The organism is Hallerella sp. (genome assembly GCF_022776125.1).
GTDB classification, from domain to species: domain Bacteria; phylum Fibrobacterota; class Fibrobacteria; order Fibrobacterales; family Fibrobacteraceae; genus Hallerella; species Hallerella succinigenes.
On the sequence record NZ_JALFIA010000018.1, the window covers coordinates 1 to 57,671 of the forward strand.

Annotated in this window: 47 protein-coding genes and 2 tRNA genes (1 of these 49 running past the window's edge); 33 read left to right on the forward strand and 16 right to left on the reverse strand. The window is 50.7% G+C overall.

Annotation, left to right across the window (positions count from 1 at the left end; genetic code table 11):
- The first annotated feature begins 384 nt into the window (after positions 1–384).
- From MR847_RS02355 to MR847_RS02390, 8 genes are all read left to right on the forward strand, one after another.
- Positions 385–1,551 carry a ribose-phosphate diphosphokinase gene (locus tag MR847_RS02355; RefSeq protein WP_106520554.1) on the forward strand — a complete coding sequence of 389 codons (1,167 nt, stop codon included), beginning with the start codon at positions 385–387 and terminating at the stop codon, positions 1,549–1,551.
- A gap of 104 nt (positions 1,552–1,655) precedes the next feature.
- Positions 1,656–3,035, forward strand: coding sequence for a Na+/H+ antiporter NhaA (gene nhaA, locus MR847_RS02360; protein WP_287722845.1), 1,380 nt, complete (start codon positions 1,656–1,658; stop codon positions 3,033–3,035).
- 229 nt (positions 3,036–3,264) lie between these two features.
- The gene (locus tag MR847_RS02365; RefSeq protein ID WP_100425221.1) at positions 3,265–3,948 is read left to right on the forward strand and encodes a DUF4956 domain-containing protein; all 684 of its coding nucleotides are present in this window, start codon (positions 3,265–3,267) and stop codon (positions 3,946–3,948) included.
- A gap of 9 nt (positions 3,949–3,957) precedes the next feature.
- Positions 3,958–5,058, forward strand: a complete 1,101-nt coding sequence (locus MR847_RS02370; protein WP_287722846.1) for an HlyD family secretion protein — start codon at positions 3,958–3,960, stop codon at positions 5,056–5,058.
- Positions 5,055–6,362, forward strand: coding sequence for a TolC family protein (locus tag MR847_RS02375; protein ID WP_109587470.1), 1,308 nt, complete (start codon positions 5,055–5,057; stop codon positions 6,360–6,362). Before MR847_RS02370 ends, MR847_RS02375 begins: the two co-directional genes overlap by 4 nt.
- Positions 6,359–7,201 carry a polyphosphate polymerase domain-containing protein gene (locus MR847_RS02380; RefSeq protein WP_287722847.1) on the forward strand — a complete coding sequence of 281 codons (843 nt, stop codon included), beginning with the start codon at positions 6,359–6,361 and terminating at the stop codon, positions 7,199–7,201. The genes MR847_RS02375 and MR847_RS02380 overlap by 4 nt, the downstream gene beginning before the upstream one ends.
- Positions 7,198–8,760 (forward strand): lamin tail domain-containing protein, encoded by a 1,563-nt coding sequence (locus MR847_RS02385; protein WP_287722848.1) that lies wholly within the window; start codon positions 7,198–7,200, stop codon positions 8,758–8,760. The genes MR847_RS02380 and MR847_RS02385 overlap by 4 nt, the downstream gene beginning before the upstream one ends.
- An 83-nt stretch (positions 8,761–8,843) precedes the next feature.
- Complete coding sequence (locus MR847_RS02390; RefSeq protein ID WP_106520008.1) at positions 8,844–9,557, forward strand: NYN domain-containing protein; 714 nt, start codon at positions 8,844–8,846, stop codon at positions 9,555–9,557.
- Here the strand turns inward: MR847_RS02390 and MR847_RS02395 are convergent.
- Positions 9,490–10,326, reverse strand: coding sequence for a hypothetical protein (locus tag MR847_RS02395; protein ID WP_100425215.1), 837 nt, complete (start codon positions 10,324–10,326; stop codon positions 9,490–9,492). The genes MR847_RS02390 and MR847_RS02395 overlap by 68 nt on opposite strands.
- A 138-nt stretch (positions 10,327–10,464) precedes the next feature.
- On the opposite strand from MR847_RS02395, the gene MR847_RS02400 reads away from it, so the two are divergent.
- Genes MR847_RS02400 through purM form a run of 3 tightly spaced genes read left to right on the forward strand, consistent with a single transcriptional unit; the run spans position 10,465 to position 13,502 of the window.
- The gene (locus tag MR847_RS02400) at positions 10,465–11,649 is read left to right on the forward strand and encodes an ABC transporter substrate-binding protein (protein ID WP_100425214.1); all 1,185 of its coding nucleotides are present in this window, start codon (positions 10,465–10,467) and stop codon (positions 11,647–11,649) included.
- A gap of 5 nt (positions 11,650–11,654) precedes the next feature.
- Complete coding sequence (locus tag MR847_RS02405) at positions 11,655–12,455, forward strand: cyclic nucleotide-binding domain-containing protein (protein WP_276999986.1); 801 nt, start codon at positions 11,655–11,657, stop codon at positions 12,453–12,455.
- A 21-nt stretch (positions 12,456–12,476) separates the two neighbouring features.
- On the forward strand, positions 12,477–13,502 hold the full coding sequence (purM, locus tag MR847_RS02410) for a phosphoribosylformylglycinamidine cyclo-ligase (protein WP_100425212.1): 1,026 nt from the start codon (positions 12,477–12,479) through the stop codon (positions 13,500–13,502).
- Between the two features lie 73 nt (positions 13,503–13,575).
- Here the strand turns inward: purM and galE are convergent, their stop codons facing one another.
- Together galE and MR847_RS02420 are read right to left on the reverse strand one after the other, a co-directional pair.
- The gene (galE, locus tag MR847_RS02415; protein WP_100425211.1) at positions 13,576–14,559 is read right to left on the reverse strand and encodes a UDP-glucose 4-epimerase GalE; all 984 of its coding nucleotides are present in this window, start codon (positions 14,557–14,559) and stop codon (positions 13,576–13,578) included.
- 38 nt (positions 14,560–14,597) lie between these two features.
- Entirely contained in the window at positions 14,598–16,361 is a 1,764-nt protein-coding gene (locus MR847_RS02420) for an ATP-binding cassette domain-containing protein (RefSeq protein WP_287722849.1), read from the reverse strand.
- 72 nt (positions 16,362–16,433) lie between these two features.
- Between MR847_RS02420 and glmM the strand changes: the two genes are divergently transcribed.
- Genes glmM through MR847_RS02435 form a run of 3 tightly spaced genes read left to right on the forward strand, consistent with a single transcriptional unit; the run spans position 16,434 to position 20,934 of the window.
- Positions 16,434–17,777: a phosphoglucosamine mutase gene (gene glmM / locus MR847_RS02425; protein WP_287722850.1), complete on the forward strand. Its 1,344-nt coding sequence runs from the start codon at positions 16,434–16,436 to the stop codon at positions 17,775–17,777.
- A 12-nt stretch (positions 17,778–17,789) separates the two neighbouring features.
- Positions 17,790–19,622 (forward strand): glutamine--fructose-6-phosphate transaminase (isomerizing), encoded by a 1,833-nt coding sequence (gene glmS, locus MR847_RS02430; protein WP_106520002.1) that lies wholly within the window; start codon positions 17,790–17,792, stop codon positions 19,620–19,622.
- 1 nt (position 19,623) lies between these two features.
- Positions 19,624–20,934 (forward strand): segregation and condensation protein A, encoded by a 1,311-nt coding sequence (locus MR847_RS02435; protein ID WP_287722851.1) that lies wholly within the window; start codon positions 19,624–19,626, stop codon positions 20,932–20,934.
- 6 nt (positions 20,935–20,940) lie between these two features.
- Here MR847_RS02435 and MR847_RS02440 read toward each other — a convergent pair whose 3' ends face one another.
- The 3 genes from MR847_RS02440 to MR847_RS02450 are packed head-to-tail and all read right to left on the reverse strand — an operon-like array spanning position 20,941 to position 22,277.
- Positions 20,941–21,225, reverse strand: a complete 285-nt coding sequence (locus tag MR847_RS02440; RefSeq protein ID WP_146139517.1) for a hypothetical protein — start codon at positions 21,223–21,225, stop codon at positions 20,941–20,943.
- Complete coding sequence (locus MR847_RS02445) at positions 21,225–21,941, reverse strand: zinc metallopeptidase (RefSeq protein ID WP_100425205.1); 717 nt, start codon at positions 21,939–21,941, stop codon at positions 21,225–21,227. The genes MR847_RS02440 and MR847_RS02445 overlap by 1 nt, the downstream gene beginning before the upstream one ends.
- 30 nt (positions 21,942–21,971) lie before the next feature.
- Complete coding sequence (locus tag MR847_RS02450; protein WP_158256979.1) at positions 21,972–22,277, reverse strand: helix-turn-helix transcriptional regulator; 306 nt, start codon at positions 22,275–22,277, stop codon at positions 21,972–21,974.
- A gap of 161 nt (positions 22,278–22,438) precedes the next feature.
- On the opposite strand from MR847_RS02450, the gene MR847_RS02455 reads away from it, so the two are divergent.
- Together MR847_RS02455 and MR847_RS02460 are read left to right on the forward strand one after the other, a co-directional pair.
- Positions 22,439–23,170, forward strand: coding sequence for an FKBP-type peptidyl-prolyl cis-trans isomerase (locus MR847_RS02455; RefSeq protein WP_287722852.1), 732 nt, complete (start codon positions 22,439–22,441; stop codon positions 23,168–23,170).
- Between the two features lie 158 nt (positions 23,171–23,328).
- Positions 23,329–24,549 (forward strand): M23 family metallopeptidase, encoded by a 1,221-nt coding sequence (locus MR847_RS02460; RefSeq protein ID WP_287722853.1) that lies wholly within the window; start codon positions 23,329–23,331, stop codon positions 24,547–24,549.
- Here MR847_RS02460 and MR847_RS02465 read toward each other — a convergent pair whose 3' ends face one another.
- From MR847_RS02465 to MR847_RS02475, 3 genes are all read right to left on the reverse strand, one after another.
- Complete coding sequence (locus MR847_RS02465; protein ID WP_287722854.1) at positions 24,550–25,905, reverse strand: S41 family peptidase; 1,356 nt, start codon at positions 25,903–25,905, stop codon at positions 24,550–24,552.
- Between the two features lies 1 nt (position 25,906).
- A complete protein-coding gene (locus MR847_RS02470) occupies positions 25,907–26,659 on the reverse strand; it encodes a leucine-rich repeat domain-containing protein (protein WP_100425201.1) in 753 nt (250 codons plus the stop codon).
- 130 nt (positions 26,660–26,789) lie between these two features.
- Complete coding sequence (locus tag MR847_RS02475) at positions 26,790–27,848, reverse strand: MBL fold metallo-hydrolase (protein WP_287722855.1); 1,059 nt, start codon at positions 27,846–27,848, stop codon at positions 26,790–26,792.
- Positions 27,849–28,261: 413 nt separating this feature from the next.
- Here MR847_RS02475 and MR847_RS02480 point away from each other — a divergent pair, with 413 nt between their 5' ends.
- The 5 genes from MR847_RS02480 to MR847_RS02500 all read left to right on the forward strand — a co-directional run bounded on the left by MR847_RS02480 (position 28,262) and on the right by MR847_RS02500 (position 38,997).
- The gene (locus MR847_RS02480; protein ID WP_100425199.1) at positions 28,262–30,139 is read left to right on the forward strand and encodes an AIPR family protein; all 1,878 of its coding nucleotides are present in this window, start codon (positions 28,262–28,264) and stop codon (positions 30,137–30,139) included.
- Positions 30,140–30,334: 195 nt separating this feature from the next.
- On the forward strand, positions 30,335–37,114 hold the full coding sequence (gene sov, locus MR847_RS02485) for a T9SS outer membrane translocon Sov/SprA (protein ID WP_287722856.1): 6,780 nt from the start codon (positions 30,335–30,337) through the stop codon (positions 37,112–37,114).
- Between the two features lie 17 nt (positions 37,115–37,131).
- Entirely contained in the window at positions 37,132–37,704 is a 573-nt protein-coding gene (locus MR847_RS02490; protein ID WP_287722857.1) for a chromate transporter, read from the forward strand.
- Positions 37,701–38,297 (forward strand): chromate transporter, encoded by a 597-nt coding sequence (locus MR847_RS02495; RefSeq protein WP_287722858.1) that lies wholly within the window; start codon positions 37,701–37,703, stop codon positions 38,295–38,297. The genes MR847_RS02490 and MR847_RS02495 overlap by 4 nt, the downstream gene beginning before the upstream one ends.
- The gene (locus tag MR847_RS02500; RefSeq protein ID WP_276999952.1) at positions 38,290–38,997 is read left to right on the forward strand and encodes an acyl-[acyl-carrier-protein] thioesterase; all 708 of its coding nucleotides are present in this window, start codon (positions 38,290–38,292) and stop codon (positions 38,995–38,997) included. Before MR847_RS02495 ends, MR847_RS02500 begins: the two co-directional genes overlap by 8 nt.
- Before the next feature lie 24 nt (positions 38,998–39,021).
- On the opposite strand, the gene MR847_RS02505 is transcribed toward MR847_RS02500, so the two are convergent.
- Positions 39,022–40,017 (reverse strand): bile acid:sodium symporter family protein, encoded by a 996-nt coding sequence (locus tag MR847_RS02505; RefSeq protein ID WP_407718860.1) that lies wholly within the window; start codon positions 40,015–40,017, stop codon positions 39,022–39,024.
- 123 nt (positions 40,018–40,140) lie between these two features.
- Positions 40,141–40,213: transfer RNA gene (locus MR847_RS02510), tRNA-Glu, on the reverse strand.
- Positions 40,214–40,323: 110 nt separating this feature from the next.
- Here MR847_RS02510 and MR847_RS02515 point away from each other — a divergent pair.
- Genes MR847_RS02515 through rpmB form a run of 5 tightly spaced genes read left to right on the forward strand, consistent with a single transcriptional unit; the run spans position 40,324 to position 44,898 of the window.
- Positions 40,324–41,859, forward strand: coding sequence for an ATP-binding cassette domain-containing protein (locus MR847_RS02515; protein WP_287722860.1), 1,536 nt, complete (start codon positions 40,324–40,326; stop codon positions 41,857–41,859).
- On the forward strand, positions 41,856–42,440 hold the full coding sequence (locus tag MR847_RS02520; protein ID WP_276999944.1) for a methyltransferase family protein: 585 nt from the start codon (positions 41,856–41,858) through the stop codon (positions 42,438–42,440). The genes MR847_RS02515 and MR847_RS02520 overlap by 4 nt, the downstream gene beginning before the upstream one ends.
- A 12-nt stretch (positions 42,441–42,452) precedes the next feature.
- Positions 42,453–43,694, forward strand: coding sequence for a 3-deoxy-D-manno-octulosonic acid transferase (locus MR847_RS02525; protein WP_287722861.1), 1,242 nt, complete (start codon positions 42,453–42,455; stop codon positions 43,692–43,694).
- Complete coding sequence (gene ispH / locus MR847_RS02530; protein ID WP_287722862.1) at positions 43,691–44,623, forward strand: 4-hydroxy-3-methylbut-2-enyl diphosphate reductase; 933 nt, start codon at positions 43,691–43,693, stop codon at positions 44,621–44,623. Before MR847_RS02525 ends, ispH begins: the two co-directional genes overlap by 4 nt.
- Positions 44,624–44,676: 53 nt before the next feature.
- On the forward strand, positions 44,677–44,898 hold the full coding sequence (gene rpmB, locus MR847_RS02535; RefSeq protein WP_100425189.1) for a 50S ribosomal protein L28: 222 nt from the start codon (positions 44,677–44,679) through the stop codon (positions 44,896–44,898).
- A 155-nt stretch (positions 44,899–45,053) separates the two neighbouring features.
- On the opposite strand, the gene MR847_RS02540 is transcribed toward rpmB, so the two are convergent.
- From MR847_RS02540 to MR847_RS02550, 3 genes are all read right to left on the reverse strand, one after another.
- Positions 45,054–46,508, reverse strand: coding sequence for a potassium/proton antiporter (locus MR847_RS02540; protein WP_287722863.1), 1,455 nt, complete (start codon positions 46,506–46,508; stop codon positions 45,054–45,056).
- Between the two features lie 88 nt (positions 46,509–46,596).
- Positions 46,597–47,247 carry a 3'-5' exonuclease gene (locus MR847_RS02545; RefSeq protein ID WP_100425187.1) on the reverse strand — a complete coding sequence of 217 codons (651 nt, stop codon included), beginning with the start codon at positions 47,245–47,247 and terminating at the stop codon, positions 46,597–46,599.
- Between the two features lie 30 nt (positions 47,248–47,277).
- On the reverse strand, positions 47,278–47,697 hold the full coding sequence (locus MR847_RS02550) for a lysophospholipid acyltransferase family protein (protein WP_276999932.1): 420 nt from the start codon (positions 47,695–47,697) through the stop codon (positions 47,278–47,280).
- Positions 47,698–47,837: 140 nt separating this feature from the next.
- Between MR847_RS02550 and MR847_RS02555 the strand changes: the two genes are divergently transcribed.
- From MR847_RS02555 to MR847_RS02565, 3 genes are all read left to right on the forward strand, one after another.
- Positions 47,838–47,910 (forward strand) — tRNA-Cys (locus MR847_RS02555).
- 133 nt (positions 47,911–48,043) lie between these two features.
- Entirely contained in the window at positions 48,044–49,804 is a 1,761-nt protein-coding gene (locus MR847_RS02560; RefSeq protein WP_287722864.1) for a sensor domain-containing diguanylate cyclase, read from the forward strand.
- 15 nt (positions 49,805–49,819) lie between these two features.
- On the forward strand, positions 49,820–51,466 hold the full coding sequence (locus tag MR847_RS02565; protein WP_276999927.1) for an EAL domain-containing protein: 1,647 nt from the start codon (positions 49,820–49,822) through the stop codon (positions 51,464–51,466).
- 69 nt (positions 51,467–51,535) lie between these two features.
- On the opposite strand, the gene MR847_RS02570 is transcribed toward MR847_RS02565, so the two are convergent.
- A complete protein-coding gene (locus MR847_RS02570; RefSeq protein WP_100425183.1) occupies positions 51,536–52,072 on the reverse strand; it encodes a PEGA domain-containing protein in 537 nt (178 codons plus the stop codon).
- Between the two features lie 102 nt (positions 52,073–52,174).
- On the opposite strand from MR847_RS02570, the gene MR847_RS02575 reads away from it, so the two are divergent.
- From MR847_RS02575 to MR847_RS02585, 3 genes are all read left to right on the forward strand, one after another.
- Positions 52,175–53,884, forward strand: a complete 1,710-nt coding sequence (locus MR847_RS02575; protein WP_287722865.1) for an ABC-ATPase domain-containing protein — start codon at positions 52,175–52,177, stop codon at positions 53,882–53,884.
- 227 nt (positions 53,885–54,111) lie between these two features.
- Complete coding sequence (locus tag MR847_RS02580; RefSeq protein WP_287722866.1) at positions 54,112–55,950, forward strand: pectate lyase family protein; 1,839 nt, start codon at positions 54,112–54,114, stop codon at positions 55,948–55,950.
- Positions 55,951–56,021: 71 nt separating this feature from the next.
- Positions 56,022–56,861, forward strand: coding sequence for a hypothetical protein (locus MR847_RS02585; RefSeq protein WP_287722867.1), 840 nt, complete (start codon positions 56,022–56,024; stop codon positions 56,859–56,861).
- Here MR847_RS02585 and MR847_RS02590 read toward each other — a convergent pair.
- Entirely contained in the window at positions 56,858–57,253 is a 396-nt protein-coding gene (locus tag MR847_RS02590; RefSeq protein WP_100425179.1) for a pyridoxamine 5'-phosphate oxidase family protein, read from the reverse strand. The genes MR847_RS02585 and MR847_RS02590 overlap by 4 nt on opposite strands.
- Before the next feature lie 157 nt (positions 57,254–57,410).
- Between MR847_RS02590 and MR847_RS02595 the strand changes: the two genes are divergently transcribed.
- Positions 57,411–57,671: the start of a T9SS type A sorting domain-containing protein gene (locus MR847_RS02595; RefSeq protein ID WP_287722868.1), read on the forward strand. It continues 1,893 nt past the right edge of the window; only the first 261 of its 2,154 coding nucleotides appear in the window; its start codon is at positions 57,411–57,413; the stop codon falls past the right edge of the window.

The following is a 57,671-nucleotide window of genomic DNA, read 5'->3' on the forward strand; positions in this document are numbered from 1 at the left end:
GAACGGTCTGGGCCAGGTTGTTTCTCAGCAGAACTTCGCAGGTAAGGCTGGCACGAATAGCGTTCAGCTCTCTACCGGATTCCGCGGCCCGGCATTCTTGATTGTCAAGCAGGGCAGCCAGAAGTACACGGCTCGCATCAATTTGAAGTAATTCGAAAAGTTGCAACGAAAGGCTCAGGCGTTTGCCTGGGCCTTTTTATATGTATTCAAACTCGCCGGCTTTGCCGGCGGGTTCGTTTTGATGGGTTTTGGATTGTTCGTTGCATCTTTCCTTTTTTGTATAAAAATCGACATTTTTGTAAAAGTCTTTCGTGCGAAGCTTTTGCCTTAACACAAAAGAAATCATTTTCTATCTTTAGGATACCCCCAAAAAAGGATTCTTGGATGCAAGATCGATTCATTGTTACTGGAACCTTCACTGACGACCCGTTTGCGATTGACATTGCTCAATACATCGGCCTTCGTGAAGACATTTCCGATACGGTTTCGCTCAAAACCTATGCGAACACCGAATTCTGTCCACGTTACATGCTCGACGTTTACGATGACGAAAACATCGGTAAGCGCCTCAAGGGCAAGATCGTCCTCATCTGCTCGTCGACTTCTCACGAGTGGAGCCGTAACGACCTCGCCATGCGCGTCTGCATTTTGGCCCGTGCCGCTAAGGAAAACGGCGCCGAAGGCGTTGTTCTCGTGGAACCGGACCTGTTCTACAGTGCCCAGGACCGCGGAGCCCACCGCGTCGGCGATCTCGAAAAGGATCGTCCGGTTACAGACCTGAAGAAGTTTGACGGTCAGCCGTTTACCGCTCTTCTCTTTGCTCAGCTCCTCAAGGAAGCGGGCGTGGACGAAGTCGTGACAGTGCATAACCACTCGGTCAAGGTCCAGAACCTTTACAGCGAAATTTTCGGTGGTCATTTCCACAACATGATTCCGACGGAAATGTATGCCCACTACATCAAGACTTCTAACTTTGTGCAGACCGGGAAGGACGGCGATAACCTCGTCATCGTCGCACCGGATAAAGGTGCAACTCCGTTTGTGAACGCAATGTTCGACGCTCTCCAGCTGCCGAAGTGCAAACGCGTGATCATGAGCAAGGTTCGTACTGGCGAACGTGAAGTCAGCATGTCCCTTTCTCCGGAAAGTGAAGTCCAGCTCGACTACCTCAAGGGCAAGGACGTGATTGTGTTCGACGATATGGTCCGTACCGGTTCTACAATCGTGCGATGCTGCGACTACCTGAAGACCGGCAAGCCGAACCGCGTTTGCTTTTGCGTGTCTCACTTCAATTCTAGCCCGGAAGCCCGTGAAAAGCTCAACAGTCCGGCTATCGATGAAATCCTTACGACGAACACTATCCCGGATATTATGAACCGTGACTGCCAGGGCCGTCTGCGTCACAAGCTCACCGTTCTGAAAATTGCGAAGTGGATGTCTCGTTACGTGATGCGCCTCTATGGTGAAGATGACGGTCGTTTCGACAAGAACTTCTATAAGGTCGATATGAGTTCTAAGAATCCGCGTTGGCCGCCTCCGCACATGTATTAATTTGTTCTAAAGGCTTCATGTTTCATGAGGCCTTTTTTTATGCTCTTGTTTTTTTTGTAATTTTAACGCCCCGTTGTTCTTTTCATATAAGGAAGTTTAACAGAATGGAAGAAAAAGAAGTCCTTGGTACAAAGGTTCCGTTGCAGGCAATCGACAAGTTCGTGGCGCCGGTGCAGCGATTCTTGAAAATTGAATCGACGGCTGGTATCGGTCTCATTGCCGTGACGATTATCGCGCTTTTGTGGGCGAACCTTTCAAATGAAACGTATCTCGCTTTTTGGTCACTTCCGTTCAATTTTACGATTGGACCGTGGAGCATCGATAAGGCTCTTCACCATGCGCCGACCCTCGGCTGGCTTGTGAACGATGCCTTGATGACGATTTTCTTCTTCTCGGTCGGCCTTGAAGTGAAAGGCGAAATCGTTCACGGTGAATTGCACGATATGCGCAAGGCTCTTTTGCCTGTGCTCGCGGCAATCGGCGGTATGATATTCCCGGCGGTTATCTACTTGGTGATTTGCCCGGGTGAAGCTCACCACGGTTGGGGCATTCCGATGGCGACGGATATTGCGTTTACGGTCGGCTGTATGGCGCTTCTCGGTACGCGTATTCCGCATGGTTTGCGAGTGATGATTTTGACGCTTGCGATTGCGGACGATATCGGTTCGATTATCGTGGTGGCTGTGGGTTATTCGAGCGGTGTGCAGTGGAGCGCCTTGGGCGTTGCCGTTATCTTCCTCACTTTGACCTGGCTTTCGTTCCGCTTGGGCATTCGCAACCTGTTTGTGCACGGCGTACTGGCGGTTATCTCTTGGTTCTGCTTTGTGCAGAGCGGTGTGCATCCGACCATTTGCGGTGTGATCATTGGTCTTTTGACTCCGGTGGCTCCGATGGTGAAGCGCGCTTACATGGATCAGTTGATTGTGACGGTTGGCGACGCGGTGAAGGAAAACCGCCCGATGACAAACGACCAGCGTAAGGAAGTGCTTGCGATGCTCGAAAAGACTTCCCGTGAAAGCGGTTCGTTGCAGGGCCGTTTGAATACGCATTTGCAGCCGTGGGTGAACTTTGTGATTATGCCGCTCTTCGCTTTGGCGAATGCGGGCGTGGTTATTGAACCGAGCGCGGTGAGCCTCGTTACGCTTTCCGTGGCGCTAGGCCTTGTGATCGGTAAGCCGCTCGGCATTTTCCTTGTGTCTTTTGCTGCGATCAAGGCGAAGATCTGTATGCTTCCGACCGGTGTGAACTGGAAAATCCTGTTGGGTGGCGGTATGCTTGCGGGTATCGGCTTTACGATGTCTCTCTTTGTGGCGGGCCTTGCCTTTGGCGATCCGGCGCATGCGACGTATCTTGCCGGTGCGAAGGTCGGTATCTTGACAGGCAGCTTTGCTTCGGCGATTTTCGGCATCCTCTTTATGAAGATTGTTTCGAAGCCGACGAACACGCCTGAGGAATCCAGCAGTGACGCCGTGGAACCCGTTTAACGACTGGGCGTAAAAGTTCCAAATCGGGATGGTTTTGTGGGAAAAGGGGCGGATTTGTCGCTCCTTTTCTTGCGAAATTTCAGAAAGTTGAATGTAAAAGGGATGAAAAATCCCGAAGGGCGCTTTTTGACCTACGGAATGGGGTGAAAATGCGCTTTTTAAACTTTTATTTGGATGCGTTCCGTTTTGCCTGAATTTAATTTCAGGGTATAACCTTTTGGAGTGCATTATGTTAGATCTTCTCACAGTCCAATCTAGCGCAGCTTATCCGACCGTTATTACGATGGCGTACACGCTGCTTCTCGCTTTCGTCTGTTCTACAGCGATTGGTTTTACCTATGAACATACCTTCCTCGGTCTTTCGTATTCGAGGAATTTTGTGCAGGCGCTCGTGTTGAGCTCCGTGGTAGCAGCTACGGTGATGCAGGCGATCGGTGACAATGTGGGTCGTGGTCTCGGTATGCTCGGTGCGCTTTCCATCGTTCGATTCAGAACGAGCTTCAAGGATCCGCGCGATATCATGTTCCTGTTTGCGGCACTCGGCGCGGGCATCGGCTGCGGTGTGTTTGCCTGGGGTATCGCTGCGGGTGGAACCTTGACCTTTTGTGTAATCGCTTTTGTGCTTTCCCGTTCGGGACTCGGTACCAAGAATTTCTTCGACGGTATGCTCCGTTTTGCAATGCCGAATAATTCGGAATCCCGCGCTCAGTTAGAAAAGATTATGCGGGCGAATATCAAGACATTTGTGCTGATTACGATGCGAGAGGTGGACGGAGGAGAACGCATTGATGTAGCCTACCAGGTTCGACTGCGCCGCAAGCGCCCGGCAAATGAAGTGCTGAAGGAGCTGACTCTGGTCCCGGGCATTTCGGACATTCACTTCATGATGCAAGACGCGACGACGGAAGTGTAGGAGGCTATCATGGGTTTCTCTAAAAAATTAGACGAATTGGCAGATCTGAACTCTTCGCGTTTTCATGCAATCGAATCGCACAAGATGCTTATCGCTTGGATTTTTGCGGTCGCGTCGATTATTGCCCTCGGTTATTTTTTCCACGGTCAGAAGATTGTGTTCTCGGGTATTGCGGAAGCTGCGGAAACGACTGTCAGTATGCCGGAAGCGGTAGAAGTCGTGAAAATTCACGTGATTCCTGGTCAGGAAGTTCAGGCGGGCGATACGCTTGTGGAACTCAGCCGTCCGGATCTTGCTGTGCGTATGAACGAGCTTACCCGTGAACTCGACGCTCTCGAAGGCCGTACCAATTTGAATTCGGCGGACATCGATCAGAAAGTGGCGAGCATTCAATCGGATTTGAACATCAAGCGCAATACGATTCTTCTTGAAATTGACAAGCTCAGTCAGCAGTACGAACAGAACAAGGCGATTTCTTCGAAGCTCAAGAGCATTTCGACTTCGATCAAGACAGACAGCTCGAATGGTATTCTGCTTTCCATTCGCAATCTGAAGCAGGAATTGAAAATTGCGGAATCGAATGCCGCTTCCCAGATCCGTCTTCTGCGCGGTAGCAAGGGCCTTGCAAAGTCCAGCAACAAGACGGAAGCCGAAGCGCTCCGCCGCGAAATGGACATTCTGAAGCAGCAACAGCAGGAACTGACGATCATCGCCAAGGAAGGCTGGGTCGTGGCGACTGTGGAAGCGCGTGACGGCGAAAAAATTTCGAGCTACAACCCGATCATCACTTTGACGCACAAGGCGGTGACTCTCGTGCGCGGCTACATCAACGAAAAGGTGTACACCCGCATCCAGGTCGGTGACGCGATCGAAGTGATCAGCGGTTCCGGTGAACGCATGGATGGTGAAGTGCTTGGAATGTCGAGCCGCATCGTTCCGTATCCGATCCGTTTGCTTAAGATGGTCGATATGCCGCTCTACGGTCGTGAAGTGATGATTCGCGTTCCGGACAAGAACGGTCTCCTTCTCGGCGAAAAAGTGACGATTGCGGAAAAAAGCAAAATGCCGAAGATCTTGGAAAAGTCTGCGATCCAGGGAGGTCAGGAATGAAAACTTTAGCTTGGTGCGGGATTCTCGTGGCATGCGCTGTCGCGGAGCCTCTCACGTGGGACAAGCTCGTTGCGTCTGCGGATGAAGATCCCGTTATTCAGGCTTCGCAAAAGAAGCAGACTGCTATCGGGGGCCGTTCTTGCACCAGACTTTGGGATGATCTCGAGTTTGAATATACGCTCGACGGTTTTGGATTCCTTGAACATGATTTCGAGTTGAAGATCAAGCCGAAGGCGTTTGGCGAAGGATCCGCGGATGAAGCTTACTGGAAGAGCCAGGCGGAGTATCAGCGTGCGCTGATGAACTACGACCGTTCCGCAGTGATGTTTGAACGTTATGAACACGCTCTGCGTTACGTGCTGCGCCAGCAGATCCGTTTGATCCATGAACAGCTCGCTCAGATCGCCGCGGACCGCATTGAAGTCTTGCAGGCGCTGGCGGGTTCTGAAACCTTTCGTTTGCAGGACCTGGTGACGGCGATGGAAGAACAGGCTGCGATCAGTGCAAAGCTCGTGGCGGATTCGAACTCGATGAACGATTCGAAACTCAAGCTCCTTTCGTTTGTGAAGGGATACGATTCCGTTTCGATCGATTCGAATTTTCTTCCGACGATAGATGAGCTGAAGAGTATTCTGAAGGACATGCCGATGGATGCGGAAAAGTACGCCGACGTCGCCGCCGCGAAAGCCAAGTGGCTGGTGAACGAAAAGAAGGCGGGCCAGGACGCGGCCGGTGAACGCAATTTCATTTCGAAGATCGGCGTCGGCTACAAGTACGTGCATGCAAAGTACAAGTACAAATGGGTGACGCAGTCCTGCTCCGGTTCTTCTTGCACCGAAGAATGGCAGTTGCAGCGTACCGACGACGACCGCAGAACTCAAGACAAGTTCTATGCCTCTGTCGCTATTCGTTTGCCGTTCTTCTCGGGAAACGACAATTCGAACCTCAAGCGCCAGATTGACGTTCTCGAAAGCGAACGCGACTACCAGGAAGCGAAGCGCGATTTGAGCCAGAAGGTGGAACGCTTGCGTGAAGAAATCCTCGGCTTAATCGCGGAACGCGATGTGCAGCAGAAGTTCGTGGAACAGGTGGACCAGGGCGCGCTCTTCGAAGACTTTGCGACGAAGGCGGGCAACGATCCTCTTCTTCTTTTGCGCGCCAAGGAAAGCTCCTTGCAGAGCCAGCTGAAGATTGTTCAGCTCGATATGGACATCTTTACCATCTACTTGGATATGCTCGACAGAATGGGTGCGCTTGCGCGTACCGATGTGACGAATCATTTGAAAGCGGGACCTGCAAAATGAGTGAAGCGCGCGGATTCAGCCTGCTCGAAAGATTCGAGCTCAAGTATCATATTCCAGTATCGCTCGCCGACGAGATAGGCGAGTTCTTGAAGCCGTACTGTGAAGAGGACTACTATTCCAAAATCACACCGGGTAAATTCTATTGGATTACGAATTTGTACCTGGATTCGCCGCGCTGGACTTTCCTCGGCTGGAAAAAGGCGGGGCTATTGGACCGCTTCAACATGCGCGTCCGCACGTATGGGGAACATCCGGCCGATGACGGCTCTTTTCACTTTGAATGCAAACGCAAAATCGGACGCGTCTGCTACAAGAGCCGTGGAACCATCAAAGGCGTAAATCCTTCCTTTGTCTGGGAACACCCGGAAGAGGAATGGCCGTGCAAAACGGACCAGGACCGCAAATATATCCGCGAATTCTTGAACAAGACGTGGCTGCACAATGCACATCCGAGACTGCTCACGCAGTACAAGCGTCGCGCCTGGTTCGGCACTCGCGAAGAATATTCCCGTGTGACGATCGATATGGGAATGCGCTTCCGCGAAGAAAACGGCTTCGATTATACCGTGAATCCGCAGGAAATGTGGTCTACGGGTATTCCGAGATTCTTCCAAAAGGACTGCAATGCTGTGCTTGAACTCAAATGTCCGGCTTTGCAGGTACCTTATTGGATGCTCGATTTGATTCGTCGTTTTAATTTAAAGCATGGCGCATTTTCTAAGTTCGGAAATGCAGCTGCCGAATGGAAACGCGTTTACGAAAAGCCGAAGGACTTCCGCGATGCGCGCTTCCCATATTTGGCAGGTAACTTTGAAGATTCGAAGGAGATCTTTGCATGAAAAAAATATTACCCTTGGCGGTTTCCGCCGCCATGCTCTCTACGTTTTCCATGACAGCCTGCTCCGAAAGCAGCAGTGGAAAAACGCGTACCGTTTCGATCCCGGCGATGGCCGTGACGGAACTCATGTATCATCCGGCGGACGGCTATCCGGAATTTGTGGAACTCACCCTTTCGGGAACATCCCTTTCCAGCATGTCCAACGTGAATTTGCGTTTGGACGGCGCTGTGAAATTTACGTTCCCCGATGAAGCACTCGACAAGGGTGAAATCATCGTGGTGACGGAAGACTCGGCGCTTTTCCGTGAAAAGTATCCGGATTACAAGGGGCGCCTGTTCCAGTGGGACGCCGGCTTTAAGCTTTCGAACTCGGGCGACGTGTTGGAAGTGAAGCTCGACGGTAAAGGCGACTTTGACGCCCGTTACGACAACAATCCTCCTTGGCCAAGTCTTGCCGATGGCAATGGGAGCTCTCTCGTTTACATGGGAGAAAATCCTGCCTATGCGGAATCCTGGGCGGCGAGCAAGATCGTGAACGGAAATCCGGGTTCGACCGAAGATCCTTATTATGCAACTTCCTCGGTGCGCATCAACGAAATCATGCCGTACCACAGCGACGAAACCGGCTCCTGGATAGAATTTTACAATGCGGGAACTTCGACAACGGACATCAGCGGATGGAAGGTTGTCCGTGCTGACGCAAAAGACAGCGTCCGTTACATTCCGAGCGGAACGACGATTGCGGGTGGCGCTTACCTTTCTTTGCACACGCTCCTGACGGAAGACGGTAACGAGTCAAGCGTTTCTTTTGTCGCCCGCGGTGAAGCGGTTTACCTGCGCGAAGTGCAGGATGGTGAAGTGACCGGTGTGGAATCGGGCATGGAATATTCCGCCGTCCCGACGGGGCTTTCTGCCGGCGTAATCGAACTTTCCGACGGGTCGACCCAGCAGGGAACTTTGCTTGAACCGACTGAAGGCGCTAGGAATTCCGAAATCGATCTCGGACCGATTTACATCAGCGAAGTCTTCTACAATCCGCTCGACGGCGACGTGGAATTCCTTGAAATCGTGAACAAGGGTGATTCGACGGTAACGCTCCACCCCATGCTCAACCTGAGCTACAAAGGCTGGAAAATCGGCGGTGTCGGCTTTGAATTTGGAGAGAACCATACGCTCGAACCAGGTGAAGTCGCAGTTCTTATCCCGTCTTCTTATACGGATACGGACGGTTACACGTCGGTGAGTATTACTGTAGACGAATTCCGCAAAAAGTGGGAAGGCGTGCTTGCCGATTCCGTTCAGGTTTTCCAGTACACGGGTAAGCTTTCGAACCGCGGCGAAAAGGTCTCGGTCGAAGAACCTTCCGAAGTGGCAAAGGACCTGAAGGATTCGACGATTGTCTACTACCACGTCTCCGATGCGCTCCTCTACTCCGACGGCGGCCTTTGGCCGGAAGAAGCGGACGGTAAAGGTTACAGCTTGAATCGTATCGATTACTCGATCTCGGGTTATGAACCTTCGAACTGGGAAGCGAAGGAGCCGACTCCGGGCGTTTTGTAAAATTTTATTTCGCGGTGGACAAATCACAGCGAAAAGCGTCTTATTCCTAAGAGGGTTCCACTTTACAAGGAGGGAACCCTTTTATGTTAGAATCCAAATTCCAAGGTAACACAGCCCCGCTCAAAGTGGGGCTTTTCGTCGATGGCTTTACCATGCGCAAGGTCAACGAATATTACCGGAGTGCAAATCCGGAATGTTCGGGCATCAACTTTTTAGGATTAAAGCATTGGGTCGCCGTTCAAGCGAGCCGCTACTTTTGGCCCGGACATCCAATCGAAATGATGGCGCATTATTACCATCCCTACCGCAATCCCGAAGAGGATAACGATTACCGCCACCGCGGCATGATGTACTTTTCGGACGAGCTCAAGAAGGCTGGCTACGACGTGCATTTCGCAGGCATCAATTATGCGAACGACCTTTGCCCAAACTTAGAACTCAAAGAAGATGTAATGCTGTATGCGCAGTACCATCAGCTACACGCTCTTGTGCTTGTAAGTACGCAAGGACAGTTCGCCACCGTTCCGCAGACGCTTGCATCCATGGGAATCCAGACGCTTCTGCTCGGCTGGAACTTTGTCTATCACAACCGCGACCGCGAAGTCCACTGGCATACGGATCAGGACTTGAGACGTGCCGCCACTTACTTTGTACCGATGGAACAGATTATGAAAAAAGCCAGCACCGATGTGCTGGCTCAAGAACTCTTTCTATCTCCGAGATTGAAGATTAAAGCTTATCGCGAAGTTTCTTCTGGTTTTCCGAGAGGAACGTCCAGGTTACCTTTGCGCCAATAAAGTAGGTGTCTCCGTTGTTGTCCGGATCGCCGAGCTTTGCGCCTTCTACGTCAAACTCGTTGAAACGGATGACGCGGTAACCGCCGTAGACGCCAATCGAGAACGGGTCGAAGGCGAGACGCAATTCGAGCTCGCTGTTGAAGGTCGGGGAGAAGACGCTGTAGTAGCGGTTGCGAGCGTTGACATAAGTGCCATCGCTCGATTCAAAATCATAATTGGAAGCGAGGTGAATGTTCAGGAGGTTGAAACCGATACCGAAGGAGGGAATCAGGTTGATGACTGTATTTTCGCCGAAGAGCTTCCAGCCGAACATCCAATCGATGCCGTAAGCGAACCACTTCACATCGTAAAGGTCCTTGCTTGCGCTGCTCTTGGCAGAAGGCTTATCGGAGATCTGAGTCGGCATAAAGTTGATGTCGAACCAGGTGAGGAACTGGTGGTACTGCGCACCGACTTCCACGTGCATACCGAGGTAGTAGTCGTTGAAGTGTTCGTAGCTTCCGATAGAACCATCCGGTTTGATCGTTGTTATGGTGTCGCCGTCGGCATTGACTTCTTGAACCATGTAGCCCTGGTTCTTGTTGAAAAGCACCTTGTTCAGGTAGTCTGCGTAAGCGCTACGCATGCCGCGGTAGTCTGCGCCAAAAGAAATGAATCCGCGAATATCATGCTTTTCATAGAAACCTTCTTCAGGTTCTGCAAATGCGGAAGTCGTTATAGCGCAAAGACTTGCGACGAAAAGAAGAATGGAAAGTGTTCTGTTTTTCATAACATTAAAATAGCTTAAAAATCCTTTTACGGACAGGGCTCTATAAAATTCCACTTGAAAAGTCCAAGAAAGAGAGGCGTTTAGATGGCTGATTCGGACTTTTAATGCTTTTTCCCGCCAATTTTTTATGTTTGGGCTATGAAGAAAAATTTGCTCCGCCTGTTTTTCGCCCTAGTCCTCGCAGGAATCCTCTATTTATTCTTTGCCCAGTTAAAGCTTCCCGAGGCGGTCGTTCCTACACTTGCGGAGGATTGTGCCGAAGTTCCGGAAATGACGCTTTCCCACGCTAAAAATTTTGGCGTGAACCGTTGCGGAGAATTCCGCATTTTGTGGGTCAAGAACGGGACTGCGGATTCGCTCCGTTGGCTGCTCAGGGATTCCCTTTCTCCGAAGAACGTACCGCAGAATTTGGCAGAGCTTCCGGTGGTCGAAATCCCGGCGAAGCGCATTGCTATTCTCTCTTCGACGTATCTCGGATATTTGACGGCACTGGGCGTGGAAAATCGCGTGGGCGTGATCGATGTGAAGAAGTACATCGCGAACCCGGAATTCTATGCCCGCGTGGATTCTCTGAAAATTGTCGAAGCCGGCGAAGGCATGGCGATGTCGGCGGAAGCGATTTATGAATCCCGTTCCGATGTAATCTTTGCCTTTTCGATGGGGGAGTCGATTCACGATGCGTTCCCGAAGCTCGCTCGGCTGAAAATGTCCGTGGTGCTAACTTCGGAATGGACGGAAAACAGTCCGCTTTCCAAGGCGGAATGGCTCAAGTTTTTTGGCCTGATTGTGGGGAAGGAGACGCTTGCGGAGTCTCTCTTTAACGACAAGGTCAAGCGTTACGAAGACTTGCGGGCAAAGCTGGATTCGCTTTTGCAAAATGAAAAACGTCCGGTGGTGATGACGGGAACGCCTTCCTCGGGAACTTGGTACGCCTCTCCGGGTAAAAGCTTTATGGCGAACTTGATCCACGATGCGGGTGGCGAATATCTGTGGCACGAGGATTCCTCGGTCGCATCTTTTTCGCTTCCGTTTGAAAAGGCTTTTGCTGATGCGCAGAAAGCGGAGATGTGGTTGAATCCGGGAGCGGCAAAGAACATGCAAGAGATTTATGCGCGGGATTCTCGTGTGGAACGTTTGCCGGTATGGAAATCGAGGGAAATTTACGAGTACGATTTGCGAAAAGGACCGGAAGGCGGGATTGATTTTTACGAAAGTGCCGTCGTAAAACCGGATTCTCTATTGTTAGACGTGGCGAAAATGCTTCATCCGGCATATTTTAAGAGTATCCCGTCCAAATGGTATCGTAAACTTTCTAATATTTAGATGCTATGACAGCTCATTCTAGTATCGGTGATTGGATTTCAGCTTCTTATGAAAGAGAAGTTCCCTTTCTGCAACAGATTCCGCGTGAATCCGCTGACTTCTTTTTGCTGAATTCCCAGATTCGTGAATATGAAGCGGGTGATGTGATTATTACGGGCGATCGCGAAGGCGAATCGTTCTGCGTGTTGCAGAGCGGCCGTGCGCAAATTTGCGGTCAAATGATGGCAAATGGACGTTATAATTCGTTGGGCTGGCTCGAAGCGGGCGCATGCTTCGGTGAAATGTCGATTCTTTGCAACGAGAAGACGAGCAATACCGTCGTCGCTTTGGAAGACTGCACCGTGTTGCACCTTTCCCGCGATTCGTTCATCAAGTTCCTTGAAAAGAATCCGAGCATCATGGTCTGCCTGTACAAGATTGCCGCAGACCGTCTCCGCGCCAAGAATCAGGCTCTCGACGAATTCGAAAGCCTTTCCCTTCTCGCCAGTGCCAAGGTCCTTCCGTTCATCGATTTTGCGCAAACTCTCGAAAAGAGCCGTGTGACGGGTACCGTTCTGTTTGAATGCAACGGTGAAACAGGCTTTATCGCGTTCAAGGAAGGCCGTATTTGCTGTGCAAAGAGCGGACGCCTTACCGGTCCGGACGCTTTGGAACTCATGCTCTCTTGGAGCGATAATACCCTTTTTAAGTTGGACACGCACCTGATGCCGGATACGATCAACATCAGTCAGCAGTCCGATACGACCAGTTTAATTTTGGACGCTTTGAGAAATATCGACGAGAAGCAGTCCCAGCAAAAGAATTAATTTAACCAAAGGAAAAATCGTATGAATTATGCAGACGCAGGTGTTTCCCTTTCTCGTGCAGACGAGGCAATGGTCGGCGTGAAGAAGTCCGTCCGTTCCACGTTCAACCAGTGCGTGCTGGGTGACGTTGGCAACTTCGGTGGCCTCTTCACTCTGAAGCATCTTGGTCTCAAGGATCCGGTCCTTGTGAGCTCTGTGGATGGTGTCGGTACGAAGCTCAAGGTCGACATCGAAATGAACACCCCGACGCTCCCGGGCCAGGACATTGTGAACCACTGCTGCAACGATATTCTCGTTCAGGGTGCACGTCCGCTCTTCTTCCTCGACTACGTTGCCATGGGCGCTCTTGACCCGCAGGTGATGACGGGCATCGTGGAAGGCATGTCCAAGGCTTGCCGTGAAAACGACATGGTCTTGATCGGTGGTGAAACCGCTGAAATGCCGGGCATGTACACGGTCGGCGATTACGATATTTCTGGCACGATCGTCGGTGTTGTCGAACGCGAAAACATCATCGATGGCTCTCGCATTCATCCGGGTACAAAGATTCTCGGTCTTCCGTCTACCGGTCTTCACACGAACGGTTACTCCCTCGCCCGTAAGGCTCTCTTCGATGTCGCCGGCTACAAGGTGGATTCCCGCGTGGAAGGCCTCGACAAGACGATCGGCGAAGCTCTCACGGTTCCGCACCGCAGCTATTACAAGAGTCTCATCGACCTCACGAATGCGAAGAAGCTCGACGGCCTCGTACACGTGACGGGTTCGGGCTTCCAGGGCAACATTCCGCGTATCCTCCCGGACAACGTGGACGTCGTGATCGATCGAACCTCTTGGAAGGTTCCGAAGATTTTCCAGCTCATCCAGGAAGCGGGCTCTGTCGAAAAGGACGAAATGTACAGCACGTTCAACATGGGCATCGGTATGCTCCTCTTCGTGGACGACGCCAACATGGCTGATGTCGAAGCTCACCTCAAGGCGAAGAACGAACCGTTCTACCACGTCGGTGAAGTTGTCGAAGGTTCCAAGAAGGTTCTCTTCCGCGACTAATTTCGAGATTTCGAAAGCTTATAAGAAAGGCTCCCGTTTCGGGAGCCTTTTCTGTTTGAATTTCAAAATGGATTTACTTGCCGAGTCCATTGGCGAGGTAAGCTTTCCAGGTTGTGGAAAGGATCGTGTCGAGATCGGAATATTTGGCTTCCCAACCGAGGATTTCCTTTGCCTTTGCCGGGTTTGCAATCAGGCTTGCCGGGTCGCCTGGGCGGCGTTCCACGATGCGGTAAGGAACCTTTTTGCCAGAAGCCTTTTCGGCGCCATGGATGATGTCGAGAACGCTTGCGCCAGTCTGCGTACCGAGATTCACGACGAGGCTCTGGTTGTTCTTTTGCAAGTAGTCGAATGCCATCTTGTGGCCGCGGGCTAGATCGTTCACGTGGATGTAATCACGGACGCCTGTTCCGTCTGCGGTGTCGTAGTCGTTACCGAATACGAGTACTTCACTGCGCTTACCGGTCAAAGCTTCCATGACGACCGGGATGAGGTTCGCCGGATTCTTTTCGAGACCGTTGATGCGACCTTTGACATCATAGCCTGCGGCGTTAAAGTAGCGGAGGGCGGCGAATTTGATGCCGCGCAAATCGTCGTACCACTTGAGGAACTTTTCGATGGCGAGCTTCGTAAAGCCGTAATAGTTTTCCGGATCGGTCGGGTGTTTTTCGTCGACCGGCATGTACTTTGGAGAACCGTAGGTGGCAGCGGAGCTCGAGAAAACGATGTACTTCACATGATGCGCGGACGCGGCGTTCAGAATGTTCACGGAACCGGAGATGTTGTTCACACTGTACTTTTCCGGATTCGTCATGGATTCGCCTGCTGCCTTGAAAGCGGCGAGGTGCACTAGGCCTTCTGGCTGAAAGCTGCTGAAGAAGGCGTCGAGTTCTGCCGGGCTTAAGATGTCACCCTTTGTGAATCCAGCTTCCGGGAAAAGGTTCTGTTCAAGTCCGGAAGAAAGATTGTCGAAAACATGGACTTTATGACCTGCATCCAAAAGTTCACGTACAGTATGAGATCCAATATAGCCGGCACCGCCGATGACTGCAATTTTCATGTTTCTACCTCAGGGCTTAAAATAAAAAAACTTTCCTTTTAGCCGATGTTATCGAGAATTTCAAAGCGTTCGTATGCGTTTTCGAGGAGCTTTTCTTTTTCGGCGAGCTTACCCTGAACTTCGATGAGCTTTGTCGCGTTCGTGTAAACCTCTTCGGTTCCGAGGAGAGTTTGCAGTTCCGTGATTTCGTTTTCGAGATTTTCGATGGTTTCGGGAAGCGCCTGGTATTCGCGCTCTTCCTTGTAGCTGCGCTTTTTCTTTTCTTTGGCGCGGGGGGCGGTTTTTTCTTGTTTGGCTGCGGTGATGATCGCTTCCGCTTCTTTTTCGCGGAGCTTTTTCGCGTCGGCGTAATCGGTGTATCCGCCGACATTTTCGTGGATGTTGCCGACGCCTTCAAAGCCGATGATTTCCGTGGCGACGTTATCGAGAAAATCTCGGTCATGGCTTACGGTGATGACCGTGCCGTTGTATTCGGCGAGAAGGTTCGCTAAGAGGTCAAGGGTTTCCATGTCGAGATCATTTGTCGGTTCATCGAGAACGAGAACGTTAGACGGATGCGAAAAGAGGCACGCGAGAAGCAGACGGTTTCTTTCTCCGCCGGAGAGGGCGCTGATCGGGCCGCGGGCACGTTGGGCTGTAAAAAGGAAGTCTTGCAAGTAGCTCAAGACGTGGCGTTTTTGACCGTTCAAAACAACGTATTCTTGGCCATCGCCAATATTTTCGATAAGGGATTTGTCTTCGCGCAGGCGGGTGCGCATTTGGTCAAAGTAGGCGATTTGCAGATTCGTGCCGAGGCGAACGGAACCGGTTGCCGGTTCGAGTTCTCCGAGAAGAATTTTGAGCAGGGTCGTTTTGCCGCAACCGTTTGAACCGACGATACCGACGCGGTCTCCACGGGAAATTTCGGTGGAGAAGTTTTGAATCAAAGGCTTGCCTTCGTAGGAGTACGAAATATTTTCGGCGCGCACAACGAGCCTTCCGGAGCGTTCCGCTTCGGTGATCTGCATTTTTACATTGCCGATTCGGTTTCTACGGTCGGCGCGTTCCTTTCGCATGCGGATAAGGGCGCGGACGCGGCCTTCGTTGCGCGTTCTGCGGGCCTGAATGCCTTTGCGAATCCAGACTTCTTCTTCGGCGAGACGTTTGTCGAATAATTGGTTCGCTTTTTCTTCTTCTTCGAGAGCGGCGTCCCGGTGACGGATAAATTCATCGTAGGGAAAATCCCAGGAGCGGACACGGCCTCGGTCGAGTTCCAAAATGCGGGTGGCGAGTCTACGGACAAAGGCACGGTCGTGACTAATGAAAAGCACGGTGCACTGGGTGCGTGCAAGCACGCCTTCGAGCCATTGGATACTTGGAATGTCCAAGTGGTTGGTCGGTTCATCGAGCAAGAGCAGGTCCGGTTCTTGGGCGATTGCCTTTGCAAAAAGAACGCGGCGTTTTTGACCGCCCGAAAGGGAGTCGTAAAGGGCTTCCGGATCGATGCCCGTTTTTCCGAGAATGTCTTCGCCGGTGGTGTGCCTTTCCGCAGTATTCCCGATCACAATATGGCGGACAGTGCCTTCGATGTGGGCGGGGATTTCCTGAATCAATCGGGCGACTCGCAAGCCGTTCTTGCGGATGATTTCGCCCGAATTCGCTTCCATTTCGCCCGAGATGATTTTGAGAAGGGAGCTTTTTCCTTCTCCGTTACGGCCCATGAGACAAACGCGTTCGCCTTCGTCGATGTCGAACGACACGGAATCGAGAAGCGCCGGGTCGCTAAAACGGAGAGTCAGATTTTTTACGGAAAGTAAAGCCATGCGCCAAAAATAGAAACTTACGTTGGATAGGAATTTTGTAACTTTACGAGGAAGTTATTTGGAAGGAATACTATGTCCGTTTTAATGCGCTCTGTTTCAGGGATCCGCGGTATCGTTGGCGATACGCTGACTCCGACTGTTTTGACAAATCATGTGAAAGCATTTTTGGAAGTGACCGGTGCACGTAAAGTCGTGATCGGTCGCGATAGCCGCCCGACCGGCGATGCGATCGTCTCGTATGTTTCGGGCCTCTGCCGCCTCGCCGGTGCCGACGTGATCGACGTCGGCCTCGCGACCACTCCGAGCGTGGAACTCTACGTTACCCGTCTTCATGCAGACGCAGGTATCATCATCACGGCGAGCCACAATCCGCTCGAATGGAACGCTCTCAAGTTCCTCGATCAGAAGGGCATTTTCCTTGGACCGGATGAAGTCAAGGAACTCTTTGCCATTGCGGACTCGGGAAAGTTTATTTACCCGGATTACCGTCAGATGGGTACCGTCGAAATTTTGAAGGATGCAGATGCTTTCCATATTGACGATACGCTCGCCATTCCGTTTATAGATGTCGAAGCGATCCGTGCAAAGCGTTTCAAGGTAGCTGTCGACGCCGTGAACGGTGCAGGCTCTTACATTGTTCCGCGCTTGCTTGAAAAGCTCGGCTGCGAAGTCGTGCGTGTGAACTGCACTCCGGATGGTATGTTCCCGCGAGGACCGGAACCTATTCCCTCGAATCTTGTGGATTTGGGCAAAGCTGTGCGCGATCATCATTGCGCAGTCGGTTTTGCAGTGGACCCAGATGCGGATCGCTGTGCTCTCGTCGACGGTAACGGTGTGGCAATCGGTGAAGAATATACGCTTGCTATTGCAACGGAAAGTGTTCTTTCAAAGAAGAAAGGCCCGGTCTGCGTGAATCTTTCTACGTCCCGCATGACGGCGGACGTCGCTGAAAAGTTCGGTGTCGGATTCTCCCGTGCCAAGGTCGGTGAAGTAAATGTGAGCCTCCAGATGATGAAGGAAGGCTGTGTCGTTGGCGGTGAAGGCAACGGCGGCGTGATTTTGCCGGCGCTCCACTACGGTCGCGACTCTCTCGTTTCTGCAGCTCTCGTCCTCGCATGGATGGCTGAAAATAACGGTGGCCCGGAAAAGTTCAAAACGGAACATCCGAGCTATGCGATGCCGAAGAAGAAGTTCCCGCTCGGCGATAAGCCGGTGAAGGAAATCTTCAGCGCCGTGGCGAAGGATTTTTCGGACTGGACGGCAGATACGCGTGACGGTCTCTGGCTTGGAAAGGACAAGAGCTTTGTCCATGTCCGAGCTTCCAATACGGAACCGGTAATTCGTGTGATTTCGGAAGCTCCGACGGAAGCCGAAGCCGAAGAACTTTGTGCTCGAGTCGAAGCGAAGATCAAGTAGGGGTTTGGAAATATGTGCGGAATCGTTGGCTACATCGGAAGCCGGGACGCGATCGGCGTTCTCGTCAGCGGACTGAAACGTTTGGAATACCGTGGATACGACTCCTCGGGAGTCGCCGTCGCGCATCCGAACAAAACGCTCGAACTCGAAAAGGCGACGGGTAAAATCGTCGAACTTGAAAAGAAACTAAAAGAACATCCTCTCTTCGCAAACATCGGCATTGCGCACACCCGTTGGGCAACGCACGGCGTCCCTTCCGAAGCGAACGCTCACCCGCAGGTCAGCTTTGACGGCAAGTTCATGGTGGTACACAACGGCATCATCGAAAACTACGTCCAGATCAAGAACAAGCTCAAATCCGAAGGCGTCGAATTCAAGTCCGAAACGGATACGGAAGTCATCGCCCATTTGATCGCTAAGCTTTACAAGGGCGATTTCAAGTCGGCAGTTCTTGCGACGCTGAATAAGCTCGAAGGAACGTTTGGCCTTGCAGTCCTCTGTGCCGATGAACCGGAAACGATGATCGGTGCACGCCGTGGAAGTCCGCTCGTTTTAGGTCTCGGTAGCGAGAGCGAATATTTCCTTGCGAGCGATGTGGCGGCGATTGTCGATTACACGCAGAAGGTCGTTTATTTGAACGACGACGATGTGGTCGTTGCAAAACGCACCGGTTACGAAATTATGACGGTTTCGAGCCACACGGTAAACCGCAACGTGGAAGAAGTCGAATTTGACGCGGATGCGGCGAGCAAAGGCGGCTTTGAACATTACATGCTCAAGGAAATCTTTGAGCAGCCGGAAGCTCTGCGTAACACGATGCGTGGGCGCCTGCTCTTTGCCGATGGTTCGGCAAAGCTCGCCGGTCTTGACGCAAACCGTCTGGAACTGCGCAACCTGAACCGAATCATCATTACGGCGTGCGGTACAAGTTACTATGCAGGCATGGTCGGTGAATATCTGATCGAAGATCTCGCCGGCGTTCCGGTCGAAGTGGAATATGCTTCGGAATTCCGTTACCGGAATCCGATTATTAAGCCGGGAACCCTCGTCTTTGTGATTTCCCAGTCCGGTGAAACGGCGGACACGCTTGCTGCACTTCGCGAAGCGCAGACAAAGGGCGCTACGGTGCTCGGCATTTGCAATGCGGTCGGTTCGACGATCGCGCGTGAAAGCAACGGTGGGGTTTACTTGCACGCAGGTCCGGAAATCGGCGTGGCCAGTACCAAGGCTTTCTCTTCGCAGGTGACAGTCCTTGCGATGGTTGCTCTTTTACTCGGACGCGAACGTCGTGTGTCGGCGGAACAGGGAATTGAATTTGCCCATGCGATTGCGAAAATTCCGGAACAGATCGAAGAAATATTAAAGCTTTCAGACAAGATCCGTGAAATCGCGAAGAAGTATGTGAATGCACACAACTTCCTTTACCTCGGTCGTCATTACAACTACCCGGTTGCGATGGAAGGCGCCTTGAAGCTCAAGGAAATCAGCTACATCCATGCGGAAGGTTATCCGGCTGCCGAAATGAAACATGGCCCGATCGCTTTGATCGATGAAAACATGCCGGTCGTCGTGATCGCTCCGAAGGACAGCCTTTTTGACAAGGTGCTTTCGAATGTGCGTGAAATCAAGGCTCGCGGAGGCCGCATCATTGCGGTGACAACAGAAGACTGCACGGAACTTTCGGACTATGCAGATGATGTCATCTATGTGCCGAAGGTAAATTCGATGCTGATGCCGCTCATTACCTGTGTGCCACTTCAACTTTTGGCTTACCACATTGCTGTGCTCCGCGGAAATGATGTTGATCAGCCGCGCAACTTGGCAAAGAGCGTAACGGTGGAATAATTTGAATTACGAAGCCCCAGAATCTTACGAGGTACACATCGGTGCATTTGAAGGCCCGATGGATCTTTTGCTGTACCTGGTGCAGCAAAGCGAAGTGAAGCCCGCCGATATTTCGATTGCGGAAATCACCGACCAGTACCTCGAATGGATGAAGGATATTTCCCAGGCGGATCTTTCGCAGGCTGGGGACTTCTTGCTGATGGCGAGCCGCCTTATGGCGATGAAGGTTCGCGAACTTTTGCCGAAGGACCAGCGGACTGAACAAGACGAAGCGGAAATCGATCTTTCCCGCGACGAACTCATTCAGCAGATGCTCGAATACCAACGCTACAAACAGGTGGCAAAGGAATTGCAGGGCATGGAAAATGAGAACTTCGGATCTTGTTACCGTGGCCGCATGGAAAAGACGGAAAGCGAAGAAGACACGCTCGCCGATGCGAACATTTGGCAGCTTTTCCGCGCTTACCAGAAAATGCTCAAGACGCGCAACAGCGAAAACGTACATCACATTGAACTCGATGACGTGACGATTGAAGATCGCCAGCAGTTTATTTCGAATACGCTTCACCGTGAAGGCCGCGTCCTCTTTGAAGATCTTCTGGGCCGTGATCCGTTGCCGATCGTCACGGTCGTGACCTTCATGGCTTTGATGGAAATGATCAAGACCGATGAAGTCGTGTTCCGTCAGAGCGAACTCTTTGGCGCGATTTGGCTTTACCGCAAAAAAGACAACGCGGAATTCGCCGAAGAAATGGCGAACGAAACGCGCATTTACGAACCGGAACACGAATACAAACCGGGCATTCTTGAAAAACTCCGCGAACGTGAACTTGTCCGTAACGATAATCAGCAGGCTACTCTCGATCAGGTGATGCGTACCGCTTCGCTCCTCGCTTCTCACGGCAAGGCGATTAAGGATGACGACATCATGGCGATGTTGAACGGTGAATTGGATGTGGCCGCTGTCGAAGCGGAATTGAACGCTGGGCAGTCGGATTCCGAACCTGCCGAACCTTCCGAAACGTCTTCCGCAGATGTCGCCCCTTCTTCTGAACCCTCCGAAGTTTCTCCTTCCGAAACTTTGGAAACTTCTTCTCAGGCGGGAGAAGCGTCTGAAACGGCGAATGCCTCTGTCGAAGAGGAAAAAATCGAAATCCGTGCGGAAGACGAAGCCTTGGATGAAGCTACCGCTCAAGTCGAAGAAGCGGAAATCGCAGCAAGCCTCGCAGAAAACACAGAGCCTCCTATTCCGGAAGAGCTCCTACAGGAAACGGAACCGGACGACGCCGATTCCGCAGAAGAAAATCTTTAACGACAATCAGTCCCATTGGATGCTGGGTGGCGGATCTTTCAGATTCGGATTGTTTTTCGCAGCCTGGAACTTCTTTTCGATTTCCGAAAGACGGTTCTTTTCGCGTTCTCGCGCTTCGGCGAACTTTTTATCCAAATCTTCGGTGCGCGTTTTTTCCTTGACAAGGAATTCTTCCAAGGATTGCTTTTTCTTTTGGACTGCCTGATGCTCCAGGATTTTTCCCGTATCACGGTCGATGATGATCATACCGTGGCACATGGGGCATTCGATTTCCAGTCTAGAGCTTGCCACTAGTCATCACTCCTTCCGCCTAAAAGCCCTGCTCGCAGCGCCCAGTAAAGAAGCTGCAGAATCGAGGAAACGGCAGCCGCTACATAGGTGAGCCCGGCCGCAAACAAAACGCCTGCAACCACATCGCGTTCACGACCCGGAGCGAGAATGTTCAAACGGGCAAGGCACTTCTTGGCACGGGAAGATGCATCGAATTCCACAGGCACGGTCACGAGCGAAAAGAGCGTCGCAATACCGAACAGCAAAACGCCGATTGTCGCTATGTTTGTTCCAATGATGGGCTTTCCTGCCGATATAATGATACCGAGAATCACGAGCCACGGTCCAAGATTCGAACCGATGTTCGCCGCCGGTACAATCGCGGAACGGAGCCACATCGGAAAATAATTCTGTGCGTGCTGAATCGCGTGGCCGACTTCATGCGCGGCAACGCCTGCAGAACTTGCACTGCGACCGTGAAAAACCTCGCTCGAAAGGTTTAACGTCTTGTCCATCGGATTATAATAGTCCGAAAGGAAACCGCGTGTTTCCTGGATGCGTACGTCAAAGATGCCTGCGTCTGCAAGAATCGCCGAAGCGACTTCAGCCCCGGTCAGTCCACTTTGAATTCGTACTTTCTGGCCCGCATTGAATCGGGATTTCACCATTGCCGAAACGATTCCGGAAATCGCGAGAGTAAAGAGCAAAATGCCCATATAAATAGGGTCGAACATCATAGGTCAAATCTCCTTTATGACCCTCTCAAATTACAATTTTTCGCTCCAGTGAGGCCCCTTGGGCTCCGCAACCATGGATAAAGGGCTGTTTCCGAGCTGTTTTTGTTGCATTTGCTCCATCAGCGCACCAAATGTTTCCCACGATGTGCCTGTTCCCTGGAGAATTTTAGAAAGGGTTTCGAGAGTGGCGGATTCCGCACAGGTCTCTAGTCGGGAAATATGGGTTCTGGATACATCGCTCAACTTGGCCAAGGTCTCTTGACTAATATTCTGTTCCTTACGAAGATAAATCAGGACATCTCTTAAGATGCGATTGGCGAGCGGGCGTTCAGTCATCACTCCCAATGGTATCAAAATGCCCAAAAAATCCTGCAACCGATAAGTGACAAGATTTTGGAGGCTGATTTTTGACAGAAATGGACATTTCCTAGAGGTCTCTCTTTCTCAAAAATTTTATCTTATTGGCACACGAAATTGATTCGCAAAAGGATACTAAAATGAAAAAATGGATCGCTCTCGGCCTTTGCGCCGCTTTTCTCGCCGGTTGCAATGAAATCGGTGACAAGTCCGCTTTGGTGACGGAAAAGGATAACTACAGCTATGCTCTCGGTGCCAACTTCGGCATGCAGGCTCATGGCCAGCTCGTTGCACGTGACTCGATTGAACTCGATCTTGATGCGTTCTTCCGGGGCTTCAAGGATCGTTATTACCAGGATAGTTCCAAGTATCTTTTAAACGACTCCGCGGTGATCGCAGTTTTGAACGAATTCTCCCAGAAGCTTCAGCATAAGAAGATTGCGAAGGACAGCGCTGTGGCTGCCCAGAACTTGGCCGACCAAGAAGCTTTCCTCGCTAAGAACAAGACGGCTGAAGGCGTGATCACTACCGAAAGCGGTCTTCAGTACAAGGTGATTACCGAAGGGAAGGGCGAAATCCCGACCGATTCTTCCATTGTGACAGTCCATTATGCAGGCAAGCTCCTGGACGGTAAAGAATTCGACAGCTCCATCAAGCGTGGACAGCCGGCTGAATTCCCGGTGAAGGCTGTGATTCCGGGCTGGACCGAACTTCTCAAGACGATGAAGGTCGGCACCAAGGTCGAAGCTTGGATTCCGAGCAATCTCGGTTACGGTCCGAACGGTCGTCAGCCCATGATTCCGGGCAACAGCCTCCTCGTATTCGAAGTGGAATTGCTCGGCGTGAAGGCTCCGGCTGCTTCGGCGCATTAATTCTCCCCTATTTCAAAAGTCCCGCTTCACGGCGGGCTTTTTAATTTTAGAACGACATGAATAAAATTTGCCTGCTACTGTTGGGAGTCGTGCTTTTTTTTTGCACGGCCTGTTTTGAGTCTGGGAAACTAGAAGATCTCGATAAAAAAATCGTATCGTTGAAACAAGATCTTTCCATGGCGAACGAAGCCGTTGCGGAATACGAAAAGAACCGTCCGCAGTCGCTGACCGTTTTGATGGATACCGTTCGCAAAAACGAAGGCTATTACCAGGTGCTCGAACGTTTGGGCGTTGAACGCAATGACCGTGGCGCAATCGTGCTCGCCCTCCAGGACAGCGTCGAACTTTCCAACTTACGTGTAGGGCAAAAATTTCATGTCGCCAAAGACGCAAATGGCGCAACTCAGGTTTTCCGCTTTTCGCCGAACCCTTCGGTCGTTCATTTGCTTTTTAAAAATCCGACGACAAAGCAGTTTGAATACAAGCTTGTCGAAAAGCCTTTGACTGTCAAGCAGTCCATTTTTTCGGGCCATATCGTTCAAGGGGGTACTTTGCACGGTACGCTCATTTCCGTCGGCATTCCCGCTCGCATGTCGGGCGTTGTCGCGGGCGTTCTCCAGTGCAAAATTCCATTCTCCAGCGTGCAGCCGGGTGACCGTTTCCGCATCATGCTCGAAGAATCCTTTTACAAGGACAGCATCTGGATTTCGGGAAAGGTTCTTTATGCAGAATTCGACGGTCGCGTCGTCGGCCATCACGAAGCGTTCCTATACAACGACCCGGACCCGAAGAGTACCTACAACGCCCACTATACAGAAAATGGTGAAGCTCTGATTTTTGACGGCCTGCGTTATCCGCTTGACCGCTTGCACATCACAAGCCCGTTCGGTACGCGCACGCATCCGGTGTCAGGCGTTCGTAAAATGCATTACGGTATCGACTACGGCAGCCCTAAGGGTTCGCCCGTTTATGCAGTGGCAAAGGGAAAGGTCGTCGTCTCCGGTTATGACCAGTACAGCGGAAATAAAATTGCGATTCGCCATGCGGATAATTCCGTCAGCTATTACATGCACTTGAGCTCCCGCGGAGTGGGCGTCGGCGCCCAGGTGACGGGCGGTCAGGTAATCGGGCGTGTGGGCAGTACAGGTCGCAGCACGGGTCCGCATTTACACTTAGGCTTTAAGAATGCGAAGGGACAGTGGATCAATCCGAAGTCTAAAACGATGATCGCGACGCCGAAGCTCCAGGGCGAACGTATGGCGCGTCTCACCAAACAGATCGCAGGCATTCGCGAGAATTTGGAAAAGCTCGAATCGACCGAGCCTCAGACAATTGAAGGCTCGACCGTCAAAGTTAAACAGCAGGTCGTTTCGAAATAATTATTTGAAGTCCACAATCGCAAGGCCGCGCAAAGCGTCTTGCATGTATTCTTCCGGGTCAATCGAGGTGGACTTTTTGCCGAGCGTTTTCGGCGAAGCCCAGTACGGTTGCATTTCGGAACTGTATCCTTCGGTTCTTGAATAAGAACCTGTTTTCGCAAGTTCCACCGCTTTGTTCAACGCTTCAAGGCTATCGGGTTCGTAAATGTCTGGAACAAAACCATAGGTGTGGTAGCTGAAACCGTCCTTGTCGTAGAAAAGGACCGAGGTAATACCGCAAATGCCCTTCGTTTCGGTGGTCAGGTAAAGCTGGCCGATGCCCTTGCCAAAACTGTTCGTTCCTACGATAGGCGTCTTGAGGTTCGAAGTCAATGCGGCTGCGAAAATTTCCGAACAGCTGGCGCTGTTCGAATCGAGCATCAAAACGTAATAACGCCCTTTACCGATGCCGTCGCCGCTTGCCAAGTAGCCGGTCGTGTTATCACTTCGTCGATTGTGCTCAGGCTCCCAGGACCTTTCGTAAATGATGGTGTCGTTGTTGCTTAAAAGTTCGCCCGCCATCTGGGTGCAAATCGAAACGTAGCCGCCGCCATTTCCGCGCAGGTCGAGAATGGTGGAGTTTGCTCCTGCCGTTGCTTCCAGTGCGTCTTTGAATTCGCGGAGAGTTCCTTCGTCTTCATAGCCGTTTGTCGTATTCGTAAATTCCGTCACGCGGATAATAGGAACATCGCTGAGGGTATCGACGTAAACGGTCGGCACGTTCAGCTGGGTGCGCGTCATGGAAACTTCGTAAGTGAGATTGTCGCGTTCGAGAGAGAACAGGAATGAATCCCTGTTTTCAATGGATTCGAGATAGCTGTCTAGTTCGCTCAAAGTTTCAAACTGGTTTCCGTCCACGGCAAGAATGTGGTCTCGCTTTTGGATGCCCGCAGAAACCGCCGGGCCTTCCTTGTAAACGTATTTCACGCCAAGGCTCGAATCCACTTCCATACCGAAGGATTTGCTTTTTACGTCGGATTCGGTCAGCAGCTGGACGAGGCTTTCGTAATATGCGCTTGGGAAGTAGCGGGTCAGCTTGTCACTCATTGCATAGAACATGGTGATGACATCTGCGACGTCGGCATAGGCGGGGTTGATGTAGACGTTCAACGGATTGTCGACGTAAGTGCTAAGCTCGCCGAGTTCCGTGTCTGCGAGGTAGTAATAGTAATAGAGCATGCTGTAAGTTGTTTTAAGCTCGGAGCTTGCTCCGGAAGTGTCTTCGACAGGGGAAATGGTGTCGGAAGAACATCCTAAAAAAGACGCCGCGATAGCGGCGCTAAAAATAACAGGGAGAAGTTTTTTTGAAACGTTCATATTACGAATCGATCTGAAGACCTTGTTTTGTGACGAGGGCTTTCGGCAGGGAACCGGAAAGCGGGTTGTTGGCAATGGAAAGCGATCTCAGGGAATCGCATTCGGCGAGTTCTTCCGGAATGGAGTCGAGTTCGTTTTCGTCAAGCACAAGTTCGTGCAGCTTTTTCAAGTTGCCAAGGGCGGTCGGAAGAGAAACGAGGCTGTTGCCGGAGACCATCAGCACTTCGAGGTTTTCCAGGTTGCCGAGGCTTGCCGGGAGAGTCGCAAGTTCGTTGTTGTCGAGGTAGAGTTTTTCAAGGCCCTTCATGTTGCCGATCGATTCCGGAATCTTCGCGAGCATGTTGTCGTGCAGGGAAAGCTTTTCCACTTTGGTCCAGTTGCCGATCGATTCCGGGATGTCAAGGAGCTGGTTACGGGCTATGTTCACCTTCTTCAGGAGGGTGAGCTTGCCGAGCGCCTTCGGAATTTCGGAAAGGCTGTTGTAGCCGAGGTAGAGGTTTTCGAGTTTCGACAGCTCGGCGACGGTTTCCGGGAGTTCCATCAGGTCGTTTTCGCTGACCGAGAGACTCTTCAAGTTCTGGAGACGTCCGATTTCATCGGGAAGTTCTACGAGCAAGTTCTGGTCGAGGACGAGTTCTTCCAAGTCTTCGAGCTCGAACAATTGCTGCGGGAGGAGACGCAGGTGCATGTCTGACAAGTCCAACTTCTTCGCCTTTTCGGCTTTCGCTTTTGCAATTACTTCGAGAATGTTCATAAAGCTAACTCCATTTTTAGAAAATGATAGCATTTTTGCAAAAAATCCAAGGCGTTTTTGCTCAAATCTTTGGATAAGAGGTTTCAATTATTAGTCCAATTTGGAATGATTTTGGATTTTTTGGCGAAAATCAGCGAAACAGAGGAATAATTTCCCCGAACTGCGGCACAAGGAAGCTCGAATCCGGAATGTTCAATTCTTTTCTTGCTCGTGCGAGGTCCTTGGGCGGGTCTTCTAAACGTTCGTACACCATGCTGAAGGTTCCCCAGTGCATGGCAAGGCTCTTCTTGGAACCGACGAGCAGGTGCAGCTGGGCGGCCTGTCGCGGACTCACATGCACGCGGGTATAGCGGGATGGCTTGTAACTGCCAATCGGTAAAAAGGCAACATCGACCGGGGCAAATTTTTGGGCGATCGCCTTGTAATAGGATCCGTCTCCCATGGCGATATCGCCTGCAAACCAGAGCTTTTTTTCACCAAATTCGAGTATCCATCCGCCCCAAAGCGTGGAATTTCGGCTCGAAGAAAAGGCTCCCCGACGGCTCGTGTGATGTGCCGGGACAAAGGTCAGGTGCACCTTTTGGACGGTCGCCTCTTCCCACCAGTCGAGTTCCACGATTTGCGACCGGGAAACTCCCCAGTCTTCGATGATTTCGGCGACTTTAAGCGGAACCGCAAAGATGCATTTTGGCCATTTTTTGTGGATATCCTTGATGCTTCCACGGTCCAAATGGTCATAATGGTCGTGCGAAATCAGGACGAGGTCCACTCTGGGCAGGGAATCGAGGTCACGTCCAGGCGGCGTTTCGCGCTTGGGGCCAAAAAGGAACTGGACGGGGGATGCCCGGTCGCTAAAGATCGGGTCGGCGAGGATTCCAAAGTTCTGAAGTTTGATATAATAGGTGGCGTGCCCGATCCAAGTAGCACTGCTTGCGGTAGAGTCTTCCCAGAGTTCTTCATTACCGCGTACAACCGGGAGGCGGTACACTTCGGTGCGGTGGGTGGGAACGAGGGAATCCACTTCCATGGTGTCGCGGATCGGGGCGACGGAGGTGTCGATATTTCGAAAATGGCCGTCGGGAAGGTGGTGCGGGGGTAAAGGACCCCGGAGGTCGACGCTTGCGGATTGTCCAGTACAAGAAACGGCACTCGTAACGATACCGAGTGCCGTCAGGAGTTCAGGAATCAATCTCAAAGACCGCATATTCCTAAACTATAAAGAACCCCGACGAATTGCAAAAAAATCAGCCCCGTTCAGCCGTCCCAAATGCCCTTTCAGTCACAAAAATGCCTAATTTGTCGAATCCGGGAAAAATGTCGGAAAAATTTGACGAAATTTGTCTATTTAGAGGGCTGGATTTTCTATCTTTTAATCGAAATGCTTGGAGTGTACTCTAGGTGAAGCGGATTTTCGAATGGATTTGCACCTGCAACATTGTTTCAGAAAAAGAGAGGGCGTTTACGGTGAAAAGACCTAAAAGTGAATGTAAAAATTTTGAAACAATATTTTTTGGTGTAAAAGCTCGAAAAGAAGTAATATTTTAATTATCTATGTATATGGATATCAGAAACTCCATATCAGGAGCTAATTAGAGGAATAAAATGGAATTAACGAAAGCGCAAGAACGTAGACTTTCATTCGTAGCCAGTTTGCTCAGCTTGAACCCGAACGATCCGACGGATCGCATTAAGGCGTTGAGACATCTCAATTTAGATGAAGAAGGTTGTTTCCACGGCTTCCAGTATTCCCAGGGCTTCCTTGAAGTTTTCATTTTCATCGACGAAACGACCCCGCTCGAAAAGGTCATGCACAACCTGAACCACGATTTGAAGCAGCTCCAGATTGCTGTTTTCCGCACGAGCGACCCGGATAATCCGTTCTTCATGTCGCTTCGCGAAGAAGCGGACCCGTGGGATGTCGTCAAGATGGATGCCCCGGAAGAAGAAGACGAACAGCCGGCCAGCCGTCCGTACATGGAAACCCTCGAAATTACGGTTCTCCGCACGCTTTCCAGCCGCTATGTGACCGATGCTGAAATGGAACGCACCTTGAAGGATATGCGTCGCAAGCTCAACATCTGGAAGTCCGATATCCACGCTAAGCTCGAAATCCGCGCAGAACACGATGACCTCGCCAAGGATTTCCGCAATAATGACGACAAGCTCGATATTGTGATGCAGGACGAACCGCTTCACATGACAAGCCAGAGCGGTGAACTTTTTGTCGGTTTTTGCCCGATCCGTACAATTTTCGATTATCACCAGACCCTCGGTAAGCGCCTCAAGACGAAGCACAACATGGCGATCGTTTCGAGCAACATCCGTACTTACCTCGGTAACTTGACCCATACGAACGCCGCTTTGATCGACGCTTTCCAGGAAATGGAAAAAGCGAACGACGCAAGCGACTTCCCGTTCCTCCACAACGGTATGACCCTCACGGGCGATGACCTGCGTTTGAAGGATCGCGATGGCAAGAAGGTTTTGCAGATTGAACGTCCGAAGATTATCAACGGAGCCCAGTCTCTCTTTACTTACGAGCAGTACTTCAAGAAGAGCAAGAATCCGGTGAACCCGTTCGTGCTCGTGAAGGTCGTGGTTCCGTATCCGGAAGCCGAGTCCTTCCTCCGTCAGGTGACGATGGCTAACAACCGTCAGAACCCGGTGTTCAGCTACCATCTCCGTGCTGCAGACGATTTGCAGTTCTTCATTTGGCAGCGTTACCAGGAAGAAGGCTTCACTTACGTTTACAAGGACGGTGTGCGCCTGAAAGCCCGTACCCGTAAGCTTGAAGTGCGTATGCGCCCGGAACTTGCAAAGACGCTCTTTATGATGGACGGTAGAATTTCGGAAAGCCGTTCGAGCGACTGCATTTTCGATAAGGAAAGCCTTTATCAGCACTGCTTCGGTGCCTTCCTCCGTGTGGCGCCGGACAAGGAACGTGATTTCGTTCGCAAGACGATCGCCTTTACGAAGGCTTGGCAGCTTTTGACCCGTCTGCCGATCAAGATCCGCAACGTGGTTCCGGGCAAGGGCGTATCGATTGAAGCGAATGACGGCAACCCGCTCACGAAGATTACGTGGAACGGTCGCTTGGAAGACAAGTTCCTGTTCCGCAGTGCTGTGCGTGACGTGGTCGTGGCTATCGCCCTTCGCCACTGGCTCGTTTACGGCAATCCGATTCAGGATTTCGAATATCTCGTGGCAAACGAACTCGACTTCAATGATTCGCTTCTCAAATATGCTTCCCGCATCTACAGCGACTATCTCAAGTCGATTCTCGTCAGCGAATTCAAGGATAACAAGGATTACTACGATACAATCACCACGATCGACAAGGATTCGGGTGAAAATGTCGAACGTCGTCTTTGGAAGGGATTCGGCACGACCGCGACTTACGACAAGATCATGCAGATGCTTGTTGCGAAGGATAAGTCTTGGGAAAAGTGCTTGGGCGACATCGATATGTTCCTCAAGTAACCGGAATTCATAGATTCAAGAAAAGGTTCGAAGTGATTCGGGCCTTTCTTTTTGTCGCATTCTCGGATAGGTCGCCCATTTTGACGTGAAAATTTTATTACTTTCTACCGACATTGTGTGGGTTGTAAAAGGGCGTTTCTGTATTTTAAATGCACTTTGCCACCAGAGTGAAAATGATGCCGGATATGGTTTAGGATGAAAAGGCTTTTAGCCGTCTTTACGCTTTTAGCTGCACTGTCTTCTGCACAGGAGACGGCGGATTCCACTGTATCCAAAAATTCTTCGAGTTCCGCGAATAGCGCGGTCCAATACATTCCGCTTCCCCCCAATGTGACGCCTCTTTCGGATATTGCCCCGAAGAGCGGTATCGGCCAGAGTTCTTCGTTAATGAAGCCGCCTCGTAACGAAAAGTACGAGCACAACATTGATTTTGAAAATCGTGAAATGGAAGTGAAGAAGAGTTACGTGAATCCGCTGAGCCGTGACACGATGGAACTCTGGTCTTCGAACTATCCGGAAATCGCGACCTATGTGACGGATATGTATGCGGCGGGCTTTAACCGCCTGTGGACCAACTCTTTTGCGGGCCAGAGCAGCGGTGGGTACTCCGAACCGGAGTCCGGCACGCTTTACGATATCGATATTCCAATCAACATGCCTTCCTGGATGAAGGATTTTGGTTTTGACAAGCCGAAGCTTATGCTGCAGGGTACGATGGACATCCGTCTTTCGGGCCGCGGTGAAAAGGATGATGCTCCGGGTAGCACGAAGGACAATCTGTTCCCGAGCCCGACGCTTTCCTATGACCCGAGTTTCATGGTGAAGGGTAAGATCGGTCCGTACATCACGGTGGAAGTGAATAACGTGGAAAGCGGTCTCGGGGCGAAGAACCAGATCCGCGTCGTTTACGAAGAATCTTACAAGGATGAATTCGAAGACTACATTCTGCAGCGCATTGAAGCTGGTACGACTTCCCTCGCTTTGCCGGGTACGGAACTCACCGGTTATTCGGAAAACCACAAGGGCCTTTTCGGTATCAAGGCGGAATGGAAGCTCGGCGACTGGTGGCTTACGACGATTGCTTCGCAGGACGGTGGAAGTCAGGAAAAGTACACAATCAACGCAAGTTCGAGTACGACGGAATTTCAGATCCAGGACAAGCAGTTCATCGCTTACCGTTACTACTTCTTAAATCATGAAGCCCGCGATAACTACATCAGCAATGGACTTGCGGGACGTAGCACTTCGAACTATACCGCGACGAATCTGAAGCTTTACAAACGCGCACCGACCAATACGACGACGGACGTGGTGGAAAAGGTGACAGCCGTCTATACGACCACGAGCGGTGCGCGGATCGAAAAGGTCATCGACCGCTTGGTGCCGATGTCTTCGAACGATTATTCTTACGACAGCAAGACGGGTATTGTGAAGGTTCTCGGCGCTTCCAAGAATACGCTGATTGCGGCCAGCTGGTCTGATGACGGAACGGGTCGCATGGGAACAACGATTTCGCATGGATCTCGTGTGGTTTTGATCCAGTGGGACGCGACCCTTTCGGAACTGACGGACATTGACAAGTTGATGCTTCGCAATGTTTATTCGATTGGCATTTCCGATGAAAGCGCTTCGAGCTTTGTCTTGCGTGCTAAGAATAAGGCGGGAGTTTCTGGAACGTATTTGAAGACTCTCGGTCTTTTGGACACGACGACGAACACGATTCTCACGGGCGATGCTACGATTTTTAAGAAGGACGCTTCCGGTTCTTACACGGGTGAAATGTGGCTGCCTTGCCGTCCGCTGTCATGGTATTCGGGGGCGAACTCTTCGGCACGTGCACGTGAAAACTGCTTGGAACCGTTCCGCAACGTGGACTCTTCGGCGGCCATGGCAAAGCTTTATACGCTTCCGGTTTCCAACCTTGGTACGAAGTTCACGAACCGCTTCTACTTTGAAAGCGTCGGTAAGAGAAGAAATTCGGTGATCAGCGTCCGCGATCCGAGTTCGAGTTATTCGGTGAACTCCGGAAGCTGTATGGACATTTCGGAGGGCTCTGAAAAGCTGAAGTCCGGTTCGACGGTTTTGACGCGTGGCGTGGACTACGATGTGAACTATGAGCTGGGTACAATTGAACTTTTGAGCGAAACGGCTCTCGACCCGAACAAGGAAATCACGGTCGAATTTGAATGCGAGCCTTTGTTTGAAATCGACAACAAGGTTTTGCTCGGTGCCCGAGCGGAGCTTCCGCTGACCCGTTACGGATTCGGCGAAGGTTCTCTCTTCGGGATTACGGCACTTTACAAGAGCCAGAGCACGACGGCGAGCACGCCGACGCTCGGCAGCGAACCGTATTCGAGCTTCCTCTGGGGCATGAACCTGCGCTTGCAGGATACGACGCAGTGGATGACGGACCTTGTGAACATGATTCCGGGCATCGACACGAAGGCGACTTCGAACTGGCGCTTTGAAACGGAATTTGCAAGCAGCTATCACAATGCGAACACAAGCGGCGATCAGACGGCTCTCCTTGAAGACTTTGAATCGAGTGAATCGGGACTTGTGTATCCGCTGACGCGCCTTTCCTGGTATCCGGCTTCTCCTCCGGGCGGTGTGGATACGGGGCCGAGCACATACATTGAAAATCAGGATTACAAGCACAAGGGTGAATTTATTTGGCACAGCAACAACTCGGTGCTGTACAAGAACATTTATCCGACCGTTGGCAACAGCGATGTGGACAATCAGCGTTTGACCGTGCTCAAGATGACGCTTCGCCCGAATGACAATTTGGCGGGCAACAGCTGGGGCGGTGTCATGCGTCCGAACTCGAGTTACTACCAAGACTTGAGCGATATGCGCTATGTGGAAGTCGTGGCCCGTGGTAACGTCGGAAGCCTTTATCTGGATTTGGGCCTTGTGAGCGAAGACCTTTCGATAAACGGAGAAGCTCCGAACGGCGAATACGACGGTGAAAACGATTTGGGTACGACGACCGCTTTGCACGATAAGGGCTTGGACGGAGTTTCCGGTTCGGAAGAAACGCTCACCATTTGGGACTGCCGCATGAACGGCTGCGTGAGCACGACCAAGACAAGCGCAAACTCCGATGCGACGAATACGGACATTGCCCGTGATAATTTTGATGACGATCTCGATGACGAAAGCGATCCGCCGGTTTCGATTAACGGTACGGAAGGCAACGCGGGCACACGCGCTTACGATACGGAAGATATCAACAAGAACGGTTCTCTCGATACGGACATTAGCTTTGTGCGTTACCGCATCGATTTGACCGATGAAGATGATGCAAACTTTGAAACTCTCAAGAATGGCTGGCGCAAGTGGAAGATTCCTCTCGACCAGTTCGATACGATTGTTTCGGCAACGGGTGAAAGCTATTTAACGATTCTCGCCCAGGCTCAGTTCTCGAGACTTTGGATGGGTAAAATCAACAACGGAGTCGCAGAAGCCAAGGTACAGATTGTGAACCTAGGCGTGATGGGCAACTCTTGGCAAACTTCCGATGTTGCGAGCAAGTTCAAAACGACGTCTTCGGGCAATTCGCAAACCGCTATCGTGGACGGTAGCGAAGTGGAAATCAAGGCGGAAACGTCGAGCTCCGATACGACTTACCTGAACGTTTCGACCTTGAACAATCGTGAAAATTCGGGAACCTATTACAAGAGTCCGAACACGGCGACGGAACGCGATGCGGAAACGAATGCGGCTCTCAAGGAAACGGCTCTTGTGCTCAAGTACCAGAACCTTTCTCCGGGACAGTCCGTGGGAGCGACGCGCGTCTTCGATACGGACGAAAAGGACCTGACGAAGTACAAGATGTTGAAGATGGAAATCCATTACGAAACGGAAGCTTCGAAGACGCCGGTGCGATTTGCGTTGCAGTTCGGTGAAGGTTCTTTGGACGGTTCGACGGACTATTACGAATGGAGCTTTAGGCCGGTCAAAATCAACTGTACGGCGGCGGAACGGGAAGCGGACTGCCATGAAAGAAACTGGCTTGCGAACGCCTTTGCCCAAAAGCTTTCTGCGTTCTCGAATTTGAAGAAGGGACGTCGTCCGCCGTATTTGGATGCGGTGGTGGATTCGATCGGCGGTGACCGTGAAGAAGTCTTGAAGCTTGTCGGTAATCCTTCGACGACTTCCGTGGACTGGATTCGCTTTGTGATTATTGCGGACGAAGATGCTTCGCCGGCGGACTTGGAAGGTGAATTCTGGATTGACGACTTGCGCCTTTCGGAGATGGATACCGATTGGGGCTACGCCTTTAGAACGGCGGGGCAGGCGAACTTTGCGGACTTCCTTTCTGTGTCGGCTTCTGCCCGTTATCAGGACGGAAACTTTGCGACGCTTTCGACGACGGGAACTTCTCCGAAACCAGCGCTTTCGGATGCGGCATCGACGCTGGACCTTGCGGCCGACGCAAGTGTGAATTGGAACAAGTTCCTTCCGGATGACGAAGGCTTCCACATGCCGATGAGCGTGGGCTACAGCAGTACCACGAAACGTCCGTACTTGAAGCCGACCGATGATCTGGAACTTTCGCACGATAATCTGGGCGACTTTGCCAAGGACGTTTGGGATGGAAAGCTCGTCGTGGAAAATGCGGATGACGAAGAAAAGCTCCGTTCGAATGCGGAATCTCAAGGCTACCAGTCCTTTAACCGCACAAGACGCTTCAGCTTCAGCTACAGTAAAGATTACAAGATGCAGTCAAGCCCGATCAAGGAAGTGCTCTCCCAAATCTTCCTCGAACGTCTGGCTTGGAGTTACAGCTACACGGAAACGGAATCCCGTTCGACGACAGCGGCTGACTCGACCTATTCTTACCACACGATTATCGAGTATAGCCTCGGTACGTTCAGCCGCTTTAATTACAAGCCGTTCGACTTCTTGAAAAAATCCGCCTGGGCAAAGAGCTTTGCCGACGCTTCGTTTGAACCGTGGCCGCAGACGGTGGACTTGACCCTTTTCGATTTGAACTATATCCGCTATGTGAACCAGGAACGCGATCCGGATTTTGCGGAACCTCAGGTGGAAAAGTCGACGACTTATACGATCGACTTGACACATAAGGCAAACATCCGTTGGAACATCTTCCCGTTCCTCACGACAAGTTACAGTTTGAACATTACCCGTGACATGTTCGGCGGTGGCGACCAGAAAGATTTTGCGAAGGAAAATTTCTGGACGACGAAAAACGGTGGCTTGTTTGCCGTAGACGACATCTTTGATTTTGATCATACCGATCGCAAAATCTACGTTTCCCCGGATAGCGTCGTCGTAATTCCGTACGATACAGTGGCGGTCGTAAGCGCCGAAGGCGATACCTCTCTTATCGACATGGACGATCCGAGCACGTACAAGATTCTGTACGACAGCACGGTCTATTACAAGGTCGATAGTGTGGGCCGCAGGGAATACGGACGTTCTTACGGTATATTGAAGAACGAACGTTCCCGTACGCAGCAGTTCAAGACGACGTTCTCCCCGGCGATTATTCCGTTCCTTCCGATGACGTTTGCGTTTACGTCTTCCTTTAAGCAGCAGAAGACGATCCCGGATGAATACAATCTTTACGATGCGACGACGGTCGATAAGAATTACTGGACGATTTCCCAGACGAACCGTTTTGAATTTGCCCCGTCGTTCCGCTTGGTGGAATTCTTGAAGCTCTTTGGCGACAAGAATGCGGCACAGAGCTTCTTTGAAAAGCTCCGCTGGCGCGATGTGAAGGCGACTTGGACGGTGGACCTTTCGACGGTGGGTGAAAACTTTACCCTTTCGCAGTTGTATGAAGAGCAGGGTGTGACGCCGTTGCAGTATTACTTGTACGGCTTGGGTATTGGAAACGGCTACCGAAATCGTGGAATTTGGAACATTGTTTCGGGTGATATGGGCCTTGATCATCGTAACGATTACACGGGCTTTGCGGAATACCGCAATTCGCATGTGGACACTCTCGTTTACCAGGGTAACTTTACGCACAGCGTCGACCGTACGCTGAATCTTTCGACGGGCTTTACGCTTCCGATCTGGAGCATAGGCGTTGTTGCAGATATGCAGTGGAAGCAGAACTTTAGCCAGTCCCGTGAATATCCGCTGTACACGGACTCGGTGATTGTCTGGCCGAAGTGGGGCGTGGGCATAACGGTTCCGAACTTCTCGCAGCGCGTTGGCTTCTTGAACGGATTTCGCAGCGTGAGTACGATGCACCGTGTGGACTACACGTACACGCGCTCTGTAAAGCCTTTCCAGAGCGCTGAAGATTCTTGGACGACGACGTGGAACTTTAATCCGCTTATCCGCATTAGCTTCCTGACACAGCAGAACATTCGCATTGAAGACAATACATTCTTAAGACTCGAATTTACCGACCGCCGTCCGAAAATGGAAGTGATTTCGCAAACGAACTGGCCGAATACGGTTGTCGACGAGACGGATACGACGAAGTACTTCTACACGCCTTGGATTCACACGGCGCTGTACAAGGATTACGGCTACAACGTGGGTAATGATTTGACGATTTCTTACCCGCTCAAGACAAAGCGCGGATTCCAGTTCTGGAAGTGGTACTTCAAGCTTAAGAATGACATCGATTTGCGATTGACCGCTGGTTACGAATACAAAAAGACGATTCGTGATACCTATGAACCGGAACCCGGTTACGATCCGTGGGATAAAGAAAGCGGAACGGATGGCGTTTACAAGAAGTGGACGATAGAAGGAAACGATTATACCGTGTACTTCCCGAAACTCGAAAAGACCGATCGTACGGTTCCGTCGCGAGTGCATGAATGGTTCGTCCGTCCTAGCGCCGGCTATCAGTTCAACAAAATGGCGAGCGTGAGCGCTTACGTCGAATACCGCCAGATCCATGAAAAACTCGATGATGAAACCGCCCACACGGAACAGATCCTTTCGTTTGAAATCGCTTTGATGTTGAGGTTCAACTAGTCGAAAGAAAGGTGGAGATGAAGAATCTTTACTGGGAAAGCTTTAGAACATTTTTTAAGATAGGCCTTTTCATCTTCGGTGGCGGCTATGCGATGATCCCGATGATCGAAACGGAAATTGTCGATAAAAAGCACTGGATTTCAAAAGATGAATTGATGGATTTGCTTGCGATTGCACAGAGCTGCCCGGGCGTTTTTGCAATCAACATCAGCATCTTTATCGGTTACCGCTTGCGCGGTGTGAAGGGCGGTATTTCGTGCGCAGTCGGCACGGCTTTGCCTTCGTTTTTGATTATTCTTTTGATTGCTCTTTTCTTCCATCAGTTCAAGGAAAATCCTTACGTGGCAGCTCTCTTCCGCGGCGTTCGCCCGGCGGTTGTGGCGCTGATTGCGGTGCCGACCTTTAACATGGCGAAAAAGGCGAAGTTGAACAAGTTCACGATTTGGATTCCGGTGGTGAGCGCCCTTTTGATTTGGCTTTGCGGGGTTTCTCCGATTCTCATTATTTTGGCGGCAGGTTTTGCCGGATTCTTTGTGGGGAAGGCGAAGCGCAAAAAAACGGACCGTGAAGAAGAGGAGGGTGAAGCATGATTTTCCTTTCGCTCTTCATTACGTTCTTCCAGATCGGGCTTTTTGGCTTTGGCGGAGGCTACGGCATGCTTTCGCTGATCCAGCATGAAGTCGTGATGAATCATCATTGGATGACGGCGGGTGACTTTACGGATATCGTGGCGATTAGCCAGATGACGCCAGGACCTGTGGGAATCAACACGGCGACTTATGCGGGCTATACCGCGTTACAGAATGAGGGCGCAAATCAATTCCTTTGCATTCTCGGCAGTATGACGGCGACTTTTGCGCTCGTATTTCCGACGACGATTTTAATGCTCTTGATTAGCCGCTATTTTATGAAGTACAAGGATAATGCCTCGGTGCGCCTGGTGCTTGACAGTTTGCGGCCCGCGGTGGTGGGACTTTTGGCGGCGGCGACGCTCCTTTTGATGACCAAAGAGAACTTTGGCTCTTACTCGGAAGATTCCGTTGGATTTATCTTTTCTGCAGGGCTTTTTGTGCTGACTTTTGTCTGCATAAAATTTTTCAAGGTAGGGCCCATGAAGATGATTGGGGTGTGCGCTTTGCTCGGTCTAGTTTTTACATGGCAGACAGGAGGCTTTTGTGCTTAAGATTCAAGATCAGGTAACCACCAGTTGCACGGACTGCAATGGAAAACTGAAACTCTTTTCTGCATTCCAGATGATGCAGGACTGTTCCGAACTCTGGCTCGATACCGCTACGGAATACAGGGACTTTTTGCGGGCACATGGACTTGCGCAGTTGATCGCTTCGCGCCAGGTCGAAGTCGTCCGCGTTCCGAATTATAAGGAAAAGCTCACGATTCAAACAGGCGTTTACGGTTGCGAACCGCTCTTCGGATTCCGCAACACGTTCATCTACGACGAAGCGGGAAATCCTTGCTACAAAACGTGGAGTCTCGGCGTCTTTTGCGATTTGAAGACCGGTCGCATGAAGAAGCTTCCGCAAGAAGTCATAGATGCCTACACTTATGAGCCGAAACTTGAAATGCATTACAAGGACCGTCGCATTGTCGTCCCGAACGCAGAAGTGAAAACCTTTGCTCCGGTTGTCGTTTCAAGAAACGACATCGATTACAATCAGCATTTGAACAATGCGCATTACGTTCGGATCGCCTCGGAATATTTGCCGGAAGATTTTAACGTGAAAGGTGTTCGCGTGGAATACAAGGTTCCGGTGAAGCTCGGCGAAGAAATCGTGCCGCAGGTTTTGACGGAGGGAAACTTCATTTACGTGAAGCTTTTGAAAAAAGAATTGCCCTGCGCGATTTTGGAATTCGAACAGGGCTAGATTCTATTCAAAATGATGGAAGAGTTACGACTGGGCCGCATTCAAGACGCGGTCTTTGTCTTTTTGCATTTTCTTTTCGGCGTGCTGATCCATCAAAATGAAGATGCCGGCGAGGATTGTTCCCGAAATCGAATGCCACACGCAGGAAATCGCAGCGGCAACGGCGGCTTCCGGGTAAGCGGGGAAGTGTTGCGTTGCAAGGCCTGTGGCAAGGCCCGCATTCTGCATGCCGACTTCGATCGAAATCGTGCGATTCTTTGCCTTGCTCATGTGGGCGATTTTTCCGATTATATATCCAGTGGCATAGCCTAAGGAATTGTGCAGGAAAACGCAGAGGAAAATCATGATGCCCGAGCTGAAGAACTTGCTGCCGAGAAGCGAAATCACACCGCCGACGATGGCGCCAAGGCCGAGCACGGCAATGCCCGGCATCCAGGAGCGCACCATCAGAAAGCCCTGCTTTTTATTCAACAGGTAATTCAGAACAAAGCCGCCGACGACCGGGAAAATCGTGACGCAGAGAATTGTCTTGAAAAGTCCCCATGCGTTTACTTCCACAATTTCACCGGCGAGAATCTTCATAAGGACCGGTGTAAGAACCGGAGCGAGGAGCGTGTTCACCGCCGTCATGCCCACGGAAAACGCGACGTCGCCCTTGCAGAGGAACGACATTATGTTTGAAGAAACGCCGCCCGGGCATGTGCCGACGAGCAGAAGGCCAATCGCGATGCCTTTGGGAAGCCCTAAATGCACAAGCGTAAACGCGATGAGCGGCATAATCGTAAACTGCGCCAAAGTGCCGATGAGAATATCGCCCGGACGCTTGGCCAAAATGGCGAAGTCTTGCGGGGAAAGGGTAAGCCCCATGGCGAACATAATAATGCCTAAAATGATAGTCTGGGTGTCGCCTTTGACCCAGGCGAAGGAAGGAGCGTAAATGAAAGCCACGACCGCGAAAATCAAAACAACTGGCGTGGTGTATTTGGAAAGAAATTGAGAGAATTTTGTTAACAGCATAATGCCATCCTTTTGGAATGCGCCGAAAAGCTAAACATTATAGAAGGGATTGGCTAAAAGGGTTCTTGGCTTTGACGATTTCAGGGCATAAAAAAAGAACTCGTCAATTTGACGAGTTCTTTTTCGTACCCCCAAGCGGGTTTGAACCGCTGTTGCGGGAATGAAAATCCCGAGTCCTAGGCCACTAGACGATAGGGGCATTGTTTAGATGTGCCAAATATAGATATTCTTCCTCGCTTGTCAAGGGGGTTTTGTGAAAATTCTATTTTTTATCGTATGAATCTGTCGAAATGGCTAAAAAACAGTGCAATGGCTGCGCTTTTGCGTTTATTTCCGCTCGTTTTATTGGCGAGTCTTGCGGATGCAGGGCTTTTGGTCGCGATTCGACACTTCATTCAGATTCTAGAAAAAACGGCCGGGACGACGATTGCGGAATGGCTCGGAGTCACACTTGGACTGGTTGCGCTGCGCTGGGTGTTTTCTTACATGCGCGGAATTTCAGTCGAGAAGACGATCCGTCATGTGGAAGCGGGACTTTTGCTATGGTTTGCGCGGCGCCTGCGAACCCTTTCTCCCCAATATTACCATAAGGTACAGAGCGAAGAACGTTTGATGGTCGCTTACGATTCCATACACACGGTAAGCGCAAGTGCAGAAACGTTGATGTTTACCTTGCAGGCGATTTTACAGCTGGTGATTTTTTTGCCGGTGCTGTTTGTGATGTCTCCGTGGCTCACCTTAGTGGTACTGCTCGTGGTGCTGCCGGTGATTTCTTACATCCAAAAAAAACTGCACGCGATGAAACCTTCGGTCGATGAAGAAATGGTGAAGCGCGGAGAGCTCCGTTCCGAAGTGGAATCGGCGAAGCGTTTCTTTCGGCTGTGGAGTTCGGCAGAAGATCTTTCGCGGATTGTGCAGAGCCTTTTTGCCAAGGTGCGTTCCGTGTTGAATTCCAGCGTTTCGGTGGGACGTCGCAAGGTGGTGCTTGCGCAGGGAATGGAATCGCTTTCGGTGATTTCTGTGATACTGATTCTCGGGTTTTGCGGTTGGATGATTTTGAACGGCAAGCTCGATGCGGAAGGCCTGGTCCTTTACTGCTCCGCGCTCTTTCTTTGCTATAAACCGGTGAAGGAATGTTCGCGCCTTTTGCCGCAGATGCGCCTTGCCAAAAGCGCAGAGAACGTTCTCTTTGACCTGGAAAAGGCGCCGCGCAAAAAACGTTTGCAGTCGCATGCAAAAAGGACGCTCGAACTTTCGCAGATCGACTTCTCTTATACCGATGACATGGAAAAGACGCCTGTGTTCCAAGGCTTGGACATTTTACTGCAAACGGAAAAGCCTGTCCTTTTGCAAGGAGCGAATGGCTGCGGAAAATCGACGTTCTTTAAGCTCGTTGCGGGCCTTGAAGAATCGAAGAAGGGAAGCATTTTGCTGCCAGAAAATTTTGCCGGAAACGGCGTCTTTTCGGTTTCCCAGGATTTGATTTTACCGCCACGGGAATTTGTGTTGCAAAAGATTCAGGCGTTGCAAGGGAACGCCGCCTTTGCGGAACTATGGAAACTCGTCCGCGGAGAAAAGCTTTTGCAAAAAAAAGGGCTTTCGGGCGGAGAACGCGCCAAAGTCGCTCTCTTGTGGGCGATCGCTTCGCCTGCCAAAATTTTACTGCTCGACGAACCTTTTGCTTTTGTGGTTCAAGAAGAACGCGCTCCGATTTTGGTTGCGCTTCTCGCTGCGGCAAAGGCCCGCGGAAAATGGGTGCTGCTTGCGACGCACGAACCTATGTCGAACGATTTGACGGAGCGCTTTGAAATCTTAGACTTTACAAAACTGGAAGGGCGAGCATGAATTTTCTGTACCGTTTCCGAGGCGTCATCCTTGGAATCTTTGCCGTAGCCCTTTGGGCTTTTCCACATTCTTCGGAATGGATTCCAGCTTCGGCGGGGATTCTTGCCTTGCTCGGTATTGTGCTCCGTGTGGAGGCGCGCCGGGTGATAGGTGAACATACGCGTGGAAACGAAAAGGCTGCGCCGGAACTTGTGATGTGGGGAATTTACGCAAAGCTTCGCCATCCGCTGTACCTTTCTAATTTGTGCTTTTGCTATGCGTTTGTGCTCTTTCATTTAGGCTGGCAAACCCTTTCGTTTGCGTTTGCGATGGGAGTTACTTTATTTGTATTCCCGCTTGCGAAAGCGGAAGATGTCTTTCTTAAAAAAAAGTTCGGAGAACGGTTTGTGAATTGGGCTAATCGCACTCCGATGTTCTTTCCGACATCTTTTTCGGCTGCGCAAGGCGAATGTACGTCGTCCGGCGTAAAACGCTCCGTTTTGGCTTCGGTTTTAGCGGATCGTTGGACGTGGGTGTGGCTGATCTTTTATACATTGTTGCTGTTTGTTCGGCGATTTGTGGAATTGCCGGTGTTGCTGTAAGAAGGATTTGAAATGTTCGGGTTGAATGCGATTCGTAGAACTTTGGGTATTGTAGCTCTTGCTGCGGGCAAGGTTCCGTCATTCAATGAAAAATTCAAAATCCAAGATCGTATTCGCGGTCCGTTCCCGAAAGGCCCTTGCTTTTGGATGCACGGGGCAAGCCTTGGCGAATGCAAAATGCTCCTTTCGCTCGCCAAAATCTTAAGGGCAGAGCTTCCGGATCTCCCGCCCATTCTGATTACAACGCAAAAGGCAGAAGTCTGCGCTTATTTGGAGCCTCTTGCCTCTAAAGAAGGCGTTCTCGTTTCGATAGCGCCGCTTGATACGCAGAGCGCGATTCGGAATTTTATGGATGCGGTAAAGCCGGTGATGCTTGTCCTTGCCGAAAATGAACTTTGGCCGGGGTATCTCGCGGCGATGCGGGAGCATTCGATCCGTCCGTCGGTCGCTTTGGTTTCGGGACGTTTTTACCGTTGCATCGATACGCATGAATTCCGTTCGATCGGTTTTGTGAGCATGCAGACGGGTGCGGACCTGACGCGTTTTGTGGCGGCAGGGGATTATTCCGTTGCGGCGAAAACGATTATCGGTGGTGACTGGAAACTTCTCTCGTGGGCAAAGTCCGGTTCCGAAGTGGAATCTCCCAAGGATTTCTGCGTCGATACGGCTTTCCTTTCTTTTCACAAAGAAGAATGGAAGCCTCTTCTGGAAATGCTTGAACTTGCGGTAAAGGCGAATGAATCGATCGTGCTTGCGCCGCGCTTTGAAGAAGAGTTGCCGAAGTTCCGCGCAGGCTTGGAACAGGCGGGCATTTCGACTGTGGAATGGCCGGAAGTCAAACCGGGAGCTGTTTCGCTTGTGACCGTTTACGGCAAGCTGACAGAAGTTTTGCAGACTTCGAAGTCGTCGGTCATCGGCGGATCTTTTTCGCGCTCTCTGGGCGTGCATGATTTTTGGGAATCTTTGAAGCTGGGTGTCGCTACTTGCATCGGTCCGTTTTCCCGCGGGCAACAGGCTTCGGTGGAAGCGCTTCTTCGGGAAGGTGCGATTGCGCAGATCAAGACCGCTGCGGAATATTCTTCTCGCTCGGTTCCCGACGTGAAACGGGTTTACTGCTTCCTTGCCCATGAACGGGAAAAGGTGGTGTCTTCTTATAACGCGTTCGTCAATTTTATTCAGACGACGCTTGAAACGGATAATTCGGAATCCAAGAACGACTCGGAATCCAAGAACAATATGGATGCCTCTGTATGAAAAAACTTGTTCTAGCTAGCCCTCGTGGATTTTGCGCGGGAGTCGATCGCGCTTTGCATATTGTCGCCAAGGCGCTCGAAAAATTCGGTGCCCCGATTTATGTGCGCCATGAAATTGTGCATAATGCTTTTGTCGTGAGCCGCTTTAAGGCTCAGGGTGCGATCTTTGTCGAAGACCTGCAGGAAGTCCCAGAAGGGGCGACTGTCGTTTTCTCGGCGCACGGCGTACCGGATTCGGTTTACGAAGAAGCGAAGAAGCGCCATCTGCACGTGCTGGATGCGACGTGTCCTCTGGTGCAGCGCGTTCACATGAGCGCCAAACGTCACCATGCGGCTGGACGTCACGTGATTTTGATAGGCCATGCGGGCCACGCGGAAGTGGAAGGCCATTTGGGCCAGGTATCCGAAGGCTGCATGACTTTGGTCCGCAAGGCGGATGACGTTAAGAAATTGTCCTTCCCCGAAGGGACGGAACTCGCCTACATTACGCAGACGACGCTTTCTGTTTCTGAATCCAAGGACATTATCGATACCCTTCGGGAACATTTCCCGAATATCCAGGGCCCAGTCCGCGGCGATCTCTGCTATGCGACGGGAAATCGTCAGGTAGCAGTCGCTTCCCTGTGCGATCAGGTGCAGTCCCTGCTGGTAGTCGGGTCTAAAAATTCGTCCAACTCGAGCCGTTTGGCGGAATTGGGCAAAGAACATGGGATTCCTTCACATTTGATCGACAGTGTGAAGGATGTGGATCCATCCTGGTTCGACGGAATCGATACGGTGGGTCTTTCGAGTGGCGCAAGCGCCCCGGAGGACCTCGTTCAAGACGTTGTGGCCTGGATGCGTGAAAAATATCCCGGAATTGAGGTCGAAAACTGGGTGACTATGCAGGAAAAGTTAAAGTTCCCTTTACCTGCAGAATTAGCATCTTGACGAAATCCGTTAAATTAACTAATGTTGTGCCCACTAAAACACGGAGTTATACAATGAGCCGTATTTGCGAAGTTTCTGGAAAAGGCGCCCTCGTTGGCCACATGGTTTCTCACTCGAACCGTAAGAAGTTGATTCGTCAGCTTCCGAACCTTCAGACGAAGCGTTTCTACGTTCCGGAAGAAGATCGCTGGGTTTCTCTTCGCGTGAGTGCCGCTGGCCTTCGTACGATCGAAAAGCGCGGCATTTATGCCGTCGTGAAAGAACTCGGTCTCTAATCCTTTTTCGGATTTTGTAACACGAAAAGTCGCTTTCTCGTTAAAGCGACATTTCGTGTTTTAAATGCAAATTTCAAAAATTCCGAAGGGAAAAAAGCCCACGATGCAGCGGGCTTTTCTGTTAAAGGAAGAGTCTTTGCTCGGGAAGATTCTGTTTATGGTTCTTCGATAGGATCGGAGCCTTCCCTTAAGAATGTCTTCAGTGCGTGTTGACGCGAAAGCGGGGCGAGGATGAACAGGATGTCTCCAGGTTGCAGTTCGATGGCTCCACGTGGCGGTAGAATTTTCCCGTTGCGAGTGATGGACGTGATAACGACATCCGTGCTGAACTTGAGATCCTGGATGCGTTTTTTGGCGCAGTAATAATCGTCGTGGATCAAAAATTCGAACATGTCGATGTCGGACTGCTTGATTGCATGCAGTTCCACGGAAAAGGGGGAGACCGGGGACTTGGGGATGGTCAGCTTGGCGCGTTTCGCGATTCTTCCGAGAGTGCTCCCCTGCAAAAGGCAAGAAACCAGGACGGCAAAGAAGATGATGTTGAAGACGGATTCCGCATCCTTTAAACCATAGGCGGCGGGGTACGTCGCAAGCACGATGGGAACCGCGCCCTTGATACCGCCCCAGCTCACAAAAAGTTTTTCTTTTGTGGAATAGCGGAAGGGGAGAGTCGAAAGCCAAACAGCGACAGGCCTTGCGACAAAGATCATCAATGCGGCAATTAAAAGGCCTTCTTTCCAGACGAGTGCAAAGTTCCTCGGAAACGCGAGCAGTCCGAGCATCAGGAACAGCGCCATGTTGCAGAAGGTGGAAATCCCTTCCAGAAAAAGGCTAACACCGCGCTTGGCCACAAATTCCGAGTTGCCGAGCCAATAGCCCATAAAGAATACGGCAATGATACCGTTGGCCTGAATTTGATCGGCAAAACCGTAACCGAAAAGAATCACGCCGATGAGCAACACATAATAGTATCCGCGGTTTTCGGAGTGGAGATGGTTAAAAAGAAAGTGGGCTATTTTGCTTGCTAAAAATCCGATAAGGATGCCGCCGGAAAATTGCCAAGCGAGTCGGCTGAAGAATTCCCAGAGGCTTGTGCCTTCCCCAGCGATGCTTCCGAGAAAGGCGAGCGTTAAAAGAATGGCCATCGGGTCGTTTGCCGCGCTTTCTACATTCAGGGTGGCGGCGAGCTTTTTCTTCAACGGGTTTTGCCGCGTAATCAAGAAGACGGCGGCGGCATCGGTCGATGAAATAATCGAGCCGATGAGCATCGAAAGTATCCAATCGTAATCCATAATCCAATGAATGCAAATTCCGAGAACCATTGCGGTGACGGCGACGCCAAAGGTGGCGAGCGTGATTGCCGGCTTGGCGGCAACCTTCAAATCGGAGCGCATGGTGCGGAATCCGCCATCGAACAGAATGAAAATGAGCAGGATGTCGGCAACCTGTTTGGTGAATTTCGCATCGCTGAATTCGATAAGTCCTAAAATGTCGCTGCCGACAATCAAGCCGACCGCGAGGAATACCACAAGAACGGGGAACCCTATTTTATCGGAAATACGAGTCGCAAAAAGCGACGCGATAATGAGCAACGCAAAAAGAAGTAGCATGCTTTAAATGTACGAAAAAACTGAAAAAAGTCAAAAATGGCACGTACGCATGCACAGGTTTCCGTAGGAATTTTCAATGCGGAAAATTTTAATTCATCTTTGTCAGGTACGCGGGCGTCGAACCGTGCTTGATGATGCAATTCAGAATGCGGGATATATCCCAATCTTCTTTGCGAATGCGGCGACGGAGAAGGGCGACGAAAACTTCCATGAGCATTTCGCAGTCGTAAACGGCGCGGTGCATTTCGTCGTTGTTGATCGCGAGCTTGATTTGACCCTTGATGCGTTGGAACATGTGGGCGAGATCGCCAAGCTTATGGCTCTTGAGTTCCGGCAAAATCGAACGGGCGACGCGCAGGCTATCGACAATCGGATTGCCCGGCAAAAGCTGTGGATGCTTGGTGTAGGCGACGTGCAAAAATCCCGCATCGAAGTCTGCGTTATGGGCTACGAGAATCGCGGACTGGCCGCAGAAAACGGTGAACTTTTTCAGGGCTGTATTGATGTCAGGAGCGTTTTCCACCATTTCGTTTGTAATGTGGTTCACTCGTGTCGCTTCGTCCGGAATCATCATGGGTGGTTTTACCAAGGTCTGGAATTCCGAAATTTTTTTGGGACGGATGATGCCGTTGTCGTCGTAAACGGTGAATTTGACGGCACCGATTTCCACGATTTCATCTTTGTTAGAGAAAAGACCCGTTGTTTCCAAGTCGAAAGCGACGAAGGTAGAATAAATCATTCAATACTCCCAATCAGAATCAAACACATTTCAAAGATAGCTTAATGAAATTGTCAATTTTGACAATGGGAGGGGAATCTTTGCCTTGTCCCAGCTGCGGAGCGAAAAATGCGCCCCATAGCGGACTTCCAGTTTGTAAACCGGAGCGTTTGCCCGCTCCGCAAGCCAACGCGTACCGGGCTTTTCCTGAAGAGCGGGGCCTTTGGGGCCGTCGAGCGCCATGGCGCAGGAATTTCCCTCTTTCAGCTGCCGCAGAACCTCGCGAATTTCGAGCGTTTTCTCGGAACTGGAGCCACGAACGACCTTGTACCCGAGGTCAAATGCGATTTTTGAAAGAATTTCTCCATCGGAACTCGGTGAAATGAAGGCGACGAGTCCGGATTTTCGAAAGGCGGCTGTCGCCGCAAACAGGTCCTGGTGCCACAGCGCTAGAATTCCTGGATTTGACATATCCACAGAATTTCCCCAATTAATCCTCAACGAGCGGAGCCAAAGCTCGATAAATGTGCAAAAAAGGCGTTTTTTTAGAGGGAGTCTGCGCATCATCACCTTGGAAAATAACAAAATATTTCCTATAATTGCAGTCACATGGCGACGTACCCAAGTTGGTAAGGGGCGAGTCTGCAAAACTCTTATTCCCCGGTTCGAGTCCGGGCGTTGCCTCTGAAAAAAGACGGATGTTTTTTATCCGTCTTTTTTCGTTTGTGCATATATTGAATGTATAGGGTTGTTGAATTTGAGGGTCGCTCAGGAATGCGAGGAATCTCTTTTCTAAAAATGGATATACATTGAGACTATGAAGCAATTTCAATTTGAATATACCAGCATCGGGAAGCTGAAAAGAGAATTGGATAAGATCAACCAATGGCGTCGATCCAAGGTGACTTCTTGTGTCCTGTTCGAATTTTATGCAGAAGACATTGAACGTTCGCAAATTGAACTTGCTTGTGAGATTATCGACCAAGAAGTGCCGGACGCACTGTACATGGGCTGCTCCACGAACGGTAACATCATCGAAGGTGGACTTTCTTCGTCGCCAATCGGTGTGGTGTGTACCATTTTCGAATTCCCGTCGACGCGTGTAAAACTGATGCACTATGTGCTGACAGAAGATTGCGCTCTCGATGTCGTGGCGGACTTTAAGAAACAGCTCGTCAAGTATCCGTGGGTGAAAGCGGTTTCGATGCTTGTCACGATTCGCGGTATGTCGATGACGCCGTTCTGTGATGCGTTTACCGATGTGGATCCGGACATCGAGATTTTTGGTGGCGGAGCCTTTAACCCGGACTTGAATAACGATGAAGCTTGCGTGTTCAGTAAAGTGCGCGGCTATACGGAAAAGGGTGTCGTCTTCTTATTGCTCGGCGGTGAAGATCTGAATGTGATGTCGACATTCATCACGGGTTGGAAACCTCTTGGCCGTGAATTCAAGGTGACTAAGGCGAATGGCTGCATTCTGCAAGAACTCGACGATCGCCCCGCTTATGACGCTTACTACAAATATTTGAATATACCGAACAACGAACACTTCTTTAGCAATACTCTTGAATTTCCGTTTTTCTATAGACATCATGGAATCGATATTTTGCGAGCGCCGATCGCGAGCAACGAAGACGGTTCTTTGACGATGACTTCGGATATTGAAAAGGATGTGAACGCGCGAATTGCTTACGGTGATCCGTGGACGATTCTTGAAAGTATTCAGAAGGACGGAAAAAAGATTGCGGAATTCCAGCCGGAACAGATCAAGATTTTCTCTTGCGCCGCACGTCGCACGTACTGGGGTGACGACGAAATCAGTAAGGAAACGTTCCCGTTTCAGAGTATTGCTTCGACTTCGGGCTTTTATACCTCGAGCGAATTCTTGAAAACCGACGGGTACTTGAATCAGCACAACGTGACTCTTGTCGTCGCCGCTTTGCGTGAAGGTCCTAAGGATTTGAACGTACATTTTGAAATGCAGAACGAACAGTTCGCCGGAAAGGTCTCGATGATCAACCGCCTCGCGACCTTTATTGACGCTGCGACGGTAGAACTCGAAAAAGCGAACAGGAAGCTCACCGAAATGGCGATCACGGACAGCATGACAAAGCTTTTGAACCGTGGAGAAATCCAGCGCCGTATCAAGGAAAGCGTAAAAGTTTTCGAGGAAACAGGCGAAAAGTTCTCTTTGCTGATGTACGATATCGACTTTTTTAAGCAGGTGAACGATGCCTGTGGCCATAAGGAAGGGGATGCTGTCATTCTGAAACTCGCGGATGTATCTAGGCGCGCGATCAAGGATCACGCTCCGGAGGCAAGTATCGGTCGTTGGGGCGGAGAAGAATTTATGATTCTTTTGCCGGGAATTCAGGCGGAACGCGCACAGCTTTTGGCAGAAGTCATTCGCACCTCTTTTGCCGCAGTGGACTTTACGGTTGCACATCATAAGACGATTAGTCTCGGCGTGACTGAAGTCTGTGAAAATGATTCATCGGATAAGATTTTGATGCGTGTGGATAATGCGCTTTACAAAGCGAAGAAACAAGGTCGAAACCAGATTGTGGTGATGAGATAGCGGAGGGGCGTGTTTATGGTTAGAAAAGAAAAATTGGATTCCATGTTTAACGCTTTCTCCATTGTAAGTGGTGGAAATTATGTCTATGTGTGCGACATGAAGCAAGATCTTTCGCGATGGTCCAAGTCTGCTGTGGATTATTTTGGCCTTCCGTCGGAATATATGGAAAATGCGCAGAGCATTTGGAATGAACATTTGCATCCGACGGATCGCGAATATTTTAACGAAAGTATCAATGCGATTTTTGCTGGCTCTGACAATAATCATACCTTGGAATATCGCGCCCGTCGTTTAGACGGCGAATATGTGGTCTGCGTTTGTCAGGGTGTTGTCATCCATGACGATGATGGAAAGCCTGAATATTTTTGCGGTTCTATTAAGAATCATGACAGCGTCAATTTCATTGATGATGTAACGAACTTGCGCAGTCTTTACGGTTTTTTGGATGATTTGAAGTCGGCGTTCTGGAAAAAACAGGAACTCGATATTTTAATGATCGGCGTCGAGGAATTTTCTCGCACGAACGATATTTTTGGTTATACCTTTGGAAACCGCGCCTTGCGAAAGCTAGGCTCGCTGTTGCTTTCGGAATTCCGTTGCGAAGGCCAGGTGTACCGCATGGATGGAACCAAGTTCGCTGTGATTGCGCAAAAGTCTTCGATTCAGCGCTTGAGTGAAATCTATGCGGATTTGCAGGAAACCTGTGCCAAGGAATTCTATGTGGGCTCGGACCGTTTGACGCTTTCGCTTTGCGCGGGAGCGTTGCACTTGGAGCGTTTTTCGGTGAGCCCGGATACGGTGTATTCGTGCCTCAGGTTTGCACTTCACGAATCCAAGGGGAACCATCATGGGGAACTATTTGAATTCCAGGAAGTGGTGATCGATGAAAGCCGTAACAGCCTCACGCGTTTGAACGAAATCCGCAACAGCATTGTGGATGAATGTGTGGGCTTCGAGCTTTATTACCAGCCTGTCGTGGACGCAAAAACCGAAGAGATGTGTGGAGCGGAAGCATTGATCCGCTGGAGAAACAACGATTACGGTCTTGTTCCGCCGTTCCTGTTTGTGCCGATTCTGGAGCAGGATAGTCTTTTTCCGGAACTCGGAAAATGGATTTTGCGCGAAGCGATGATTTGCGGAAATCGGATTCGAGCCAAGTATCCGAATTTTGTGATGAACGTAAACCTTTCTTACGCGCAGCTTGAAAGGACGGACTTTGTCGATGTGGTTTTGGATCTTTTAAAAGCGACGCATTTCCCAGCAAAGAATCTTTGTCTTGAACTCACAGAACGTTGTCGCTTGCTCGATGTGAAACTGCTGCAGAATATTTTTGTGCGCCTTCGTGAGGAAGGAGTGAGAATCGCTTTGGACGATTTCGGCACAGGATTTTCTTCGCTCGGCGTTTTGCGCAAGCTCCCGATCGACTGTGTGAAAATTGACCGCGATTACGTGCTGAACATTCAGTCGAATAAAGAAGATCGGAACACGGTGAAGTTCATTTCTCAGCTGGCGGAAGCTTTTAATGCGGAGCTTTGTGTGGAAGGCGTGGAAACCGCAGAAATGCGAGACATGCTCCGCAAATTTAACGTGACGAGTTTCCAGGGCTTTTACTACTCGCGTCCGGTACCGATTGAGGAGTTCTGCGTAAAGTACAGTTGTTGAAGATGAACAAGAAATCCCGCTGCATTGCAACGGGATTTTTAATCTCATTTCGCTTGAGAAAGGCTTCGATTAATATCTCTTGCCCTTGGTGGCGTCGAGGAAGACCTTCACCGTCTTTTCGCCTTCGATCTTTACAAGCTGTTCCGCGGCACGACCGTTGTTGCATTCTGCACGGATCATGTGGTCGCCTGCGTCAAGGTTGTTCACGGTGAGAGCTGCGCCATCGGTACGGTCGGCGTTATCGCCGTCGACGTAGATGTAGCATTTGCCCGGCTTCGTCGTCACTTCGACGTTGCCCTTCGGAATCACGGTACCGAAGTTGAATTCGTTCTTCTTGTTCGGCCAAATGTTCACGCGCTTGTTGACGAGTTCGTAACCCTGGTCCACAACGATCAAGGTGTAACGACCAGACTTGACGTCGCGATTTTCAATCGGGCTCTTGCCGAGAAGTTCGCCGCCGAGATAGACTTCGCTGTTGGACGGTTCGGTGAGGATGGTGACCTTAGCCGGCTCTCCACGAGGAGGAGGTTCTTCGGCCATGGCGACGACTGCGCAGAACGAGAGCGTTACAGCGCTGAATGCAAAAAGTTTCGAGAGAAATTTCATTTGTAACTCCTTCTAAATCGTCTTCTAAGATATAAAGAAAAATGGCCCTTGGCGGAGCTCGGAATGTAAAAATGCCCTTATAAATTGTACTTTTGCTTGTAAATGAAAGAACTTTATCAAAAATTGCGCACTTTTACCGGCAAAAGCTATGGCCTGTACAAAAGCTTGACCGGAAAAACATGGAACTTTGGCGACTTCGACATGGAATTTATCCATGTGCAGGGAGATCCGTATGCTCCGGCTTCGCGCCTTAAATTCAACGCTCCGATTGAAATCCTCGGCATTCCGACGGAATGGGGAAATTCTCCTGTAAAACGCTTGGCCCTTGCCGACTACTTGCTGCGTAGGCTCAGTGCGGAAGTGGAAATCCGCTCGGAAGAAGAAAAGCTCCCGATTCACGTTCTGGTTCCGGGCGAAGAAGTGCTTGTGCGGAACGCGCTTTGGGTGGGCGGCCCTTCGGAAAACGGTGGCAAGGCGGTCGTCGAAGTGATACTCTCGGTGGGGCTTCCGGGCGACAAGCGCATTATCGATGTGCCTGCGGCGGTGGATCTTTTGACAGCGACGATTCCCGACCTTTTGATGGCGCTCTATTTGAAATCCGAAGCGGAACGCGCCGAAGCTCTGAAGTGCATTGAATCTTTGGAAGTTCGTGAAGCGCTCCTTGCCGCTGTGCAAGAAAAAGGCTTTGTCGCCTTCGTTCCGAACGGGGCGATTTTACCGCGTGAATCCGGAACGAGCGACCTTCCGAAAAAAGATGCGGTCCCGTTTGAATCTCCGAAGGAACTGCTCCAAACCTTTGAAGTCTGTGGAAAAAAGATTTCGGGCATGGCGATTCCCAAAGGCATTACGATTATCGCGGGCGGAGCTTACCACGGAAAATCGACGCTTCTTTCGGCGCTGGAAAGTTCTGCCGTTCCGCATGTTCTTGGTGATGGCCGAGAATGGATTGTAACGGATCCGTCGGCGATGCGCATTGCTGCGGAACCGGGCCGCATTGTGAAAGGAACGCGTATTGCGCCGTTTGTGCGACAACTCCCTTTTGGCGTTTCTACGGAAAAGTTCGAAACGCGTTCCGCTTCCGGTTCTACAAGTGAAGCGGCGAATGTGATGGAAGCGCTTGAGTTTGGATCGAAAACTCTTTACGTCGACGAAGACGCATCGGCGGTAAACTTCCTCATTCGCGATGCGCGCATGCGCTCTCTCGTCGGCGAAAAAGATGAACCTCTGATTCCGCTTTCGGATCGCGCAGAAGAATTGAAAAAGCTCGGGGTGAACATGGTTCTTGTCGTCGGCGCCTGTGGCGATTATTTGAAGGTCGCCGATACGGTGCTTGTGATGAAGAATTACGAGCCGGTGGATGAGACGGCAAAGGCGAAAGAAATCGCCGCGGCTTCGAGCCAGCAGGCTCCGCTAGAAAAGCTTCCGTCTTTTGGAAATCTCAAGTGCAGACCTTTTCCGGCGCTCTCGGAAGATCTTGTCGGCGGCGTGAAAACGCGTACCGCCCAGGAGCGCCAGGTGAAGATTCGCCTGCGTGGAACGGAGCTTACAATCGGTTACATCACTGCGGATTTGCGAGCCCTTTTCCCGACCGCTCGTACGGCACAGCTTAGCGGTCTTGGGCTCTTTTTGCTCAATATGCTGCAGAACGTAGAAGAGCTTCCGACCGACGAAGCGATCCACAAACTTTATGTGCAGATTCAGAATGTGGGCTTCCGCCGACTTCCGCAAGGATTTTCCAAGGATTCGGAGCTTCCGCGTGAACAAGAAATCGCTGCGGCGCTACTCCGTTTTGAAAATCCACCTAAACCGTAACACCTTGTAGGTGAATTGAAAATTTGAGAACATTTCAATGGAGATGTCCGTGATGTAAACTTTGTAAATTTTTGTTTTCAAACTTCTAAAAATTACGTAAATTCAATGTTTTTCTGATTTGATTTATTTGTGATTTGAAAAATCTATTGTGTTTTTGATAATTTGATATAAATTTTCTTTTAGAAATTTTGAGAACATTCTCAAAGTAAAGGGAAAAGGGTGGACCTATGAGAACAAAACAGGCAATCTTCGCTACGGCTCTTCTTGCAACGAGTGCATTTGCTGTGACCGCTCCGGATCTTCCGATGACGGGATGGGCAACTCAAAACGGAGGCACCACGGGCGGTGCGGGTAAAACCACGGTCACCGTGAGTAACGTGGACGATCTACGCGCGTATGCAGAAAAGGGTGGCTACACGATCTATGTGAAGCCGGGAACGTATACCGTTCCTTCCAAGAGCGCAATCAATGTCGGCGATAACGTGACGATTTACGGCTATCAGGGCGCGATCATTGCACAAACCTATACCGGCACGAAGAACGAAGACAACACCGTTTTAAACATTGTAGGCGATAACGTCATCATCCGGAACATTGTAGTGAAGGGCGCTGGCGCTGTCGATAAGGACGCGGGCGACTGCATGCATGTCCAGGGCGGATCTCACGTTTGGATTGACCACGTCGAAGTCTACGACGGCGAAGATGGAAACCTGGATGTGATCAACGGTGCGAACTATGTGACCATTTCTTGGAGCAAGTTCCACTACACCAGCGCTTCTTCAAATCACCAGTTCAGCAACCTTATCGGCAATAGCGATAGTAAAACGACTGACTCCGGAAAACTCAAAACCACGATGCATCACAACTGGTGGGCAGACGGTGCCAAGGAACGTATGCCGCGCGTGCGTTTTGGCGAAGTCCATGTAGCGAACAACCTTTTCGATAGCGATGATGCGAGCCACTGCGTGCGTGCTGCCTATAAAGCGAATTTGCGTGTGGAAGGCAACGTGTTTATCGGGGTGAACAAACCGATCGATCTTTATGACGGGGACTATACCGCGGTTTATTCGAATGGCAATTACACGGAAAATACGAGTGGAAATTCCGGTAGCGGCACGAATTCGAACGCCTTTACGCCGACGTATTCCATGAGCATTACCGATGTGAGCACGAAGGCAAAGGCTTATGCTCTCCGCGATTCCATTCAACTTTATGCGGGAGCGACCCTTCCGGATCCGGGTTCTTCGGGCACGGTAACGCCTGCTTCTTCGAGCGCTACGGAGTCTTCGAGTTCTGTAGCCTCATCTTCCTCAGTGAAGAGTTCTTCTTCGATCGCGACTTCATCGAGCTCTGCGGCAGTGAGCGGTGCGGCGGCATTGACCAAGCACGGTTCGGGTTCTGCCACGCAGACGGTCGCTCAGGGTGAAGCGATTGCGAGCTTCTATTACACGATTGAAAATGCGACGGGCGCAACGGTGACGGGTCTTCCGGATGGTGTCGCGGGAACGCTTGACGGCTTGAATATCACGATTTCGGGTTCGGTTTCTGCAACGGCAGCTGTGGGAACGTACAAGTTCACGGTGACGACGACCGGTGCGACGGCAAACGTTTCGAAGTCCGGGACGATTACGGTGACGGCTGCAAACTCTACAGCTTCTTCGAGCTCCGTTGCGCTTTCTTCTTCCTCGGAAAAGAGCTCCTCTTCTGTCGCGATTTCGTCTAGCAGTGAAACGGTCCTTTCCTCGAGCAGCGAAGAAGTCGTGGAATCTTCGAGCTCTGAAGCGACGGAAGCGATTTCGATGGTGAACGTGGCGAAGACGCAGATGAGTCTTTCTCCGGCGGTTATTTCTTCGACTTCGACTCTTCGCTTTACCGCTGCGCATCCCGGCATGGTGCGGGTAACGCTCATGAATGCGATGGGCATTGCGGTGCAGTCGGTACGTGTGTATGCGAACGCCGGTGAAAATTCGGTGAATCTTTCTCGCGGATCGATTGCTTCGGGAACGTACTACTTGAATGTCCGTGGCGCCGGTTTGAGTCTCTCTCGCCGTGTGAAGGTAGACTAAACACTTACTCACAACCAAAACCAAGAAAGGTTCTCCGAACGGAGGATCTTTCTTTTTGTAATTTGAAAATCATGAAGCATTTTTTCGGCATCGTGTTGGCAAGTACCGCAATTTCGCTTGCGGCGCTTTCGGAAGAAGTTCGGGATAACTTTGTCGTCTCTTGCGAAGAAGGAGGCTCTTCGCCTGCTTTTTGCGATTGCGTTTTTGGCAAGGTGGAACAGAAATATTCCCAGGCGCAGATCGATGCGATTGAACTGAAAATGCGCCGCGGTCATGCGGACATGGGCTACACGAGTTTTGTGAAAAAGGCTTCGCAGGAATGCGATGCAAAGCTCAAATCGGGCTCCTCTCTCGGCGCGCTTGCCGCAAGTGAAGACGCTCAAAAATCTCAAATGCCAAAACGGGATCAAAGCGCCTCGGCTTTTTCCGCAGAAGATCTCGCCGCGCTAGAAGCTTTGGGCGTTGACGCGGACTTTGCCCAAGGCGTGATGAGCGCGCTGCTCGAATCCCCGGAATACAAGAACATTTTCCTTGCGGACTGCGCCGTAGAAATTCGTCCGTACTTTGGAACGAGCCGGGCGGCAAGTACGTGTGAATGCGCCTATCAAAAGATCATTGCGAACAGCGGTGTAGAAAATCTTATCCATTTAGTCGATTCCAAAGGCGAGATGAATGACTCGCTCGCTTTGGAAATGATCTTGCCCTGTGTTCCAAAACAGTACACGGCGGAAATGGAAAAGTTCTTAATGGATTCTTGTACGACGGTTGTGTCGAAAGAAATTTGCAGCTGTGTTGTCCGGGATGTGAAAAAACACTTTACCCTGGAAGAACTTTTACGTCGCACCGTCGCAAACCCGACATTCATTCAAGGCTATGTGACGGGCGCCGCAATGCGCTGCAAGGAATATTAAACCATCGGAATGGTAACGATCTGACCGACGGACTGGTAAACATTGGCCTGAGCCTGTCTAAAGCAGAGAACGGCAAAATGCGGATCGTCGATCGAATAAATCTTTTGCGCGAACGGATTCTGTTCCAGTAAAGCTTCTTTGGCTTCGCGGTTTGGGTCCGGAGCGATTTCGCCAGTGATGCGAATCCAGTCGTCGCCCGCCATGGCGCAGATTTCCACCTTCGGATTTTCGATCATCTGCTTGTAGCAATCCTTGTCGTTTTTGGTGCAAATGTACAGACGGTTATTGTACTTGGCGACGATGCCGAACGGGCGGCATTTCGGCTGGTTGCCGTCGGTGGTGGTCAAGTAAAAAACGCCTGCTTTTTTCAAAAATTCGAGCGCGGTTTCCATAAGATTCAAATCTCCGATTGGATGTGGAACACTTCAAATGTATACAATTTTGAAGTAACGGAACAAAGCTTAAGCGGGAACTCCTTAGAAGTAAGTTAAACTTTCGCATGTACGGTTTGGGATGGAATAACTTATTTTACCGATGAATGGAGAACTTATGACTCATAAAATGTGGACCGCTTTGGCGGCTTTTTCGGTAACGATCGGTGTGGCTGCGGGAATTGCTTCGGCAGCTTCTGTGACGATAGATCCTTCTTTTACAAAGCAGAAAGTGGTGGGCTTTGGCGCGGGGAGCGTCTATTACCAGAATTGGATTACGGCTCTCGGTAATGAAAAACAGGAAGCCCTTTACGACACCGCTTTCACGGGTTTGAACCTTTCGCTTTTACGTGTCGGTAATTGGCTACAGGATACTACG

What these genes read in the sequence shown, in the direction of transcription:
- MR847_RS02355 (WP_106520554.1), top strand. Translation starts at nt 385, where the DNA reads ATGCAAGATCGATTCATTGTTACTGGAACCTTCACTGACGACCCGTTT.
- nhaA (WP_287722845.1), top strand. Translation starts at nt 1,656, where the DNA reads ATGGAAGAAAAAGAAGTCCTTGGTACAAAGGTTCCGTTGCAGGCAATC.
- MR847_RS02365 (WP_100425221.1), top strand. Translation starts at nt 3,265, where the DNA reads ATGTTAGATCTTCTCACAGTCCAATCTAGCGCAGCTTATCCGACCGTT.
- MR847_RS02370 (WP_287722846.1), top strand. Translation starts at nt 3,958, where the DNA reads ATGGGTTTCTCTAAAAAATTAGACGAATTGGCAGATCTGAACTCTTCG.
- MR847_RS02375 (WP_109587470.1), top strand. Translation starts at nt 5,055, where the DNA reads ATGAAAACTTTAGCTTGGTGCGGGATTCTCGTGGCATGCGCTGTCGCG.
- MR847_RS02380 (WP_287722847.1), top strand. Translation starts at nt 6,359, where the DNA reads ATGAGTGAAGCGCGCGGATTCAGCCTGCTCGAAAGATTCGAGCTCAAG.
- MR847_RS02385 (WP_287722848.1), top strand. Translation starts at nt 7,198, where the DNA reads ATGAAAAAAATATTACCCTTGGCGGTTTCCGCCGCCATGCTCTCTACG.
- MR847_RS02390 (WP_106520008.1), top strand. Translation starts at nt 8,844, where the DNA reads ATGTTAGAATCCAAATTCCAAGGTAACACAGCCCCGCTCAAAGTGGGG.
- MR847_RS02395 (WP_100425215.1), bottom strand. Translation starts at nt 10,326, where the DNA reads ATGAAAAACAGAACACTTTCCATTCTTCTTTTCGTCGCAAGTCTTTGC.
- MR847_RS02400 (WP_100425214.1), top strand. Translation starts at nt 10,465, where the DNA reads ATGAAGAAAAATTTGCTCCGCCTGTTTTTCGCCCTAGTCCTCGCAGGA.
- MR847_RS02405 (WP_276999986.1), top strand. Translation starts at nt 11,655, where the DNA reads ATGACAGCTCATTCTAGTATCGGTGATTGGATTTCAGCTTCTTATGAA.
- purM (WP_100425212.1), top strand. Translation starts at nt 12,477, where the DNA reads ATGAATTATGCAGACGCAGGTGTTTCCCTTTCTCGTGCAGACGAGGCA.
- galE (WP_100425211.1), bottom strand. Translation starts at nt 14,559, where the DNA reads ATGAAAATTGCAGTCATCGGCGGTGCCGGCTATATTGGATCTCATACT.
- MR847_RS02420 (WP_287722849.1), bottom strand. Translation starts at nt 16,361, where the DNA reads ATGGCTTTACTTTCCGTAAAAAATCTGACTCTCCGTTTTAGCGACCCG.
- glmM (WP_287722850.1), top strand. Translation starts at nt 16,434, where the DNA reads ATGTCCGTTTTAATGCGCTCTGTTTCAGGGATCCGCGGTATCGTTGGC.
- glmS (WP_106520002.1), top strand. Translation starts at nt 17,790, where the DNA reads ATGTGCGGAATCGTTGGCTACATCGGAAGCCGGGACGCGATCGGCGTT.
- MR847_RS02445 (WP_100425205.1), bottom strand. Translation starts at nt 21,941, where the DNA reads ATGATGTTCGACCCTATTTATATGGGCATTTTGCTCTTTACTCTCGCG.
- MR847_RS02450 (WP_158256979.1), bottom strand. Translation starts at nt 22,277, where the DNA reads ATGACTGAACGCCCGCTCGCCAATCGCATCTTAAGAGATGTCCTGATT.
- MR847_RS02455 (WP_287722852.1), top strand. Translation starts at nt 22,439, where the DNA reads ATGAAAAAATGGATCGCTCTCGGCCTTTGCGCCGCTTTTCTCGCCGGT.
- MR847_RS02465 (WP_287722854.1), bottom strand. Translation starts at nt 25,905, where the DNA reads ATGAACGTTTCAAAAAAACTTCTCCCTGTTATTTTTAGCGCCGCTATC.
- MR847_RS02470 (WP_100425201.1), bottom strand. Translation starts at nt 26,659, where the DNA reads ATGAACATTCTCGAAGTAATTGCAAAAGCGAAAGCCGAAAAGGCGAAG.
- MR847_RS02480 (WP_100425199.1), top strand. Translation starts at nt 28,262, where the DNA reads ATGGAATTAACGAAAGCGCAAGAACGTAGACTTTCATTCGTAGCCAGT.
- sov (WP_287722856.1), top strand. Translation starts at nt 30,335, where the DNA reads ATGAAAAGGCTTTTAGCCGTCTTTACGCTTTTAGCTGCACTGTCTTCT.
- MR847_RS02490 (WP_287722857.1), top strand. Translation starts at nt 37,132, where the DNA reads ATGAAGAATCTTTACTGGGAAAGCTTTAGAACATTTTTTAAGATAGGC.
- MR847_RS02495 (WP_287722858.1), top strand. Translation starts at nt 37,701, where the DNA reads ATGATTTTCCTTTCGCTCTTCATTACGTTCTTCCAGATCGGGCTTTTT.
- MR847_RS02515 (WP_287722860.1), top strand. Translation starts at nt 40,324, where the DNA reads ATGGCTGCGCTTTTGCGTTTATTTCCGCTCGTTTTATTGGCGAGTCTT.
- MR847_RS02520 (WP_276999944.1), top strand. Translation starts at nt 41,856, where the DNA reads ATGAATTTTCTGTACCGTTTCCGAGGCGTCATCCTTGGAATCTTTGCC.
- MR847_RS02525 (WP_287722861.1), top strand. Translation starts at nt 42,453, where the DNA reads ATGTTCGGGTTGAATGCGATTCGTAGAACTTTGGGTATTGTAGCTCTT.
- ispH (WP_287722862.1), top strand. Translation starts at nt 43,691, where the DNA reads ATGAAAAAACTTGTTCTAGCTAGCCCTCGTGGATTTTGCGCGGGAGTC.
- rpmB (WP_100425189.1), top strand. Translation starts at nt 44,677, where the DNA reads ATGAGCCGTATTTGCGAAGTTTCTGGAAAAGGCGCCCTCGTTGGCCAC.
- MR847_RS02540 (WP_287722863.1), bottom strand. Translation starts at nt 46,508, where the DNA reads ATGCTACTTCTTTTTGCGTTGCTCATTATCGCGTCGCTTTTTGCGACT.
- MR847_RS02545 (WP_100425187.1), bottom strand. Translation starts at nt 47,247, where the DNA reads ATGATTTATTCTACCTTCGTCGCTTTCGACTTGGAAACAACGGGTCTT.
- MR847_RS02550 (WP_276999932.1), bottom strand. Translation starts at nt 47,697, where the DNA reads ATGTCAAATCCAGGAATTCTAGCGCTGTGGCACCAGGACCTGTTTGCG.
- MR847_RS02560 (WP_287722864.1), top strand. Translation starts at nt 48,044, where the DNA reads ATGAAGCAATTTCAATTTGAATATACCAGCATCGGGAAGCTGAAAAGA.
- MR847_RS02565 (WP_276999927.1), top strand. Translation starts at nt 49,820, where the DNA reads ATGGTTAGAAAAGAAAAATTGGATTCCATGTTTAACGCTTTCTCCATT.
- MR847_RS02570 (WP_100425183.1), bottom strand. Translation starts at nt 52,072, where the DNA reads ATGAAATTTCTCTCGAAACTTTTTGCATTCAGCGCTGTAACGCTCTCG.
- MR847_RS02575 (WP_287722865.1), top strand. Translation starts at nt 52,175, where the DNA reads ATGAAAGAACTTTATCAAAAATTGCGCACTTTTACCGGCAAAAGCTAT.
- MR847_RS02580 (WP_287722866.1), top strand. Translation starts at nt 54,112, where the DNA reads ATGAGAACAAAACAGGCAATCTTCGCTACGGCTCTTCTTGCAACGAGT.
- MR847_RS02585 (WP_287722867.1), top strand. Translation starts at nt 56,022, where the DNA reads ATGAAGCATTTTTTCGGCATCGTGTTGGCAAGTACCGCAATTTCGCTT.
- MR847_RS02590 (WP_100425179.1), bottom strand. Translation starts at nt 57,253, where the DNA reads ATGGAAACCGCGCTCGAATTTTTGAAAAAAGCAGGCGTTTTTTACTTG.